Annotated in this window: 47 protein-coding genes and 5 pseudogenes; 21 read left to right on the top strand and 31 right to left on the bottom strand. The window is 59.8% G+C overall.

What is annotated here, in order from left to right; genetic code table 11:
- Positions 1-73 precede the first annotated feature (73 nt).
- Positions 74-1,075: pseudogene (locus ACODSR_RS18675) on the top strand (IS91 family transposase); the annotation flags it as partial.
- A gap of 379 nt (positions 1,076-1,454) precedes the next feature.
- Here the strand turns inward: ACODSR_RS18675 and ACODSR_RS18670 are convergent.
- The 7 genes from ACODSR_RS18670 to ACODSR_RS18640 all read right to left on the bottom strand — a co-directional run bounded on the left by ACODSR_RS18670 (position 1,455) and on the right by ACODSR_RS18640 (position 8,699).
- Entirely contained in the window at positions 1,455-1,925 is a 471-nt protein-coding gene (locus ACODSR_RS18670) for a hypothetical protein (RefSeq protein WP_489078107.1), read from the bottom strand.
- Positions 1,926-1,946: 21 nt separating this feature from the next.
- A complete protein-coding gene (locus ACODSR_RS18665; protein ID WP_489078106.1) occupies positions 1,947-2,375 on the bottom strand; it encodes a hypothetical protein in 429 nt (142 codons plus the stop codon).
- 287 nt (positions 2,376-2,662) lie between these two features.
- The gene (locus ACODSR_RS18660) at positions 2,663-4,465 is read right to left on the bottom strand and encodes a hypothetical protein (protein WP_489078105.1); all 1,803 of its coding nucleotides are present in this window, start codon (positions 4,463-4,465) and stop codon (positions 2,663-2,665) included.
- 156 nt (positions 4,466-4,621) lie between these two features.
- Positions 4,622-5,791 carry a T6SS phospholipase effector Tle1-like catalytic domain-containing protein gene (locus tag ACODSR_RS18655; RefSeq protein ID WP_489078104.1) on the bottom strand — a complete coding sequence of 390 codons (1,170 nt, stop codon included), beginning with the start codon at positions 5,789-5,791 and terminating at the stop codon, positions 4,622-4,624.
- A gap of 79 nt (positions 5,792-5,870) precedes the next feature.
- Positions 5,871-7,007 carry an SAVED domain-containing protein gene (locus tag ACODSR_RS18650; protein ID WP_489078103.1) on the bottom strand — a complete coding sequence of 379 codons (1,137 nt, stop codon included), beginning with the start codon at positions 7,005-7,007 and terminating at the stop codon, positions 5,871-5,873.
- Positions 7,000-7,449, bottom strand: a complete 450-nt coding sequence (locus ACODSR_RS18645) for a type II CBASS E2 protein (protein WP_489078102.1) — start codon at positions 7,447-7,449, stop codon at positions 7,000-7,002. The genes ACODSR_RS18650 and ACODSR_RS18645 overlap by 8 nt, the downstream gene beginning before the upstream one ends.
- A 2-nt stretch (positions 7,450-7,451) precedes the next feature.
- Entirely contained in the window at positions 7,452-8,699 is a 1,248-nt protein-coding gene (locus ACODSR_RS18640) for a nucleotidyltransferase domain-containing protein (RefSeq protein ID WP_489078101.1), read from the bottom strand.
- A gap of 173 nt (positions 8,700-8,872) precedes the next feature.
- Here ACODSR_RS18640 and ACODSR_RS18635 point away from each other — a divergent pair, with 173 nt between their 5' ends.
- A complete protein-coding gene (locus tag ACODSR_RS18635) occupies positions 8,873-9,205 on the top strand; it encodes a helix-turn-helix domain-containing protein (RefSeq protein WP_489078100.1) in 333 nt (110 codons plus the stop codon).
- Positions 9,202-10,086, top strand: coding sequence for an ImmA/IrrE family metallo-endopeptidase (locus ACODSR_RS18630; RefSeq protein ID WP_489078099.1), 885 nt, complete (start codon positions 9,202-9,204; stop codon positions 10,084-10,086). Before ACODSR_RS18635 ends, ACODSR_RS18630 begins: the two co-directional genes overlap by 4 nt.
- A 162-nt stretch (positions 10,087-10,248) precedes the next feature.
- On the opposite strand, the gene ACODSR_RS18625 is transcribed toward ACODSR_RS18630, so the two are convergent.
- Positions 10,249-11,418 (bottom strand): MFS transporter, encoded by a 1,170-nt coding sequence (locus ACODSR_RS18625; RefSeq protein ID WP_489078098.1) that lies wholly within the window; start codon positions 11,416-11,418, stop codon positions 10,249-10,251.
- A 17-nt stretch (positions 11,419-11,435) separates the two neighbouring features.
- Complete coding sequence (locus ACODSR_RS18620) at positions 11,436-12,470, bottom strand: aldo/keto reductase (RefSeq protein WP_489078097.1); 1,035 nt, start codon at positions 12,468-12,470, stop codon at positions 11,436-11,438.
- A gap of 88 nt (positions 12,471-12,558) precedes the next feature.
- Between ACODSR_RS18620 and ACODSR_RS18615 the strand changes: the two genes are divergently transcribed.
- A complete protein-coding gene (locus ACODSR_RS18615; protein WP_489078096.1) occupies positions 12,559-13,464 on the top strand; it encodes a LysR substrate-binding domain-containing protein in 906 nt (301 codons plus the stop codon).
- Positions 13,465-13,807: 343 nt separating this feature from the next.
- Here the strand turns inward: ACODSR_RS18615 and rutA are convergent, their stop codons facing one another.
- Genes rutA through ACODSR_RS18595 form a run of 4 tightly spaced genes read right to left on the bottom strand, consistent with a single transcriptional unit; the run spans position 13,808 to position 16,803 of the window.
- Positions 13,808-14,881, bottom strand: a complete 1,074-nt coding sequence (rutA, locus tag ACODSR_RS18610; protein ID WP_489078095.1) for a pyrimidine utilization protein A — start codon at positions 14,879-14,881, stop codon at positions 13,808-13,810.
- 5 nt (positions 14,882-14,886) lie between these two features.
- Entirely contained in the window at positions 14,887-15,669 is a 783-nt protein-coding gene (gene rutD / locus ACODSR_RS18605; protein WP_489078094.1) for a pyrimidine utilization protein D, read from the bottom strand.
- Entirely contained in the window at positions 15,662-16,045 is a 384-nt protein-coding gene (gene rutC, locus ACODSR_RS18600) for a pyrimidine utilization protein C (RefSeq protein ID WP_489078093.1), read from the bottom strand. The genes rutD and rutC overlap by 8 nt, the downstream gene beginning before the upstream one ends.
- Positions 16,045-16,803 (bottom strand): isochorismatase family protein, encoded by a 759-nt coding sequence (locus tag ACODSR_RS18595; protein WP_489078092.1) that lies wholly within the window; start codon positions 16,801-16,803, stop codon positions 16,045-16,047. Before ACODSR_RS18595 ends, rutC begins: the two co-directional genes overlap by 1 nt.
- Before the next feature lie 207 nt (positions 16,804-17,010).
- Here ACODSR_RS18595 and ACODSR_RS18590 point away from each other — a divergent pair, with 207 nt between their 5' ends.
- The 7 genes and pseudogenes from ACODSR_RS18590 to ACODSR_RS18560 all read left to right on the top strand — a co-directional run bounded on the left by ACODSR_RS18590 (position 17,011) and on the right by ACODSR_RS18560 (position 24,374).
- Positions 17,011-17,469: a helix-turn-helix domain-containing protein gene (locus tag ACODSR_RS18590; RefSeq protein ID WP_489078091.1), complete on the top strand. Its 459-nt coding sequence runs from the start codon at positions 17,011-17,013 to the stop codon at positions 17,467-17,469.
- A 12-nt stretch (positions 17,470-17,481) separates the two neighbouring features.
- Complete coding sequence (locus tag ACODSR_RS18585) at positions 17,482-18,072, top strand: PIN domain-containing protein (RefSeq protein WP_489078090.1); 591 nt, start codon at positions 17,482-17,484, stop codon at positions 18,070-18,072.
- A 341-nt stretch (positions 18,073-18,413) separates the two neighbouring features.
- Positions 18,414-19,203 (top strand): annotated as a pseudogene (locus ACODSR_RS18580) (IS5 family transposase).
- 246 nt (positions 19,204-19,449) lie between these two features.
- Positions 19,450-21,006 (top strand): CehA/McbA family metallohydrolase, encoded by a 1,557-nt coding sequence (locus tag ACODSR_RS18575; RefSeq protein WP_489078089.1) that lies wholly within the window; start codon positions 19,450-19,452, stop codon positions 21,004-21,006.
- Positions 20,993-22,159: a T6SS phospholipase effector Tle1-like catalytic domain-containing protein gene (locus tag ACODSR_RS18570; protein ID WP_489078088.1), complete on the top strand. Its 1,167-nt coding sequence runs from the start codon at positions 20,993-20,995 to the stop codon at positions 22,157-22,159. The genes ACODSR_RS18575 and ACODSR_RS18570 overlap by 14 nt, the downstream gene beginning before the upstream one ends.
- A gap of 56 nt (positions 22,160-22,215) precedes the next feature.
- On the top strand, positions 22,216-23,097 hold the full coding sequence (locus ACODSR_RS18565) for a hypothetical protein (RefSeq protein WP_489078087.1): 882 nt from the start codon (positions 22,216-22,218) through the stop codon (positions 23,095-23,097).
- A 287-nt stretch (positions 23,098-23,384) separates the two neighbouring features.
- The gene (locus ACODSR_RS18560; protein WP_489078109.1) at positions 23,385-24,374 is read left to right on the top strand and encodes a MarR family transcriptional regulator; all 990 of its coding nucleotides are present in this window, start codon (positions 23,385-23,387) and stop codon (positions 24,372-24,374) included.
- Positions 24,375-24,396: 22 nt separating this feature from the next.
- Here the strand turns inward: ACODSR_RS18560 and ACODSR_RS18555 are convergent, their stop codons facing one another.
- From ACODSR_RS18555 to ACODSR_RS18545, 3 genes are all read right to left on the bottom strand, one after another.
- Complete coding sequence (locus tag ACODSR_RS18555; RefSeq protein ID WP_489078086.1) at positions 24,397-24,645, bottom strand: excalibur calcium-binding domain-containing protein; 249 nt, start codon at positions 24,643-24,645, stop codon at positions 24,397-24,399.
- Positions 24,646-24,795: 150 nt separating this feature from the next.
- Complete coding sequence (locus ACODSR_RS18550; protein WP_489078085.1) at positions 24,796-25,254, bottom strand: hypothetical protein; 459 nt, start codon at positions 25,252-25,254, stop codon at positions 24,796-24,798.
- Positions 25,255-25,412: 158 nt separating this feature from the next.
- On the bottom strand, positions 25,413-25,913 hold the full coding sequence (locus ACODSR_RS18545) for a hypothetical protein (protein ID WP_489078084.1): 501 nt from the start codon (positions 25,911-25,913) through the stop codon (positions 25,413-25,415).
- Positions 25,914-26,000: 87 nt separating this feature from the next.
- Between ACODSR_RS18545 and ACODSR_RS18540 the strand changes: the two genes are divergently transcribed.
- Positions 26,001-26,672 carry a S24 family peptidase gene (locus ACODSR_RS18540; RefSeq protein WP_489078108.1) on the top strand — a complete coding sequence of 224 codons (672 nt, stop codon included), beginning with the start codon at positions 26,001-26,003 and terminating at the stop codon, positions 26,670-26,672.
- A 5-nt stretch (positions 26,673-26,677) separates the two neighbouring features.
- Here ACODSR_RS18540 and ACODSR_RS18535 read toward each other — a convergent pair whose 3' ends face one another.
- From ACODSR_RS18535 to ACODSR_RS18515, 5 genes and pseudogenes are all read right to left on the bottom strand, one after another.
- Positions 26,678-27,169, bottom strand: coding sequence for a JAB domain-containing protein (locus ACODSR_RS18535; RefSeq protein ID WP_489078083.1), 492 nt, complete (start codon positions 27,167-27,169; stop codon positions 26,678-26,680).
- The gene (locus ACODSR_RS18530; protein WP_489078082.1) at positions 27,129-27,572 is read right to left on the bottom strand and encodes a hypothetical protein; all 444 of its coding nucleotides are present in this window, start codon (positions 27,570-27,572) and stop codon (positions 27,129-27,131) included. Before ACODSR_RS18530 ends, ACODSR_RS18535 begins: the two co-directional genes overlap by 41 nt.
- A 53-nt stretch (positions 27,573-27,625) precedes the next feature.
- A complete protein-coding gene (locus ACODSR_RS18525; protein WP_489078081.1) occupies positions 27,626-27,991 on the bottom strand; it encodes a hypothetical protein in 366 nt (121 codons plus the stop codon).
- A gap of 393 nt (positions 27,992-28,384) precedes the next feature.
- Positions 28,385-28,612, bottom strand: a pseudogene (locus tag ACODSR_RS18520) (LuxR C-terminal-related transcriptional regulator); the annotation flags it as partial.
- Positions 28,613-28,673: 61 nt separating this feature from the next.
- The gene (locus tag ACODSR_RS18515) at positions 28,674-28,883 is read right to left on the bottom strand and encodes a hypothetical protein (RefSeq protein ID WP_489078080.1); all 210 of its coding nucleotides are present in this window, start codon (positions 28,881-28,883) and stop codon (positions 28,674-28,676) included.
- 90 nt (positions 28,884-28,973) lie between these two features.
- Between ACODSR_RS18515 and ACODSR_RS18510 the strand changes: the two genes are divergently transcribed.
- On the top strand, positions 28,974-29,174 hold the full coding sequence (locus ACODSR_RS18510; RefSeq protein WP_489078079.1) for a DUF5818 domain-containing protein: 201 nt from the start codon (positions 28,974-28,976) through the stop codon (positions 29,172-29,174).
- Positions 29,175-29,212: 38 nt separating this feature from the next.
- Here ACODSR_RS18510 and ACODSR_RS18505 read toward each other — a convergent pair whose 3' ends face one another.
- From ACODSR_RS18505 to ACODSR_RS18475, 7 genes and pseudogenes are all read right to left on the bottom strand, one after another.
- On the bottom strand, positions 29,213-29,464 hold the full coding sequence (locus ACODSR_RS18505; protein ID WP_489078078.1) for a hypothetical protein: 252 nt from the start codon (positions 29,462-29,464) through the stop codon (positions 29,213-29,215).
- A 285-nt stretch (positions 29,465-29,749) separates the two neighbouring features.
- Positions 29,750-30,919: a PepSY-associated TM helix domain-containing protein gene (locus tag ACODSR_RS18500; RefSeq protein WP_489078077.1), complete on the bottom strand. Its 1,170-nt coding sequence runs from the start codon at positions 30,917-30,919 to the stop codon at positions 29,750-29,752.
- Between the two features lie 17 nt (positions 30,920-30,936).
- Positions 30,937-32,952, bottom strand: a complete 2,016-nt coding sequence (locus tag ACODSR_RS18495) for a TonB-dependent siderophore receptor (RefSeq protein WP_489078076.1) — start codon at positions 32,950-32,952, stop codon at positions 30,937-30,939.
- Between the two features lie 396 nt (positions 32,953-33,348).
- Positions 33,349-33,685: pseudogene (locus ACODSR_RS18490) on the bottom strand (hypothetical protein).
- A complete protein-coding gene (locus ACODSR_RS18485; protein ID WP_489078075.1) occupies positions 33,595-34,929 on the bottom strand; it encodes a hypothetical protein in 1,335 nt (444 codons plus the stop codon). The pseudogene ACODSR_RS18490 and the gene ACODSR_RS18485 overlap by 91 nt, the downstream one beginning before the upstream one ends.
- 335 nt (positions 34,930-35,264) lie before the next feature.
- Entirely contained in the window at positions 35,265-36,017 is a 753-nt protein-coding gene (locus ACODSR_RS18480) for an energy transducer TonB (RefSeq protein ID WP_489078074.1), read from the bottom strand.
- Between the two features lie 4 nt (positions 36,018-36,021).
- Positions 36,022-38,103: a TonB-dependent receptor domain-containing protein gene (locus tag ACODSR_RS18475; RefSeq protein ID WP_489078073.1), complete on the bottom strand. Its 2,082-nt coding sequence runs from the start codon at positions 38,101-38,103 to the stop codon at positions 36,022-36,024.
- Positions 38,104-38,233: 130 nt separating this feature from the next.
- Between ACODSR_RS18475 and ACODSR_RS18470 the strand changes: the two genes are divergently transcribed.
- Together ACODSR_RS18470 and ACODSR_RS18465 are read left to right on the top strand one after the other, a co-directional pair.
- The gene (locus ACODSR_RS18470; protein WP_489078072.1) at positions 38,234-39,022 is read left to right on the top strand and encodes a DUF4198 domain-containing protein; all 789 of its coding nucleotides are present in this window, start codon (positions 38,234-38,236) and stop codon (positions 39,020-39,022) included.
- A 31-nt stretch (positions 39,023-39,053) separates the two neighbouring features.
- Positions 39,054-39,542, top strand: coding sequence for an EF-hand domain-containing protein (locus ACODSR_RS18465; RefSeq protein WP_489078071.1), 489 nt, complete (start codon positions 39,054-39,056; stop codon positions 39,540-39,542).
- 228 nt (positions 39,543-39,770) lie between these two features.
- On the opposite strand, the gene ACODSR_RS18460 is transcribed toward ACODSR_RS18465, so the two are convergent.
- Together ACODSR_RS18460 and ACODSR_RS18455 are read right to left on the bottom strand one after the other, a co-directional pair.
- The gene (locus ACODSR_RS18460) at positions 39,771-41,873 is read right to left on the bottom strand and encodes an acylase (RefSeq protein ID WP_489078070.1); all 2,103 of its coding nucleotides are present in this window, start codon (positions 41,871-41,873) and stop codon (positions 39,771-39,773) included.
- A gap of 67 nt (positions 41,874-41,940) precedes the next feature.
- Positions 41,941-44,658, bottom strand: a complete 2,718-nt coding sequence (locus ACODSR_RS18455; protein ID WP_489078069.1) for a TonB-dependent receptor domain-containing protein — start codon at positions 44,656-44,658, stop codon at positions 41,941-41,943.
- A gap of 314 nt (positions 44,659-44,972) precedes the next feature.
- Between ACODSR_RS18455 and ACODSR_RS18450 the strand changes: the two genes are divergently transcribed.
- From ACODSR_RS18450 to ACODSR_RS18435, 4 genes are read left to right on the top strand one after another with little or no spacing between them, the layout of a single operon-like run.
- Complete coding sequence (locus ACODSR_RS18450; RefSeq protein WP_489078068.1) at positions 44,973-45,566, top strand: RNA polymerase sigma factor; 594 nt, start codon at positions 44,973-44,975, stop codon at positions 45,564-45,566.
- Complete coding sequence (locus ACODSR_RS18445; protein ID WP_489078067.1) at positions 45,526-46,527, top strand: FecR family protein; 1,002 nt, start codon at positions 45,526-45,528, stop codon at positions 46,525-46,527. Before ACODSR_RS18450 ends, ACODSR_RS18445 begins: the two co-directional genes overlap by 41 nt.
- 32 nt (positions 46,528-46,559) lie before the next feature.
- Positions 46,560-47,861 (top strand): MFS transporter, encoded by a 1,302-nt coding sequence (locus tag ACODSR_RS18440; protein WP_489078066.1) that lies wholly within the window; start codon positions 46,560-46,562, stop codon positions 47,859-47,861.
- Between the two features lie 19 nt (positions 47,862-47,880).
- Complete coding sequence (locus ACODSR_RS18435) at positions 47,881-49,389, top strand: CRTAC1 family protein (protein WP_489078065.1); 1,509 nt, start codon at positions 47,881-47,883, stop codon at positions 49,387-49,389.
- Positions 49,390-49,590: 201 nt separating this feature from the next.
- Here the strand turns inward: ACODSR_RS18435 and tnpC are convergent, their stop codons facing one another.
- Complete coding sequence (gene tnpC / locus ACODSR_RS18430; RefSeq protein WP_489078064.1) at positions 49,591-51,099, bottom strand: IS66 family transposase; 1,509 nt, start codon at positions 51,097-51,099, stop codon at positions 49,591-49,593.
- A 2-nt stretch (positions 51,100-51,101) separates the two neighbouring features.
- On the opposite strand from tnpC, the pseudogene ACODSR_RS18425 reads away from it, so the two are divergent.
- Positions 51,102-51,422: pseudogene (locus ACODSR_RS18425) on the top strand (transposase); the annotation flags it as partial.
- A 259-nt stretch (positions 51,423-51,681) separates the two neighbouring features.
- Positions 51,682-53,376 (top strand): recombinase family protein, encoded by a 1,695-nt coding sequence (locus ACODSR_RS18420; RefSeq protein ID WP_489078063.1) that lies wholly within the window; start codon positions 51,682-51,684, stop codon positions 53,374-53,376.
- Positions 53,377-53,387: the final 11 nt, after the last annotated feature.

Raw genomic sequence — 53,387 nt, 5'->3', positions numbered from 1 at the left:
AGGGGCCAACGGGTCACTGCCAGCTCTCCATTACTGGATCTGCCCATAAGACAAGTAATGTGAAACGCCCATTACTTGTCGTAACCGGCACTGCCCAAAGTGCCAGGGCGCGGCCGCGCGCACCTGGCTGGCAGAGCGCGAAGCCGACCTTTTGCCGGTCGGATACTTCCACGTGGTCTTCACGCTACCGGCGGAGATCGCCAGCGTCGCTTTCCAGAACAAGGCGGTGGTCTATGATCTGCTGTTCAAGGCAGCGTCGGAGACCATGCTGACTATCGCGGCCGATCCCAGGCATCTAGGCGCCAGGATCGGGATCACCGCCGTGCTCCACACATGGGGCTCGGCCCTTACGCACCATCCCCACGTCCATATGGTGGTGCCGGGTGGCGGCATCGCACTCGACGGGACGCGATGGATATCGACGCGCCCTGCCTTCCTTTTGCCGGTGCGTGTCCTAGGCAAGCTGTTCCGCCGACTGTTCCTAAGCCGGCTGATCCAGCTTTATGACGCCGGTAAGCTCGCCTTCTTCGGATCGCTCGCATCACTTACCGAACGGCGCGCCTTCCTGCGTCATCTGGCGCCGGTCCGGAAGACGCGATGGGTGGTTTATGCAAAGGCGCCCTTTGCGGGCCCTGAAGCGGTGCTCGCCTATCTGTCCCGCTATACCCACCGGATCGCCATCTCGAACCGCCGGTTGATCAGCTTCGACGAGAAGGGCGTCACGCTGCGCTACAAAGATTACCGTCGCGATGGCCCCGAACGCCAAAGCGTTATGACACTCGCGACCGACGAGTTTATCCGGCGGTTCATGTCGCACGTCCTGCCTCGTGGCTTCCATCGTATCCGGCATTACGGTCTGCTGGCCAGCTCATCGCGCAAAGCCAACCTCGCGCGTGCTCGCGCATTGCTCGAGGTAGCTGCGCCGCCTGACGAGGCGATCCTCGAAGAGCCCGTCGATCTGCGACCACCATGCCCTTGCTGCGGCGGGCATATGATCATCATCGAGACCTTCGAACGCTGGCGACAGCCGCGGGCACCGCCGGACATCCTGATGCCGATCCCGGAGATTACGTGATGAACCGGCATGAACTGCTCCATATCCATCCTGTCAAAGCGTCGTGGCAGGAAACCCCGGCGCTTGCCCTGGAAGCGATCCATGCCGCCGCTCACAACCAGAATGATGGCAGCACGCACCGATTATGCTGCCCGCTCCGGACAAAATGCCGACCGCCTGGTTCCCGTCCATCGCACCCTACCGGCGATTGTGCCAGTCCCCGAAACGGCGCCGACCCGAAATCCCCATAGCCTATCGCCTGAGGCCCCGCGGGTCGTACATGTGAGACTTTCGTACGCCTGCCGGCGCCCGAAACCCTTCGACAAAGCCGTCGTCTACTGGCAAATCTTACCCCGTCGAAAGCTGCCATACATTCATGACCCGCTAACGGCGTACTTGCCTAGCGTTTCGTCCGGCGCTGCACGATCGTTTGTGCGAGGATGCGGCGGTTGATCTTGCGCTTCCAATCCAGTTGGGCCTGCGAGAGAATGCGCTTGCGAGCAGTCTGCAAAAGGAAGCGATACTCTTTCTCGCTGTACAGGTAGCCCATGCGATAGGCGTGCTCGATCAAATCGTTATTGGCATTCGCGGTTTCATCTTGGGCGATGCGCTTCAAACCGTCGAAAAGGTTTCCGGTACTGATCTGGATGAAGCGGTTGATGCAGACATTGCCGACATAGGTGCTGTTGCCGTTGTGGCGGTTGCGAATGTAGCAATGCTCCTTGATGTCCTGCCCGCAGGGGCAATTATCCCACTCGTCGCTAATCTCGACAGCGACCAGATCCCATTCCTGACGCGCTGCCTCGAAATTCGATGCGACGGATAACGGAAGAATGTGAGCTTTGAGGTGCTCAAAATTGGGAGATGTCATCGCTGCTCTGCCCTCTCGCAATTATGCGGCTTGCTTGTTCTTTTTCAATTGCGTGTATCTCGTCACCTTCACCGGGATGAACCGGATGACGATGTCCCGAAATTTACAAATCCGCCGAAGGTGATCGTGCATGAGCTTAAGCTCGGACTGCGAGATCAGCGGGATATCGCTCTTGCCGGGTTTTGCCTCGGCCTTGTTAAACAGGAGCCAGAGGCAGAGCGTATAATCCCGACCGTGAGTGTCCTCGATCGCGGGCTTTATGTAAGCGAGATAGTCGGTTTTAGTTGGGCACGCGCTATTGTGGATATCGTCAACTTCAAAGTCGGCTTTCCGGATGGCTAGCTTGCCGTCCAGTCCTGCATCGTCGTCGAGTATGCTGTCGAAAGTCGTATCTTCTTTTGCCAGATAGAAAGTGATCTGTGCAATTTCAGCTTCAATTGTCTCAGCCATGCCCCGCTCCCGTACGGAGCTTATTACGCCCGTTTATTCCCTGCCAGCATATTTTCAGAAGATATTGGTGACAGGTATGACAGACCGCAGCTTCCAAGATTGGTGACCAGATAGCTGAACGACGTTAATATGGCGCAAAGCCACCGGCTCGCCGCGCGACTTAGCCATTGATGGTCAGCCCCCCGATCCCTGATAGCTGCCGCGCCTTCACATGTTGCTGGGCCTAGATGCCATCTTGTTAGCTGCTCGCCGGACATGGGATCCGCTTGGATGGCGGTAGGTGACGGCTATTTAGCCCAAATCACCTTAAACTCGGCACCAAGCCCATTGCAGCTACGCCAGGCGCTGGCGAGCAATGTGCTCAACTGATCAAGGCGCAGGCGGTTTACACCATTCTCGGCCCCCTGCGCCTTCGCCCACGCGGCTTCAGTAACATGCGGCTGCACGACAATCACTTGTCGGATATAATTGTCGCCAAGATTTTCGATCGCATCCACTAACGCTTCTTTCGCAACGGGCTGGCCATCCTTCCACCAATAGTTCGTCGCGCGCACCGCCTGGGAGAGGCCTTTTGCGAGCGCCTGCTTGTCGAGCCATTGGAGATTTTTAATCGCCTGACCAATAACCACCTCATACGCCGCAACAGAGAGTTTACGACTGGCTTTGTCGCTCTTTGCGCCTTTCACATGGATAAGTGAAAGAATTGGTTTTGCGCCGCTGACGTCGAGATGAATGAAGTCCGCCTTCTCATTTGCACCATCGTCGCACGCAAGCCATCCCTTGTGCGTGTTCTGAACCCAGCAGAACAGGCTCTTTTCCTCGCCGATTTTGGTCAGGTCATTCGGCTTTTCCTGCTTCACCGTATAACCGCCGAAATCGTCCGCCTCGAAGTGCGAGAAAGGGATTCGAGGCATCCTCAACGCATAAACCCGTCGGTCAGATACGCTATGCCCGCTGTCATAGCGGATGTTCACGCCAGCGCCGCGCCCGAGCAGGGCTTTAACGCGACTGAAGGCCTCGTCACTAATACCCGCCGGTTTCGGATCGGAGACCTTGAACTTCACTTTGCCGTCGCGTCCGATGGCGACCTCGAAGGTCAGCGTCCCGATGGTTTTACCGTTGATCTCGATGCTTACGGACAGGTCCGAACCGTCAGCGGGCTCAGCGACGAGATTGGTGGCAAAGACGAGCGCGGCGTCGGCATTGACAGCTTCCGCATCCTCATCGCCATCGTCGAGCATATCGGGAGGTAAAATCGAAAGGTCATATCCACCGGAGACCTTAGCAGGGTCGAGCGCCTCCATCGGGGTCGCGAGAAAGCGGAACGGCTCGGCGGCTTCTTGCTTGGCGGCCGCGACTGCATTGATCAGCAGCGCCGTCGAAGCGGCGAACCCTTCGATCGATTTTGCCTTGCCCAGCCAAACCCGCGACGCCTTGGGTGACACGCCGACGGTGATATCCAGCGCGGCATTCCGCGAGCGCGCGGCCGACCAGTAGAAGCTCTGGTCGTCAAAGGGATCGAGGGAATAGTCCAGATCCTGCCCGGCCAGGATCTTGGCGTCGGCTTTGGTCGCGCTTCTCCTGTGTACGCCCGAGAGCCACAAAGTTCGTGCCTGGCCATTTTGTAGAAAGGCCGCCGACATGGTTGTACGCGGTATCGGCGAGAGCCAGGTCAGGGGCGCGCCCGCGTCGGCCTCCCCGATCAGCGCGGCACGCAGCGGTCCCTTGATCTTGGGGTCGCTGATATGGAGCGCCAGATGGCCCTTGCGTACAAGCGCGATGACCAGATGGTGCTGGACATCGATGAATTTCGTATCATCCGTCCAGGCGGGCTTGAGCGTGCGTTTATACCACATAGCCTGCAAGCGGGCGCCGGCGCGCTTAAGTTCAGGCGATCGCGTGAAATCCGATGCCGCGGACTGCTCTTCAGCTTCGCAGACGGCTTCGATATCAGCGAAACACCGCTTGAGCTGGTCAGCAGCAGCCACCCCGACCGCTTTGGCGAGCGTCAGTGAAATATAGGGAGTGAGGGCATCGTGGAAACTGGCGGCACTATCATCGGCCTGACCCACAGCGTTTGCATCAGCCATTTCCTGCTCCCCCAAGCAACATGAGTAAATATCCAGTTCCGGCGGTTTCCTGCGCACAAGCACACTCAGATCGCCGCAGCCTCTCATGTTCGCCTATGCGGCGCTTCACGACCTCGGCGTCATACGTTTCCCCGCTGACCGGGCATAAGGTGCAGTTCATGGTTCCACCTCATATGCGGCCGGGATGTTTTGCGCCCGATGTCCAAGCTGCTTTTGTCGCTCGACGACAGAACCATGAAGCCGTGCGCCCTGCGGAATGCGTCGTCGTTCGAACAGGGGAAGGCTAATGCCGAACAATGAGGGACGCAACGAGCCTTCAGGCTTTCGACGCGGCAAGAATTCGAGGATCGACCAACCAAACGTCATAGTATCGTAAGAGCTATCCAGCACGTTCGGCGCAACATATTTGGTTCCCTCTTTGGAACCCATGACGATCGAGTTGACGCTCTGTTGACGGAAGCCAAGGCCACATAGCCTGGCGCGTTCGATCATCCATAGGAGCGGCACTTTGCACAATGCGCTGTCCGCCTCGGGATAGCCGCCACCTACGTCGCCATGTCCGCCAGCGAACCAGACTTCCTTCACGTCCTGAGCCTGCGCTGCCGCACTGTTGAAAGGGTTGCCCCAATATTGCTGATCGGCCGGCCAAAGCTGCGGCCGAAACATCGTTCGTTTTTCATCAATCGCTACAGCATGTGAAACCGATTCGACGCTGCTATTCCTGCTCGTGAACGCGTGCGACTTCAGTCGTAATCCATTTCGTCCGCTCTCGATGACCGACCCGACGGTGTCAAACAAGCCGAGCATCCGGATCGGCGGTCGGTCGGGATTGAGAATGCGTTCATAGAGACGCACTTCGGCAAAGGCTTCCTGCTTCTCATCCTCGCCGATCGACTTGTAGGCTCTATACGCATATTCGAGCAGATTGAGGTTGCGCGGTTCGATCAGCCCCACCGCATGGATGAACCCGGCCAACACGCGCGCAGAATAGGCGCCGCGGCTGAACCCGAAGATGAATATGCGGTCGCGTTCGACCTGTTCGGCACCTTTGCGCTTGCCGTTGTCGTAATTCTCAACAAGGAAGCGGTAGGCTTCCTTCACATTCTGATCGAGCCCCCATCCGGTCATGAGGCCCCAGACTTCGTGCGTTTTGCGCCAGAAGCGCGACCAGGCACCTTCCGCGCCGAACGTCCCAACGCCCGGATCATAATAGACAAGCTGCTCCGCATCCTTGATGAGAACACCATAAAGACGCAGGATATTGGTGCGATCGCACTCGATCTCGTTCGACGTGCCGTCCAGCAGGATCACGATGTTCTTGGGCATGGCTGAACCTCCCGTATTTTGCGGTTCTCGCCAGGGAATGACTGCGTTGGCGCATACACCGTATTTCCTGGTCTCACGCTCATTGCAGAACCCCGATCGTGAGTGCCGGAACGAAGCCTTTCTCGCGCTGCTGATCGTAGATGCGAAGTTCCGGGTCGGCTTTGGGCATCCATACCCTACCGGTTTCCACCGCCAGAGACGCAGGCAAAGCGGGAAAAACGTGGACCGTTACAGTGTCACCGTGACGCGCCTTGATCGCATCGAACAAGGACCGAAGTGCCTTGCGGTAAGCTGCTTGATCTTCCGGACATCGCACGATGTCGTTGTGCGGTGCGCCGGCGCACAGGCTCCAGATCGCTGCCTCTTCTCCCAGCACCCGCTTGATCCGGTCATCAGTGATGGTCGCGCTGACACCGAGCTTCAGCGCCACAGCGCCCGTGCGATCCCCGGCGGGTTCATCCCTGTGGTAGCGAATCGTGGGACAGTCGCGCTGCCATGCCCAGGTTGCGGGCTCACGGTGGCGCTGATGCACAACCATGGGGACGATATCGCACAGGAGCCGGCCGAGTTCGATCAGCAAGGGCTGGGGCGCCAGCGCGAAGACACTCAGGTGGCGAACCTCCTGACGCTCGATCCGGCCACCGACACGCGCGGCGAAATTGCGCTGCATATTGACCTGCTGCAGCGCCCAGAAAGCTGGGTCGGCGTCGGTGAATGCATGGCCGGTCATTTCCAGATCGATCGTCTGCTGGCTGGCCGGGTGATGATCGGGCGGCATCGCGGTGAAAATGGCGCGCGTGGAGACCAGGGCTTCGTTCGTGCCGATATTGGCGCCGAACCGCAGAACATGGGATGCGCGGTCTTCGTCGATCCCTGCCAGCAGCGCTACCCGCGCCTCATGCTCGGCTTTCATCGCCAATAGAAGCGGTTCGGGATGGCCGTCCAGATCATCGACGTCGATCAGCTTGTGATGGACCGAACACAGGAGCATCAGATTATCGAGGCTTTTGGCCAGCCGGGGCGAACGGACCGGGTCGCCGCGCGGGCCTGTTGCGCTGTCAGCCACGATATGGGCGATGAATCCGAACAATGCGTCGTCATTGCCAGAGATCAGGTCACCGACGAGATCCTGATTGCAGCCGCGATACTGGCAGCGCCCCGCGGCGCGCGCCCAGAGCGCCGATTGCACCTTCTGCGGGGCTTTGGTCTTAGCCACGGGCCACCTCCACATGACGGCCACTTGCCGTCCATTTTCCGGTCGCGCGCCAGCCTTCATAGGCGGCCAGCCATTCGATGGTCCAAGGCACTGTCGTCTCCGCCACAAGATCGGCCGGCGACCAGTCCCCCGCCTCAGGGTCCAGGAGACATAGTGTCACGCCGCCATCGGCGCTGTAATAGACATGGGGTAGCCGGCCTTCAGGATCTCCCCGACGTGGCCGCAGGGTCGGTGAGATGATCGAGACGCGCGGCTGTAGGCGCCCGGCGTCGAGATTTTCAATGAGCATCGGTGCCCGGTAGAGGATGCCGATACGGTAGGTCTGAAGCAGCGGTCGCACTGGCCCCTCCCACATGGCGGTATCGACTTCGCGCGCGACCAGAGCGAGCCCGGGCCAGATGGCCCGCATCGCCTCGATCTGCGCGTCGATGCCAAGCACCATGGTCAGCGCCGCTCGCCCATGTTGGTGTGCGCGCGCGCTGCGACCGGCGCGAGCGCGCTTGCTCCGGTGATGATCGCGGGCGCGGCCGGGGTGAAGAGGCCTCCAGTACGGGTATAGCCTTGCTGGCGGGCCTGCACCTGCTGGCCAAGCCGCTTGTTGAAAGCATCGACCGAGCGGGTCACGACGCGCTGGCCGAACTGTTCGCGCAGCCAGTCCTGAAGGTCTTCCAGCTGCATGCCGCGTTCGCGGGTGGCCTGGAGGCCATCAGCCAAGGCATTGAGCGCGCTCGCGTAATGCTGCTGTTGGGACCGGCTCTCCGGCCAGCGGTCGGTGAAACGTTCCTCGTAAAATTCAGGATTGGGCACATCGAGCAGCTTGTTCTGGCATGCCGCCTGATCGATTGCCCGCGCCGTCCAGCGCGCCTGACGCATGACCATGTCGGCAAGGCCCATGCCCGGCATGGCCGCATGGCCCGCATGACAGGACAGCATGACCGACGGCGGCATCCGGCCAGACGCGTCCGCATACAGGATGTTGCGATGGCGCTTGATCAGCTGAAGCGCGACCGTCGTGACGCTCTTGACGATGAGTGGAGTCTGATCTGGCACCTCCTCGACTTCGGCAGCGTCGAAGGCAAAGCCATGCTTGGCATAGAGCTCGCGGTTGAGCGCGATGGCAAAACGCTCTTCAATCGGAGTGCGATTATTATACCAAGTGCAAAAGCCATAGGTGTTCATCGGCACATATCGATGTTCGTTCGGACATCCCTGTTTGGCATGAGCGATCACGCCCTCCTTTTCCTTGACGGCAAGGCGGCGAGCCGGCGTCACATCGAGGTGCATGCCATCGGAATAATAGAGCGTTATGCAGCGGGTCTTCCGTTCGATCCGCGATACGGGATAGTCCTTGAGTGCCTGCTCGAGGAGGTCGAGCAACGCTTCCGGACCTTCATTGCCGCCTAGAATCTCGGCCACCGCATCGAGGTCATATTCATCGTCGGTGCCGCGGGTGGAAATGGTCGCATCGATCGCCATCGAGCCTTGAGGATAGAAGCTCGACACCCGCCCTTCGAGTGGGCTGCCCGGGCGATCGATGTAGCGGCAGACCGCCTCATAACGCTCGATGGCCTTGGCATGGAGGCCGGGAGAAAGCTGAAGATTGACCGCGATTTCGGCCAAGACTGCATCGAGTGGGTCGCCAAAGGGATCTTGCGGGCGTCCATCGCCGCGGAACACATTCTTCGCCATCATCTACTCCAAAATCCCTGAGCCTCATGGCGCGATCGTTGTTGACCGCAGCTCCGATTCGTCGTACAAAAACCTACTAATTCGTAGGTATCCTGAGCCAAAAAAATGCCGCCTGAGCAGCCGCATTGACCCTACGATAACGTATATATTAGATGCTTGCCGAGGTAGTGTCAAGAATGGATGAGTTGGAGAATCTTTTTGCGGAGCGGCTTTTCGCTGCACGCGAATTGCGCGGGCTGAGTCAAGCGGAGTTGGCCAAAATGGCTGGCCTGCAGCCTGCTGCTATCGGGCATTTCGAACGCGGCCGGCGAAAGCCATCCTTCGCCAATGTGCGCGCATTGGCGCGTGCGCTTAACGTTGCGTCCGACTATCTTCTTGGGCGATCAGAAAGCATCGAAGGAGCGACGACTGCGTTTCGCGATGAGGATAAGCTCACCAACGCCGACCGCGAACATATACAGATGATGATTGACCTTATGAACCAACGGAAGGCGCAAAAAGACGGATGAGCAAGTTTCGGCTGAATTGGGCGAGGAGGTGCGGCGAGCAAAAGGCTGCAGAATATGATTTCACTACCTTTCCAATCGATCCTTTTGCGATTGCGACAAGGGAAGATATTCATGTTGAGGCAAAACCACCTGACATGAACGGCGTTAGCGGCGGCATTATTTTTTCTGATGAGAACGTCGGAATTTTCTACTCGACAAAAATTGACAATGACGGATTTCAACGGTTCACTGTGGCCCATGAGCTCGGCCATTATTTCTTGGAAGGCCATCCCGAACAGATACTTTCAACATCGCCTATCCACGTTTCAAGAGCCGGATTTACGGAAGGTGGTTCGTCAATTGAAATTGAAGCAGACCATTTCGCATCAGGCTTGCTCCTTCCATCGCGACTGGTCTCGCAAGCCCTAAATTCCCGTCAAATCGGTTTGGCAGGAATAGTTGCCCTCAGCAATTTGTCTGAATGCTCGTTGACGGCATGCGCCATCAGAGCCGCCGAATGCAGCCCTTACCCAATGGCGATCGTCGTCAGTAAGGGGGACAGCATCTGCTATGGGTTCCTCTCAGATGGTTTCAAAAAGCTGGGTCGTATGTCGTTCCCGAGGAAGGGCGCTAAGTTACCGAATAGCGCAACACGAGATTTCAACTCAGATCCCGAGAATGTCAGCGCTGGCAGGCAGCTCTGTTCGCAGGCAACTCTTGAGAGTTGGTTTGACGGTCCGGCGGGCATCGATCTGGATGAGGAAATCGCTGGCTTGGGGAGCTACGGTTTTACGCTCTCGGTTTTTTCCAGTGAAGAGCTTTCCGCTGACCCTGACGACGATGAAGACGATGAGGCTACGTTGATCGAGAGCTACACCCCCAGGTTTGCGCGGGGTCGTTAGCCGTCAATCAAACTGAACAGAGGACGACTTACCGCCACCTCAACCACAATAGCTGCCTGTCCGGAGTGTCCGCATTGTTGGACGTTTTGAAGGCGGCGACCGTACTCTTTTCTATGTCTGCTTCCGGGGAAGACGACAATGGGTCGACGGCGGATATGCTCTTCAAGAAGAAGGAACGCATGCGGTCTGACTTTGCCCACGGCGCGCCAGCAACACCGCGGCCAGTCCTATGGCTGAAGCCACCGCGCCCGCCAGAGCAACAGCAGGCAAACCCAGACCGGATGCGATTACGCCGCCCCCCAATGCCGCGCCGATGGCATTGCCCAGGTTAAATGCGCCGATGTTCATGGATGACGCCAGATTAGGTGCGTCCGACGCTGCGGCCATAACCCGGACCTGAAGTGGCGGCACCAGCGCAAAGCTTGCCACGCCCCACAGAAAGATCAGGATAGCCGTTGGCACGGCGAACGACATGAACAGCGCGAACAGCACAAGGATCGCCGAGAGCGAGGCCAGGGTGACGATCAGCGTCATATCTACCGAACGATCGGCGAACTTACCGCCGATCCAGTTGCCGACTGTCAGCCCGATCCCATAGATCACCAGCATCGCCGTGACGAAGCCAAGCGACGCGTGCGTCTGGTCGCGCAGGATCGGTGTGATATAGGTGAATACGGTGAACATGGCGCTGGCACCCGCGACGGTCAGGCCCAGAGCCGCCAATACAGGACCGCGCGTCAGGACACGCAACTCGGCAAGCGCATTGCCCGAAGTCGGTGCAGCGATTGTTGGCAATGTCATTCTCAGCGCGACGATAGTGACGACGCCCAGGCCGGAAATGCCCCAGAAAGCCGCGCGCCAGCCCATCTGCTCGCCCGCCCAGGTCGCCAGCGGCACGCCAACGACATTGGCGATGGTCAGGCCCATGAACATCGCGGCAACTGCCCCGGCCCGCCGTTCCGGGGGAACCAGGCTGGCGGCGACGATCGATCCTACGCCGAAAAAAGCGCCGTGATTGAGGGAGGTGATGACCCGGGCGACCAGCAGCATCCCGTAGCTTTCGGACATAGCCGCCAACAGATTGCCGAGCGTGAAAATGGCCGCCAGCCCCATCAAAAGGGTCCGCCGCGGCACCCGGCCGGTCGTCAGCGTCATGAGCGGCGCGCCTAGCACGACGCCGATGGCATAGGCGCTGATGAGCAGACCGGCGGCCGGGATCGACACGCCAAGATCGCCTGCGATCACGGGCAATAGGCCCATCGGCGCAAATTCGGTGACGCCGATGGCGAAGGCGCCAACCGCCAATGCCGCAAGAGGGGGATTGATCGTCATGAAGATGGCGCTCCCTTTCAAACCAGGGGCGGGTTCAGGCGGGCAAAGCCCTCCTGTTGATGATAGGGCGCATGGGGATAAGGTGGCATGCGATAGCTGGCGGCGTCCAGCGTCGCGGTCTGATCTGGCGTCAACGACCAGCCGACCGCACCCAGATTCTGGCGCAACTGCTTTTCGTTCCGCGCCCCGATGATGACAGAGGAGACGGTCGGACTCTGCAACAGCCAGTTCAGCGCGACCTGTGGCACCGTCTTGCCTGCCTCTTCAGCTATCACATCCAGCGCGTCGACCACCGTATAGAGATGCTCGTCCTCCACTGGAGGCGCGAAGGCAGCGGTTTCATGCAGGCGGCTACCTTCCGGCAGCGGATTGCTGCGCCGAACCTTTCCGGTCAGGCGCCCCCACCCGAGCGGGCTCCAGACCAATGCGCCCACGCCCTGATCGGCGGCCAGCGGCATCAGGTCGGCCTCATAGGCGCGCCCGACCAGCGAATAATAGACCTGATGCGCGACGAAACGTGGCCAGCCATGGCGATCGGCCGTGGCGAGCGCCTTCATCAACTGCCAGCCTGGATAGTTGGAAACGCCGACATGGCGCACCTTGCCCGCGCGAACCAGCATGTCGAGCGTGGCGAGCAGTTCCTCCACCGGCGTTGACGCATCGAAGGCGTGCAGTTGCAGAATGTCGATATAGTCGGTGCCGAGCCTTTCAAGCGAAGCGTCGACCGCGCGGATCAGGCGTGCACGGGACACCCCCCAGTCGTTCGGTTGCGCGCCCGTGGGCAAGCCCGTCTTGGTGGAAATCAGGACGGCGTCGCGGCGCCCCTTGATCGCTGCGCCCAGCACCTGTTCCGAAGCGCCATCCGAATAGATATCCGCCGTATCGAAAAGGTTGACCCCGGCCTCCAGACAAATGTCGACCAGCCGTCGCGCGTCCTGCGCATCGTTATTGCCCCACGCGCTGAACAGCGGACCGACGCCGCCAAATGTCCCTGCGCCAAAGCTGAGTGCTGGGACACGCAATCCTGACGCGCCGAGTTGCCGATATTCCATCTGCTGACCTTTCTAATGCCATGCCAGAACACAGATGGATTGCTATCCTGGACATGTGTAGGGTATCGCCAGGCAAGGGATTTTTGATTTGAACGCAAAGATAGTGCCTCATGCAGACCGCGCTCGCGCGCTGGAGATATTCGCGACGGTGGCGGCGCAAGGCAGTTTCTCCGGTGCGGGACGCCTGCTGGGCCTGACGCCCTCAGCCGTCAGCCGCGCGGTGGACCGGATCGAACAACGCCTCGGCGTTCGCCTCCTGCTACGGAGCACGCGTGCCTTGGCTCTGACGGCTGAGGGGCAGGCATATCTCGGTGCAGCGCGGCGCATTCTGGCGGATCTCGACGAAGCCGAACAGGGTATTGCCGATCAGGGCGCGCCGCGCGGCCGATTGCGGGTCAATGCGGCGCAGGCGCATGGTCGCCTCAGTATCGTGCCGCTGATCGGAGAGTTCGCCCGCGCCTATCCCCATATTCTCGTCGATATCAGCCTGAGCGATCAATTGGTGGACGTAGCTGCGGGGCAAGCAGACGTCGCCATCCGGTTCGGGCCGCTTGTCGACAGTCCATTGACCGCACGCAAGCTGGGGGAAAGCCGCCGCCTGATCGTCGCCTCGCCCGATTATCTGGCACGGCGAGGCACGCCGGTCGTTCCTGAAGACCTGCACGACCATGAATGCCTCAATTTCAATTTTCGCCGCGCCGAACCCACCTGGCCCTTTCGCAGGGACGGTCGCGATTATGCGCTCGCGGTGCGGGGCAACATCGAAGCGAACAACGGTGAGACGCTGGGGCAACTGGCGGCCCTGGGCGTCGGGATCGCGCGCGTCGGCGCCTTCAGCATCGCGGCGGAAATCGCTTCAGGTCGTCTGGTGCCCCTGCTGGAAGACTATAATCCTGGCGACATAGAAATAATCCATGCCGTTTTCGTGGGCGGCGCAAGCGTTCCGGCCCGCGTGCGTGTGTTCGTGGACTTTCTCGTCGCCCACCTCGCCTGATCCCGAAGGCGATGCTCCTGTCGCCGATCCTCCACGGGCGCCTCCCCAAATTAGTGGTTCGGCACAGCAAGCAACAGTGCGTCTGCCTTCAAATCGCTTCATCCGCGCGCGGTTTCTCAATCGGGCGGTCTTTTTCGGCGGCATCGGAGCGGCCAGAACCGCACGCACATTATCGAAAGCCGACCGGCCGAACTTGGGAATTCTGAACTATTTACTGAACGTCCAATAGGGGTCGATTCCGGAAGCGCCGGCGACGCGCCATTTTTTTCGGCACGACAGAACCTGTTGCCGAATGCGGCGGCATTAAAGCATGTGGAACGCCAAGTTCCATTTAGAAACCCGCTCAAAGTTGCGGTAAGCTCGCCCGGCTCTTCATCAGCGGCTGTATACGTGTTCCGAACGCTTCCACGCCTTCCAGGAAATCGTCGAAGGTCAGCAGCACGCCACCGGTGTTGGGCACTTCGGCCATTTCGTCGAGCATGCGCGCCACGCTTTCGTAGCTGCCGACCAGTGTGCCCATGTTGATGTTCACGGCGCCTTCCGGCGCGGCGAGTTGGCGGACGTTGGTGTCGGTGTTGACAGTGTCCCTGGCGCCCTGATCGGCCAGCCATGCGATGGCTTCGACATCGACGCCGTCATTATAGCGCCGCCATTTGGCCATGGCTTCCTCGTCTGTCTCAGCGGCGATCACCATGACCAGGACGAAGACTGAGACGTCGCGGCCTGTCTCCGCGGTGAACTTCGCCAGCCGATCGTTATTGGAAGCGAAAGCGGTTGGCGTGTTGACGCCCTTGCCAAGGCAGAAGGCGTAGTCCGCCCACTTGGCCGAGAACGCCAGTCCAGCGTCGGACGATCCCGCGCAGATGATCTTCATGTCCGCTTGCGGTTGCGGCCGGACGAGGCAATCGTCCATTTGATAATATTGGCCCTTGAAGTCCGAGCGCCCGCTTTCCCACAACTCGCGCAGTATGCGGGCATATTCGTCGAGCACGTCGTAGCGATTGCGAAAATGCTCGTCGCCTGGCCAGAGGCCCATCTGGGTATATTCTGGCGGCTGCCAGCCGGTGATCAGGTTGATCCCGAAACGGCCATGACTGATGCTGTCAATGGTATTGGCCATGCGCGCGGCGAAGGCTGGCGGAATGATCAGCGTGGGGCAGGTGGCGAAGATCTTGATCTTCTCCGTCACCGCTGCAAGGCCCGCCATCAGCGTGAAGCTCTCAAGGCCATATTCCCAGAATTGCGTCTTGCCGCGAAAGCCCCGCAGCTTGATCATCGAAAGCAGGAAATCGAGACCATATTTTTCCGCGCGCTGGGCGATCTCCTTGTTGAGATCGAAGCTCGGCAGATATTGCGGGGCATTCTCGCTGATCAGCCAGCCATTATTGTTGATGGGAATGAAAACGCCGACCTGCATGGACTTCAACTCCTGAGGAATACGAGAACGACGCGGTTGAAATTGTCAGGATCAGTAACGTTGCAGGCATGACCGCCCCAATCGAACGTGGCGGTCCGGGCCTGCGAAACCGGCTGGGCGAGATCGAGCGCGGTGGCGAACGGCACGAGGAAGTCGTCGCGAGTGGCAATGACGAGCAGATTTTCAAGCGCCGCCAGCCCCGCCGGACCGGGCATATAGGCCTGAACGGCGGTGATGCGCTTGGCCATCGTTTCGACGCCCGGAAAAGCCGCGAGATGGTGTTCGAGGTCAGCCGTCAACTCTTCGTCGTGAGCCGCAATCCAGTCGGGCGGATAGAGGAAAAGCGGCTGCGCTTCGAGAAAAGCCCGCTCGCCAGCGCCAAGCAGCAATGCGAGGCGGGCGGCGAAACAGCGCCTTGTATGGGGCGAGAGCAAGCGCCAGCCGTTGATGACGACCAGCCGGTCGATCCGCCCCGTTCGGATAGCGGTTTCGACGCCGATGGCTCCGCCCAGCGCATGGCCGATGACATGCGCGCGCTCGATATCGAGGGCATCCATGAGCAAGGTCATGTCGCTCGCCATGTCCTCGACCGATATAGTGTCGGCAAGCGCGCGGTCGCTGCGGCCGGTGCCGCGATGGTCATAGGCAATGACGCGGAAATGCTCCGCCAGCGCCGGGATATTCGGTGTCCAGTACCCCGCCGAGCCGCCAAGGCCGCTCGACAATATCAGCGGTGGCGCATCCGCGCTCCCATGGATTTCGTAGTAAAGCCCTGCCGCCTTAGCCAAGATGGGCGACCGAGGCGATCTCGACCAGGCAGTCGGGCTTTACCAGTTCGCACTTGATGCAGTAGCGCGCAGGTTTGTCGCCCGGAAAATACTCGGCATAGACCGCGTTGAAAGCGGCATAATCGTTGAGATCCTTGAGGAAGATATGGTTCATGGCAATGTCCGCCATGGTGCCGCCCGCCGCCTCGACGGTGATCCTGATGACGTCCAGCACATGGCGCGTCTGCGCGGCTGCATCGCCCACATGCAGTACCGTGCCGCCCTCGCCCAGCGCCAGCACGCCCGACACATACACCGTGTCGCCCGCCTTGGCACCGGCTGAATAGGGAGCGATGGGCTTGGGGAACTGCGGCGGATTGATCGGTTCGAAAGGCATCAGGCCTCCTTCTTAGGCAGTTGGCCGACAGCGGTGCGGAAATCGGCGACACTGCTTACCCAGCCAAAGAATGTCTCGACATTGTAGAGGCTGGCTTCGCGGGTGAAGTCCGGCCCCAGATGATGCACGGCGTCCTCCAGCAGCACGCCGAAATATTCGAGGTGGAAGCCGTCACGCAGGGTCGATTCGACACAGACATTGGTGGCGATGCCGGTGAAGATCAGCGTGCGGATGCCGCGTGCCCGCAGCACGGAATCGAGCTGCGAGTTGAAGAAGGCCGAATAGCGCGGCTTGTGCACCCGCAGGTCACCCTCCTGCACATGCAAACCATCCACAAGGTCATAGTCCCATCCACCGCGTGCTAGGAACTTACCGGCCAGCTCTGGTCGCGCCCGCATGGTCTTGAGCGCATTGGATTTGTGCCAGTTTGGCGAGAGCGCCGTGCCTGCCTCGGCATAGTGGGAATCCCAGCCATTCTGCAGGAACACCACCGGCATACCCGCTGCGCGCGCCATATCGACGACTTCGACAATCTTTGGAATCACACCAGCCGCCGGGCCGATATCGAAGCCAGCCTCGTCCACATAGCCCCCCTCGCTGGCATAGGCGTTCTGCATATCCACGACGATGACCGCCGTCGTCGCGGCATCGAGCCGGATCGCTTCAGGGCGTGCCGACAAGACCACGGAGGGGCCGGAACGCGAAGGGGCTGGATCGACGATGACTTCGTTCACCCGCGCAGGATTGAGCAAATGCATCCGGTGGTCAAGCGGGGTGCGCTCATTTGCTCGACCAAACCAGAATGACTATTGTTAACCATTAATTGCCCTGGCGACCAAAGCTGACCGACGGCTCCTGAAAGCTAAAAATCGGTTGCTGAGTGTCTTGAAGGGTCGAGTTTCACAACCATGTTGCGTTTATTGCGAATATTCGCTATTGAATAATGCCATCTGCGGAGAAAACTGATGACCTTGCCAGCCAATGCCTTGCCTCTTGGCAACAGGTTGCCCTCTGCCGACGATCGGCAGATCGCTAACCAGCTTCGCCGGATCCTCGCCTCGCAGAAGGACGGTGCGGCCAAGCTGCGGGTGCCCGATCCGAAGACTAGGAAACCAGTCGAGATCACGCTGACTCCGGCGATGTCGGACCTGTTCCTGGAACTGCTACGTCACATCGGTAGTGGTGATGCCGTCACGCTGGTGCCAATCCAGCAGATGCTGACGACGCAGCAAGCAGCAGACCTGCTCAACATGTCGCGCCCGTACCTTATCAAGCTCATCGAGAAGGGCGATATCCCGCACAGCATGGTGGGGCGGCACCGGCGTCTTAAGGCTGAGGACGTATTCGCCTACAAAACTGCGCGCGACAAAATCCGATCGAAGGCGATGGACGAACTGATCGCAGACGGCGCAGACCTCTATTGATCTGACTCAACCATGTTCGCCAATCGATACACCGCACTGGTTGATGCCTGCACACTGGTCAGCGCTCCGCGGCGTGACCTGCTCCTCACCTTGGCCGACGCGGAATTCTTTCGTGTGCGATGGTCGCAGCGCATCCTCGATGAAACGCGTTCTGCGCTGGGCAAGATCTTTACCGAGCGCAAAATCGAGAGCGCGTCCGCGCGAGCGGGCCGATCAGTCGATGCCATGCATCGCGCGTTCCCCGAAGCTCTGGTAGAGGCACATGCATCCGTCGCGGCCATGACATTCGGTCTGCCGGATCCCAAGGACGAGCATGTTCTGACAGCTGCGGTCCAGACCCAGGCACAAGCTGTCGTGACGGAAAACATCAGCGATTTTCCGGCAAGAATTCTCGCACCACTAAACTTGGAAGCGCGAACTGCCGACGAGTTCATTGCCGATACCATCGCGCTCGACGAAGGCAAGGCGGTTGCAGCGATCCGAACTCTGCGCGTTCGGCTGAAGCGTCCCGAAATGTCGGCAGAAGATTACCTACGGTCGCTAGAGGCCCATGGGCTGTTCGTCACCGCTTCGATCCTGAGTGGCCACGCCGATTCCATCTGAAGGGTTTTTCCAGTGCGCCGCTAGGTTTGCTGACAGTCCGCTCCCAAGCATCGAAAATTAACAGTTGGATGGCGGAAATGGGTCGACATCGGTAGGCTGCCATTGGACAAGACCGCCACTTCCAGCCTCCTCAGTGAACGACGGCTTCGGCGGGAAGGAAAGCCGAGATCATCCTCCAAGCTTGCATCGTAATCGGAAAGGTTCAAGTTTTAGAGCCATACCCGAGAGTTGTTGAGCAATAACAGCATGTTGTGATTCATCCATCTTTGCGACAAGATGGAGTGAATGGTGGCATTGCCCGGCGGGTGCATAGTCGGGAGGGAGTGCGATATCCATCGGATATGACGGACACGGAGTGGGCGCTGGCAGCGCCATTTGTTCCACCGGCGAGGCGAGGTGGCCGACGCCGGACTACCGACATGCGCGAAGTTCTGAACGCGATGCTTTACATCGCGGCAAGCGGGTGTGCGTGGCGGCTTCTGCCGAAGTGTTTTCCTCCGGTATCAACGGTGCGGCGCTATTTCTATGCTTGGCGCGATGCCGGTCTGTTTGACGCGATCAACATGGTGCTGGTCATGAACCTACGGGAGATTGAAGGGCGTGAAGCTTCACCCAGCGCCGGAGTGATTGACAGCCAATCGGTCAAGACCACCGAAAGTGGCGGAATTTCGGGCTATGACGCGGGCAAAAAGGTGAAAGGCCGGAAGCGACATATCCTGACCGACACCTGTGGCTTCCTCATCTTCATCCTCGTACACGCCGCCGATATTCAGTATCGAGATGGGCCGTCGATGTGTTGGCAGCCATTCGCAAGCGGCTTCCCTGCCTGCGACACATCTTTGCGCATGGCAGCTACGCTGGCGACAAGCTGCGATCCGCTTTGGTTGGCATGGGCAAATTGACGATCGAGCCGAAGGCCAGCGAAGCTAAATCATCAAGCGATCGGACAAGGCGAAAGGCTTCCAGGCGCTGCCCCGCAGATGGGTGGTCGAACGGACTTTTGCCTGGCCCGGGCGCTGTCGTCGGCTCGCGAACGACTGGGAGAGATCCATCGCCTCGTCAACAGTTTGGGTCCTCATCGCCTCAATCCGCATGCTCACACGCAGAACTGCAAGATATTGTCAGAATTGAAAAAATTCCCAATCCGGCTCTTATAGGCGGAGATATATTTCGCGGATCGAGTATCCTTGCCGTCGAAAAATTGCCGGTAGGCAATTAAGATCATTTATTTGAGAAATATTCATCGTCACAATTCGACCACTTACTAATGAGTTTCGTCCATTTTGGATAGATGTAACATCAAAGTAATTTTCCGCTGTTGTTGATCGCGAGCATCCGCATTAAGATCAGGAATCGTTGCTTTGCGGGAGGGGCGGAGTGGACATAGACATCCTATCGTTCAGATGGTTGATGGCCGCATCAATCGCCTCCGTTTGTCCGGCAGCGGCACAAACTGGCGATGTTCGTTTTGGCAATCTGCACGCGCACACGTCTTATAGCGATGGGAGCGGAACACCTGCTGAAGCCTATGCTATGGCCTGTGAGGCCGGTCTCGATTTTTTCGCCATTACAGAGCATAACCATGACAAGGCTGATGGCTCGGGCGATCGAAAAGATGGCCTGCTGATCGCGACCAAGCCAGCATTATATCGCTCCGCTCCCGATTCTTTGATTGCCATGGCCAACGCTGCTGACCGTCCGGGACAGTGTGTCACACTGTTCGGTCAGGAATTCTCAACCATTTCGAGCGGCAATCACGTCAACGTCTTTGACGTTGACCATGTTATCGACGTCAAAAATGGTCAGTTTGACCTTCTTCTGGCGTGGCTCGAAGCGCATCCTGACGGCGCAGGCGCATTGCCCCTGGTGCAGTTCAATCATCCCGAAACCGGCAAGCGGGCACTTAAAGATTATGGACGCGACGATTTTTCCAACGATGAAGTGCAATGGGTGCAAGCCATGGCACCGCATGTGTCGCTCATCGAACTATTGAATGCGCCCGCTCTGCGGGATGGCCGAGATCAGCGCACGAGCGTCAGGGAAGGTCAGTATTTCCGTTACCTCAACCTCGGCTTCCATCTTGCGCCCAGCGTAGGCCAGGATAATCACTATCGCAATTGGGGCGTGTCCACCGATGCCCGCGTAGCCGTCATCGCTCCTGACTTTTCCAGGCGCGGAATCATTCAGGCCCTGCGTATGCGACACGCCTATGCGACCGAAGACAAAAACCTCCGTGTGATTTTCCGATCCGGCGACGCCTTGCAGGGCGATGTCGTCAGTTTCGCAACGCTCGGAGCCGAATTGCCCCTGACCGTTGAGATTGAGGACGGCGATGAGCCGGACGCGACTTACCGGATAGATGTGTTCAAGGATGTTGCGGGCGGCAAGCCAGCCAGCGCGCCCACCGAAACGTATGAACTGACCGGGAACCAAGCGATTCCAGTATCGCTCGAAGGTATCCGCCTTGAAGCATTTGGCGAATATGTGCTGCTTCGCATCACTCAACTGAGCAATCAGGACGAGGATCACGCGGAAAATGACCGCCTGTGGACAGCGCCTATCTGGTTCGAAAGCTTGGCCTTCCACCGCCACAGGGATGAGCAGCCAAAACTGAGAATAGTCAAACTGCTGCCTGATCCACAGGGCGACGATTTAATTGGCGAACAGATCACGCTCAAAAATAGCGGGCAGGCGGCGCTGGATATGGCCGGTTGGCGGGTCCGTGACCTCGCCGGGAATGTCTGGATGCTCGATGGCCTGATTGAGCTGTTACCAGGGGAGGAAAAGACCATGCTCCGCAACGGCCAGCCGATGTCACTGAACAATGGAGGCGATGAAATCGAACTGGTCGCACCTGACGGCACGGTACTGCAGACTATGGCCTACGGCGCGGTCACCACCAATCAGGAGGTGGTGGAAAGTGGCACAAACTGACCGTGACGAAACTCCGGCTGGCCGCAATCTGATCATTCTTTGTGATGGCACAGGCAATGAGCTGGGGCGCAATCTTTCCAATGTGTTGAAGCTTTTCCGGATTGCGGAGAAGGGCAAGCGTCAGCTTGTTTACTATTCACCCGGTGTCGGCACGGTTGGACGGATCAACCCTTGGCGGCGTGTGCGCCAAAAGCTCGTCGAAATCGTCGGACTGGCGACCGGCTATGGCCTCGACGACAATATATTGGGTGCCTACCGTTTTCTCGTGGAAAACTGGCGGGAAGGAGATTGTATCTACCTTTTCGGCTTTAGCCGCGGAGCCTGGACGGTGAGAGTTCTGGCAGGGTTTGTGCATCTGATCGGCCTGCTGCGACCAGAACAACTCAATATGTGCGATAGTGCCTTGGGAACCTATAAGCGCGCGGCTGCGGAGGATGACCTACCACTCGCTTGGCATTTTGCGCGCGTGATCGGCGCCCGGCGGGTTTCCATTCATTTTCTTGGCCTTTGGGACACGGTGGCGTCGGTTCTGGTGCCGCGACCAGACCGTGGGTGGATTCCCAGCCTCGAAACCCTGCCATACACGCGGACCAATCCATCTGTCGCAATTGTCCGCCATGCCATGGCGCTCGATGAACGCCGTCGCATGTTCCGGGTCGCCCCATGGAATGCACCACAGGACTATATCGCCAATCCCTTTGATGATGATGCCAAAGTCGCACAAGATATAGAGCAACGCTGGTTTCCCGGCGTCCATTCCGACATCGGCGGTGGCTACAAGGAAGAAGAAAGCGCCGTTTCCAAATTGGCGTTGATCTGGATGGTTGACGAAGCTGTCCATGCGGGGCTGCGGATCAATAAACCCATGTTCCGGCATCTGGCATGGGGCGAAGCGAGGCCCGGTAGCAAGCATGTCTATGAGCCGCCAAATGCAGCTGGTCCCATCCACAATTCCCTTGGCTGGGGCTGGTGGCCGTTGGAATTGCTGCCAAAGCTCAGCCGCTTCAAGGAATGGAAAAGACGACCATCCTTGTTCGGCTGCTATTGGCCATTGGGTGAGCCAAGGATTGTGCGGCCCGGCGAACAGATGGATCCGTCGATTGCGACGCGCAGCGCCACCATACCAGGCTACCAGCCCGTGAACGTACCATAATTACAAAACCAGGAAGACCGCGACCCCTTTCACCTTAATCAGATGAAGGTAAGAAATTGGACCCCGATATCAAAAAGCATCTGGATGATATCGTCATCATCGTGACTGTCGCCTTGTCTTTCCTGGCCGCGATTATCTTCGCTGTCATGATGAGTCGCGGACAATTTTTCCCGCCGACGCTGTTGGCGATGTTGCTGGGAATCTCTGTGTCCGCTCTTACCTATCGGTTTCTGGGTGGAACCGATGGCACGAAATTCTCGATCGGCTTGTTGGGCTTGGGCGGTTCGGCGGCCCTCTTGCTCGGCACTACCTGGTTCGTGGGCGATCGTCTGAAAGACGAATTCAAAATATATGACGATTCAACCTCTTATCGAAACGAGATTGCTAAGCTCACCAACACTGTCTCTGAACGTGACGATCGTGTCTCCCGTCATGAAAACACGATTGCTGACCTCGAAGGCAAGTTGCAGAAATTTCCTGCCGCGCAAACAGAAGTCAGCCTGTCCGCCATCAAGAAGATGAAGCCTAATGATGAACTGATCGGGGCGATCCGTCGCATGTACAAGGCTCGCGAATATCCGTTCGTCGAAACACTGAAGAGTCAGCCTGCCCGAATAGCTGTGGTCGGCACGATCGGTGAGAGAGCTCTCTACAACATATGCCGGGACACCCATTCCAAACTCTATGATGGTGGATTTTCCAATAGCTGGGTGATGGTGTCCCGTTCACTGGGCGCAAATGGCGAATTGGCGAGCGAGACGCTCGATCGTGCAGGATTCATCGACGAAGACGTTTGCACCAACGCGCAGCGGCAATTCGACATCCAGATTGGCTGCGGCACTGCCCAAAAGCTTTTCGCAGACAAGGTGACCAGTTGCGCCGAAACGGTCGGGTTACGCGGCAATATGCTGACGATCTCAGCTCTGCCCTCCGACTGAAGAAAGCCAGCAGACGACGAGGTTTGAGGCAACAATGTCGGTCGATCTTCAAGGCGTCCCTACGTCTGAATCGAATGCTTCGTCGGGCATTTGGAGCATTGGACGATAGACTATGCCTTTGATGGCGCTGCTTTCGGAGCGATAGCCTCTAACGCTGTTTCCCAGTCAGTCACGGACCACTGCACCTGACGATGTGAATTGCCTCCATATTGGATCAATTTGTAGCTGGGTATCGCCAAGGTTATTCGGCACAGATCACCGCCGAGGCAGAAGGAGAACACATTGTGATGGTCGAACCCTTTCCGCGCCATCTCGCCGCCGCCCTAAATGCGAACGACATCGCCTCTCGCTTGCTGGTCATTGCCGACGACGCTGATCTTGGTGATTTGGGAGCGATGGCAGCTGCAGCAGGGTTGCGCTTACTGGGTGTTGTTTCATTCGAGCAAGCGCCGTCACGGCTCGCCATGCAGGCGGATTGCGACATCATTTTACTGATTTGTCCAAATCCCTGCTCCGATCTGGAGCAGCATCTTGCTCTGGTGGAAAGGATGGCGCTTCAAAACAATATCGCCGTCATCTTACTGTCCAGCCTGGACACTCTGGACGACACATTCGCAGCGGTTCACAGTCCCCGAACACAAATACTCTGCGCGCCCGACGGTGTCGATTTGGCGACGGCTCTTTTGTCGGCCGCCCAAAGCCACTCGCCTCCCCGGCACTTTCATGATGCAGCACGAGAGAATGAAGAAACCAGATTGAACCGCCTCAGTGAGGAGGTTGGTCGTCTTGCGCGAACCATCGAGGCGCTAACGGATCGTCATATTGCGAAGCCGTCTTTTCCTGCTAGTCCGCGCATTTCCGATCGACCGAGCGACTATATTGGCTTTCCCGCGCACCGCCAACCAACGTCAGAGCCGCAGCCGCATTCCCTTGCGGACGTGACGACCAATCAGGTTCGAGATCTCCTTCGCGCCCGTCGGGCGCGTGCCGATTTCTTGCCAGGCGACTTATTTGCCGATCCCGCTTGGGATATGTTGCTCGACCTGTTAGCCGCGCGTCTAGACCAAGTCTGTGTGTCGGTTTCCAGTCTTTGCATTGCATCGTGCGTGCCGCCTACCACGGCGTTGCGCCATATCCGCACTTTGGCCGATAAGGGGCTGATTGCACGCCAGCCTGACCCCCATGATAGCCGCCGCATCTTCGTGGTGCTGACAGACAGGGCGGCAGACAGGCTGGCGCAGTGGTTCCATGCCAGCCGTCCACTTCTCAAGATCTAGCGCTCGCATTGCCTGGGAAAAGCTACTCGCACGCGATGCCGTCACCGTCCCGGTCGAGCCGTCTGGAATAGCCAGCATCACCGCTTCGTATAGGGGCAGCGCCCGCTGCCCGGGCCTCGCTGCAGTTGCTGAATGATGCGCTGCCAGAATAGGTCGAGGAACGAGAATTGCCCGTTGTCCGGCGGCGGTAGGCTTTGCGGGCTTTGCGTCGGCGCGCGAGCAGCGCGGCATCTGTGCTGCACAAAGCCAGGGCAAATAGGCCCAGCAACATCCCTCGTCGCCCCGTCTCCATGGCTATCGCTCTCCCCGGAATCAAACTGACTTACGGCCACGCCACCGCAATTTTCCCAAAATCCAGTCCAAATTGGATCAAAAGAGATAGTCGCGATCGCCTTTCAGGCATTTGCCCATAAACGGGGAATCAGTGCGTAGAAGCCCGAGCCATCGGTTCAGCGCCATCGCCGCTTGCCCTGGTGGAAGAGGGGACAGAAGCAGGAAGCGGTGGACCATCGACATAGCCTGTAAATGTATCGCCCGCTTTGAGCCGCGCGCTGTCGCCACCGGTCAATAAGCCCAGGAGGCCAAAACCCACGACCGCCAGCACGACACCAGCGCCGTTCCCATCACCCCGATCAGCATAGTCTCCGCGCAGGGGAATATGGCCGAGCGGCAGGTCCAGATAGAGGAGCTTCGCGCCCAGACGCCCTCCCTTGCCGACCGCACCATTTTGCTCAACATTGGCTATTTCGCCCCAGGCAGTCGCACCCTCCGGTACCACCGGGACACCGTTGATATAAATCGGCTCGTCCACGCGCAGTTTGAAACGGTCGCCGACCCGCGCTGTACGGCTGTTGATTTCTCGAAGGACCATCAAACGCACGGGCGTGCCAGTTGGCAGCAATGGCGTGGCAGCGATGGGCGATGCGGATGGATCAGCGGTAACCGACGATGGCATTTGAGCCGTCGGTAACAGCGTAGCCGCTGGTGGCGCGACCGCCCCTGCTGCGGAGACAGCCAGCGCCAGAGCAAAGGGGAGCATCAATTGCCCGCTGCTGCCTCAGGGGCGGCAGCTTCCAGGAATTTGATGGCTACGCCGGTAGCGCTGCTCGATCCCCAGCTCATGGCCGTCACATGGGCATCACCATATTGCGCCTTGATCACGGCATCCGCGCCTAATTTCTCGCCACGTTCCCACAATTCGCGATAGATTTTTTCCTGACTGGGTGCCTTGCTGAAAATCGTCGCCTTGCGCACGCCCGCCTTTACCTCGCCCAGCACCTTATAAGGACGATCCGTAATGTCGTAAGGGAAGACCGGGACACCCACTTCCTCATTGACCATCACATGGTGTTTGCCCGCTGGTGCCGCGACCAAAACCTGCGTCGGTACCACGACAGCCGCCGCAAGCGCGGCAGCGAATACCATCTTCATTTTCATAAGCATCCCCCCAATAGGCGGCGGAAGATTGCAGCCGCCATGGAACTGGTCAAGCGAGACTTGAATGAATTGATCCATTGACGAATGATGATCGTTGCCCATCAACGAGACCCAATGCCGTGGCGCCTTTCGACAGCCCGAAGAATTTCGTATCATCGCCCAGCCCCGCGTCCTGCCGACATGGGATTTATGGAGACAAAGGCATTGAGTGACGAGGTCCGCCAAACGCTCCAGCAGTTGATCCATGAACGCGGCGAATCTTACGCCAGTCTTTCCAATTTGCTTGGCCGCAACCCGGCCTATCTCCAGCAGTTCATGACGCGCGGCACGCCCCGAAAGCTGCATGAGGAAGATCGAGACATTCTCGCCCGCTACTTCGGCGTGTCAGAGGCGTTGCTCGGCAAAACGTCAGATCAAGGATCGAGCCTCGCCAGCAAGGAGCAAGCGACCGTTCCCATACCGCGCCTCGCTCTGGGAGCCTCAGCTGGTGCCGGTTCTCTCCCCGAAACGGAACGGTTGTCAGGAGCGATGACCTTTGATGCCCGCTGGCTCCGCCGCCTGGGCGTCAATCCCCAACAGGCCTCGATTGTGAGCGTCGAGGGAGAATCCATGTCGCCTACCTTGTTGCCCGGCGATGACATTCTGGTCGATCACGCCGATGCCGCTACCCGGCTACGCGATGGCCTCTATGTGCTTCGGCTCGACGGGGCGCTCCTGGTCAAGCGTCTGACTATGGGGCCACGGCGGGGACGGTTCAATGTGCTGAGCGATCATGCCCAATATCCCGACTGGCCAGATGTTGACCCGTCCCTGGTCGCGATCGTTGGTCGCGTCATATGGGTCGGCCGGGCATTGAAATAGTCGGCCTACATCAGCCCCTCGGCTCGAAAGCTGAAATGTCGATCCTTTGCGAAAATGACATGGTCATAGGCAAAGACGCCCAGCGCCTTCCCGATTGCGCACAGGTGACTGGTAAATTGCACGTCGGTTCGCGAGGGCGAAGGATTTCCGCTCGGATGATTGTGGGCCATGATCAGACGGGTCGCACCCTGATTGAGCGCGTTGTGAAACATATCGCGCGTGTTGATTTCCACGCGGTCATGTTCGCCTGCAAACCATTGATGCCCGACCGGCACCGCGTCCTGGTAGAACAGGAAGTGACATTCCTCCAACTGGGCCGCCTTGAGGCGGACCGCCACCGTGGGAAGCAGGTTGGTGGAAGCTGGTGTGGAAAGCGGATGGGATGTTTCGTCCACCAGACTGAGAGACGCTACAAAAGGTGGAGTGCCGGGAGGAACCCGCCAACCGCTTGTGATCTCAGCCGGAAGAATTGTCCGTTGGTGGAGTGCTTCCGCCATGGGAAATGCCTGCCTTCTGGTCCAGCATGATCCCCAATGTCATGGATATGAGCACGGGGATGCTCCAGACGCCGATAATCCCGTGATAGACGGGATAGGGAATGGGAGGGCCGAACTGAATAGCCAGATGGCCAGCCACCGACACGCCATGGAGACCCATGACCCAGACGGGCCAATAGCGCCGACTAGTGAGGCTAAGCCGCCAGAAGGCGACCAACAGGGCCATGTCGACTAGCATCAGTGGCCAGCGTGCCGCGAAGGCAAGCGTCACCGCTCGCGTCAGGAGAACCGCTGCGACCATGAGGCCCACGGCGATCCTGGCATCTCGCCCGCCCGCCACGACTGAGTAGACGCAGCTTAAGAAGAGCAGGGCAAAAAAGAGCTGCAAGACAATGGTAGGCATCAAGTCGATGCCGACCACCAGAGCGTCACGCCGTCAAGTCCCTCCCATGCGGATTACTGCTCCATAACGGGCGCGGTCGCGGCTTCGATACGCGTTGCCATCGCGACTGGCGTCTTTTGCGCGTCGTCCATCCAGCAACCAAAATCATAGACATCCAGATTGCTGCCTGTCTTGATGGAAACCAGGGTGCGTTGCGCCTGAACCATATCCGCCCGGCCATCCACGACCTTGGCGATGCCATCAGCGAGCGACTTCAACACCCGCTGCGAACGGGCGGGCGGCAATTCCGAACCAGCGCAGGCCTCAATGAAATCGGTGGCCAAGCGGGCCGCGTCGTGGACGGCGCGGTCGAGACTGTCAAAGGCGGAACGGACATCGCTGGCAACGGTCTGACCTGCGGCCTGAGTGAATTTGGGCATAGCTTCTCCTTCGCGCCAATCGGCGCGCTTTTGCAATCGGGAGTTGGTCGAAGATCAGGTGAGCAGGCTGATAATGCCCTGCACGATCGCTACGATGGCCATGAGCGTCATCGAACCAATGAGGCCGATTTGCGTGCCGCTCAAAAACTTGCCAGCGGACGTTAGATCATTCGGCTTTCCTCCCAGGGGCGGTAGATGAATGAGCCGTCGGGAGGTTTGGACCAGACCGGTGGCTCGCCGACTGTCATCCGTAAAAATACCTATGTCGGCAACGGCTTCCGGTTGCGATAGTAATCGTTGCGATAGGTCTGTTCCGACGTCTGCTCCTGCCTGGGAGGGATTGGCAGGGGGCCTTTCGGTCGCTTCCAACGCCAAAAACCGACGTGCGGCAACCCGGCGATCGGACGTGTCAAATAGCGGTAGGACGGCAGAAATATATGTGTCGACGGTATGGTGTGAGCATCCGATCTTCTGGGCTATTTCCTTCGATTGCAAACCTTGGGCGACGAGGCGCAAACATTCTTTGTGAAGGTCCGTAAGCCGGACAACGGATGAAAAGGACAGGTCATCTGATGATGACGGAGCCGCTGAAAGACTAAGGCGGTCAGTCCGCAAAGCCATTTTGATCCCTCTGCTGAATTGCCCCTCCACAGGCGCTCAGATCGTGAACCATATATTCAGCTTAGCGGGTTTCGCGCAATGGTTCTCCGCGATCGAGGAGTGTCTTCAGCAAGGTGACCTCGCGGTTGAGCTGTTTCAGATCGTCAACCATAGACTGGATGAGCTGGTCGCACGGGTTCGGCTCGGCGGCGGCTATGAGGGATTCGAGCATCTCGGCATCGATATGATTCGTTGGGGGCATGGATGGCATGACCGTTGCGCCGATACGCAATCCGACTGGCCGGACCGAGTCCAATCCGCTCCGATATGAAGGGGAACGGGATGGGTTGCCAAGCCACGGCTTGGTCGGCATCTTCTGGTCATGCCCAAAGGAACGCGCGAGGAGCTGACCGGCCTGTTACTGGCAGGCAATATTTACCCCGTCCTTCGGATGGCCGATGGCGGTGAGTGGCGGCTCGACATCAATCAGCGCTACCGACATTTCCTTGGCCAAAGGGTGCGTGTAACCGGCCTCCGCTCTGGTTTCGACCTGTTGGACGTCGAAAGCATTGCCTTTGGCTAGAGCACTCCCCCGATTAACCGTGACGTGCCCCCCGCCTTTCATTTCCGCGGCAACCGGAGACCGACCGGTGTTGTTGCGCATGCGCGGCGTTGCTGTTCGAGTTCGGCAGCAAACGAGGCCGGTGTTGCTCGACCGAGCCAAGGGTGTTTCACCCCATGGACGAAGGCATCATGCAAATGGCGAAATTCGAGAAAGGCACGGCGCTGATCCGTACTGCCTATGACGGGTTGTTCGGTGAAGTAGATGACGTGCGGCAATGTGTCGATCGGATTGCTGATGCGCTTAATCAAAGGCCGCTCGACGAACGCATATACTTTCGGGTTGAGCGCAGGTGCGACCCAGCATTACTGGCGGTCCGATCTATTTGTGATGAGACAAACGCCTTGTCATCATTTCCCGTGGTCGAGCGTCATGAGACGCCCCTAGGCAGCTTTCCCGAAGCTCCGTCGCATGAAGCAGCGATGGCTTCCTGCTGCCCCGAAATCCCCGTGTTACAACGCCAATGGGAAAGCGGAAGGACCGCACCTGGGGAGAAAAAACCAGTGCGTGAACGTCGCATAAGGGTCGAACTTCCTTCAACTCGCTCCCCCAATCGCCCCCGGCGTCAGGATCAGGGTGAGCAGGATCAGGGCTATGCCAATATATCCCCAGGCACCCATGCCCTGCCAGGCGATCTTCATGCTGGCGGTATCGGATCGCGTCGCTCGGGCCAGCCGCATTGCGTAGATCATCGTGCCAGTGACGGCCATCGCCGTCAGCAGCGCGCCAAACAAGAACCAGACGGCTTTGGTCCACAGGCCCCCGAACGTGCCAAAATGCAGCGGATCGGCCATTTCTGAGATGCGCTGATGCGCGCTTAAGGCGCGTCCATCCAACTGCGTGACCACCCGCGACGTAGCCGGATCGACGACCACTGCGTTGGCGCGATCGCGCACCAGCCAGGCGGAGGACTGGCCCAGGAAGATGACGCCGTTGTCGGGCGTGAAGCGGATTTCTCGAATATCGAGCGCAGGATCGGCGCGGCGCGCGACGGCGACCAGCCGGTCCAGCGCGGCCCCGGTCGGCATCGCACCAGCCGCCACCTCCGGCAATTTGGGCACCTTGGCGTTTCCGCCCAATGTTTCCACCAGATACCATAGGCCCGTCAGCGTGATCAGCGCCACGAACCACAAGCTCCACAAGCCCATCAGGCGATGCAGGTCGCCCGTCATCCGCCGCCCGTCGCCGCCGCGCGGCGCTCGGAAGAAGCCGCGCCACCATTTCTTGTAGGTGACGATGCCCGACACCAAAGAGGCCGCTAGCAGCAGGGCGAGCGAGCAGACGATCGGTATGCCGATCTTTGTCGGCAGCATCAGGTGCCGATGGGCCTGTCGCAGGAAACGGTGGACATTGGCCCAGCTATGCCGGCCGGTGGCTTTGGCCGTCCAAGGGTCGACATAGACCCGCTCCGGTGCCCCTTTGCCGCGACTGACCCAGGCCTCCACCGTGAACCAGGGGTCGATCGGCGCATAGAGCGTCTGGAGCCGGGCCTCCGGTGTGGCGCGGGCCGCTGCCTGCGCCCACGCCCCCCAAGACGCAACGGGTTCCGACCGGGGCGATACCCGCATGGCGGGCGTCGCCAGCCAGTCGATTTCATGCGCGAACACGGCGAAGGTGCCCGTCGCCAGGATGAAGGTCAGGAAGATCGACAGTTTCAGACCGATCCAGCTATGCACCACCCACCAGAGCGATCGGCCCTTTTTCACGCGCGCCTGATCCATGGTCAGAACTGAAAGCGCAGTTCGGCCAGGAATGTCCGCGGCTCACCCGGAAAATGCCCGCTCTGCGCCGAAAAGCCCGATGCTGCGTACACCTTGTCGAAAATATTATCGACGCGCAGCATCAGTTCGGCAAAGCCAAGCCCCTTGGTGATCGACGCATCGAAGATCGTGTAGGGCTTAACGGTCTGCCCCGACAGGCTGATGCGCTTCGACACATGCTCACCGCCGACCGCAAAGGCGGCGTCGATCGCTGGCACCTGATAGCGGGTCCAAAAGCCGACCTTATGCTTGGGCGCATTGGCAAAGCGATTGCCAACGGCGTTGTTGATCGCCTGGCCCGCAATCGTGCCGGTGATCTTCGTGTCGTTATAGCCATAATTGACCAGCGCGACCCAATTGGCGGTAATGTCGGTCGACAGGTCGATCTCCAACCCCTTGCTCGTCACCTCGCCGATAGGGCGCAACTGGTCCTGGCCGTTGACGGGCGGCAGGCTGGTATCGGCCTGGAGGATATTCTTGCGGACGATGCGGTAGGCGGCCAGATTGGCCTGGAGCCTGCCGTCGAACAGGTCGGTCTTGATGCCGCCTTCGAACTGGTCGCCAGTGACAGGTGCGAAGGGACCGCCCACATCGCCATTTTGGCTGGCGGCCGTCTGCGGCTCGAAACTTTGCGACCAGCTCAGATAGATGGAGACATCCTTGCGCGGCTTGTAGATCGCGCCGGTGCGGAAAGTGATGTCGTCATCTTCATAAGAGCCGGCGTTGACCACGCGATCCTCGAACTTGTCGTAGCGCACACCACCGACCAGCATGAAGGCATCGCTCAGGCTGATCTGGTCCTGCAGATAAGCGCCCTGACGCTTTGTGCGCGTATCGGTGACGGTGAAGGGCAACTGAGCGGCCCGCGCCACGTCGCGCGCGCTGTTCGTATAGATGGGATTGCTGAGGCTGAGCGGCGTTACGCCCGCCCGCAGGATGCGCGAATTAAGCACGCTCGTTTCGTCATACCAGTCCGCGCCGGTCTGGAACTTATGCTCCATGCCGAGCAGATCGACCCGCGCCGTCAGATTGGCGGAAAAGGACAGGCCATCGACATCGCGGATCTGGTCGCGAAACTCGCGCGCGACCAGATCGTCGCTACCCGCGACCAGTCCGCGCGGCTCATGATATTGCTGAGTCTCGGTCGCCTTGAAGTAGCGCACCCCGGCATCGAACGTGACCCGGTCCCCGATCGCGGTCGCATAACGCGCCTGATAGGCCTGCGACTTCAAATGCAGAAAATCGGTAGGTTCGTTGGCATTCCAGCGAATATCGGTCAGGAAATTGCCGTCATCGTCGGTCAAAATGCCGCGCAGGCGGTTGGCCTGGAGATCATTGTCATAGACCGTAGCCTGAAGCGTCAGCTTGCCGCCCTCATTGGTCTTGATGGCCAGGCCGCCATCGCCGATCAGCGACACATTCTTGGTATTGCGGCGATAGGGGTTCATCGCCTCGTAAAAGCCGCCAAGGCGGTAAGTGACGACCCCGTCCTTATCGATCGGGCCGGTCGCTTCGGCCGATATGCCACGCCGGTCATAATTGCCCGCCGTTGCCACCAGACGCATGGCGCTGGCGTCGCCGGCCACCTTCGACACATAATTGATGATGCCCCCGGGCGATCCCGGTCCGAAGAAGAGACCAGCCGGTCCCTTCAACACTTCCACCCGTTCGATATTGAATAGCTGAGGCACGGAAAAGCCGATGAACGGATTGCCGCGCATCCCGTCGTAGAAGGACTGGTCCTGACGAAAGCCGCGGAAGGTGACGCCCGCATAGCTGAAGAAGCTGACGCCAGAAATATTGCGATAGATGTCGGTCGCGTCGCGCGCGCCCTGATCGGCAAAGAGATCCTTGTTGATCACCTGCAACGCCTGCGGAATATCGAGCGGATCTTCGGCGCTTTTGCCGACGGTCGTGGTTTCGGTGCGGTAGAGGCGCTGGGCGCGGCCCGTCACGATGATCTGATCACTATCGGCCATGGCTGCATCCGGTGGAGACGCAGGAACTTCCTGCGCGCAAACCATCGACGCGCAGAAGGAAGCTGACGCAAACAGCGCCGTGCGGAATATGGACAAGAAAACCCCCATATCAGTTTTGCTATTGATAGTGATTCGCGATAGAGAGTTTGAATGGTCAGGGCAAGCCGCCAAATTTCATTCGCGCTGTTCATAATAGGGAGAGACAGACACGGCGCTAAGCTCGCGGCCCGTTAAAGAGCGGACCTTCCGCACATGGGATCGTCCATTTGGAGGCTGAACGGCAAACAAGGGTCGACGGCGGGACGTCAGCTACGCGCCCTAGCCGGTTGCGGGAGATTTCCGATAGCCGACCGGCAGGTTCCGCATTGCGCATGCGGTGCCCAGTTCGTTCGCTGATCAGGCCCGGGCAGCCTCCGCCGTTTGCACGGCGATGAAGCGCGCTAGTGGAATCTCGCTCAGAGGTCGTTCCGAAGCCATCTCACGAGCGACAAGCGCCATTTCGATCCAGTCTGAAGTGGCCGTCACTGCGCTGTGCGAATGCACTCCAAGCGACGACGCTGGCCCAACAAGCCCGCTTCGGTTCCAGCACCGTCTCGATAATCGCGACGATCCGGTCTTCGATCTTGCGCTTGCCTTTGATCGCTACGGTGACGTCGTCGCCATTCTCAAACCAGGAATCGAGCTGAGGGTTAGTCGCCAGCCACCGGCCCGAGGCGCGCACTGCCCTCTCCACCGCCTTGGCATCGGTTGCCGCAGCGTCGGCGTCCGCGAGCAACGAGGCAACGAGGCAACGAGATCATCCACCGATACAAATTTGGACGCGACATCCAGGGGTCCGATAAGCGTGATAGCCTGAACAAGGCCAAACGGGGGTAGCGAGCTGGCCGGGCCGTCCGCCAAGGCGCTACTCAGGATCAAGGCCGTGTCCTCAACTGTCGCTTCATGGACCGACATCTCGGACGCAATATGGTCAAGCATGTCTTCGATCTCGTGCCTGCTTAGTGAGCCCGCGACCCAAGCGTCCCGCACACCATGGCCCTGCTTGATCAGAATCGATACCAGCGCGTTCTTTCTGCCCTGCTTGATCGATGCGAATATGCTTTGCGCTCCCGCCCCATCGCGCTCGAATATCAGAAGTTCCCTGACTTGAATTGCGGGACGCTTCTCCGGCACCGACCCGACAGCGGGCGTGGCTCTGATAATAGCGTCGATCGCGCGGCGCCGAACTTCCGACACCCAGTTGCGGATCAGCATGAGGTTTGTAACCGACGTTGCTGATACAAGCCCTCGTCTGGCGGTCTCTTCGATCATGGAGGCTAACGGCATAGCGATCGTAGGTTCTGCAAGAAGCCAACCGATAGCGGCCTCGCGCAGACTGAAATCGTCAGCGAGGACGAGTCCTTCCAACAGACCCAGTTGCAGCCCGGCAGGCATGGCTGCCGTCAATTCGGCGAACTGGCTGTGGATCAGGAACGGATCGCCCTCACAGGCTTTCACCAAGTCCTTCAACATCTCGTCAACATCGGGCGTCGGAAGATTCGGCTGGCCAGCTTCGGTCTGAATCATCGCGCGATCCATTGCGCTGCGCATATCCTCCCCCACCTCGATCCCAGCCCGTGAAAACGCTGAGACAAGGGCCATCGCTGCCGTCGGCACGAGCTTGCCAATACGCATCTGCTGAGCGATCGCGGCCCTGACATTATCCATGGCCATGGTCGCGTGGCCGTTGCCGGCTTCGCTTCGCTGACGTAGCTGCTCAAGAGTCTGGCCAAGCATGAACGAATATGCGTGATGCATCGTTGCGTCAGGCCGCTTCTTGCGCCCTTCGGCGCCGGTGAGGTCGACGATCAGCAGTAAGGCTTCGGGTTGAACCGCCAGCATATCTCCGACGCTGTGGGTCCCGATCGACAGTTCGCCCGAGCGGATATCGTCCCGAACCATGCGTGCAATCTGCTGGATGGCGGCAAGTGGCGGCACGATCGATGTTCCTTTCTCGCATGGCGATTGCGTGGCTGGTACAACTAGCGTCGGCGCGACGACAGCCCCATAGTGCCGCCGTGGGATCTATAGCACTCGATCCGCAAGTGGGTACCCCTTCTTCGGCGGAACGCCCGGAAGCGGCTAGCCAGATACCGGCCAGTCTGTACCAAGGACGCGAAAATTGGCCGCTGAATGATTGGCAAGGGTCGGTCTTGCCCGCCCACATTTGGTCAATCGTTGGAGGCTTGGGGCTGTTAAGGCAGCCCGCAAGCCCAAAGATGGAGTGAGTATGAATTCTACGCCGATCGTACAGGGCAAGATCGATGTCGTCGCTATGCTGGCAGGGTGAATATGATTGGCGCAGTGAACTCAATGCGCTCGCCCGGTAGTTCGGCGGGTGCGCGAGGATAGGGGGAGGCGCGACGCAGCATCGCCTCGGCTTCATCGTCCAGCACGGTATTGCCCGATCCCTGGACGATCGCACCCTCCAGCAACATGCCGGTGCGGTCGATGACGAAGCGAACCTGCACCCGCCCCTCCTTCCGTCGCATCCGGGCCCGGCGAGGATAGATTTTATGGGCGTAGAGCCAGGATCGGACCTTGGCGGCATAGCTGCGGCTGGTGCCGGGTGGCGCTTTTACGTCCAGGCCATCCGCGGCGCCGTGGCGGGGCAGAAGCGCGGCGGCGGCGGCCGTGGCTTGCAAAGCAGGCGACGATGGCGCTGCGGAGGGATTAGCTGCCGGTGCGGCCGCCGACATTGGCACGGAGAGGGAAAGACGCGATGGCACCGCCATGTCCGGGGGCGTGACAATGGTCACCGCGGGCGGTTGCAGTGCAGGCGGTTGGTTGGTCGTGGGGGGGCGAACGGCAGCAGGCGTGCTGGGCGTCGCTGTCTCCGAGTCTTCCTCGCCCTGCTCCACGCCTTTGAGTTGGGCGAGCGACAGTACCGTCAGCGCCGGAGATTCGCCCCGGCGGCTGACATGCCCCATGCCAAGGTTAAGCAACGCTGCGATCAACAGCCCGTTGACCAGCAACGACGCCGCCGCCGGCCCGCCGATACGGAAAGGATGCGCTGCCTGTGCCATGGCGTCAGAATGTGTTCGCGACGGTGAACTTGAAGCTCTGTCCTTCCGCGGCGAGCGAGGAAAGATGGCGGCGATAATGTTTGTCGAAGACGTTATCCATGGCGATGCGGAATTCGAATCCCCTGGCCGTGCCGTTCCGCGGCTTGAAGGCGAAGAACAAATTATGGACGGTGTAGCCCGGTGTCGGCAGGCCCGATCCGGCCGAGGCGAAGGCGCCGGTCGTCACCTTGTCCTGCCGCTCCGCAAACTCGCCAGTCCAGCCGCCTGACAGGCCGCTCGCCGCATCGGCATAGCCCAACGTCAGGCGATAGTCGTTGGCCGGAATGGTATTGAGATAATCCCCCGTCAGCCGGTTCTTGCCATCGATGAAGGACGCATTGCCGCGCGCGAAGAAGCCGCCCATGCCATATTCGGCCTCAACCTCCAGCCCCTTGAAGCGCGATCGGTTGATATTCTGGAAATAGGGCGTGCCCGCCGCGGCGGTGACATTGACGATCAGATCCTTGACGTCATTCTGGAACAGGGTGGTCTTGGCGCGGAAGTGATCGCCCTTGCCCAACATATCGTCGAAGGAGAAGGTGAAGCCGACTTCGACATTGTCGGATTTCTCAGGCCGCAGGTCAGGATTGTTGGGACGGGTGGCCGAACGGGTGAAGATTTCATCCACATTGGGCATCCGCACGGTGCGCGCGACCGATCCGAACAGGCCGAGCCAGGGCGTAAAATTATACAGCGCCGCCAGCTTGGGCGATACGCCGCTATCCTTGACCTTGTCGGTCAGCGTCGTGCCACCGACCACCGTGTCGCCGGGCGTCAGGTCGGTCCAATCGACGCGGACGCCGGGCATGATCGTCAGCTTGTCGGACCAGACGATCTCCAACTGGCCGAACAGGCCATAGCGGCTCATATCGCCTTCGGGATGGGTGCCCGCGCCCGGCGTCACCGTGCCGTTCAGCGCCACGCGCGGGTTGCGCCGTTCCTGCTTGCTCCATTGGCCGCCCAGGATCAGGAAGGTCGTCCAGTCGCCACCCATGGCGAACTCGCTGGTGTTCTGGACCTTGGCCTGCCAGCTCTCATAGGAGAAGTCGGAATAGGCGAGCGGGCCGAGGAAGGTCGTCTCGGTCTGATGCACCTTCGACAGCGAATAGGCGACCTGCGCCTCGACATTGAAGATCTTGCTGCCGTCGAAATCGTTCACATAGCCCAGCGCGGCGGTCTTGTCGTGAACGCGGCGGCGCATCAGCGCGGCACCGGTGGCGGCGGAAATCTGGTCATAGACCTGCGGCGCGTCGCTGATCCAGTCCTGATAGCTGGCCCAGATCGCGTGCTTCTTATTACCGCCGATCGCGACCCGGCCCTTGACCAGCCAGCTGTCGGACAAGGTGGCGGAGGCCGCGACGGTATCGCCATTGCCGCTCTTATAATCGTCGGTGCGCCGGTAGTTGTAGCTGCCCAGCAGCTCGACACCCTCGGTCGGCTGGACCGCGACGATGCCCGACAGGGTGTGCGCCTGCGCGTTGGTTTCGGTCGCGGCTTTCAGGCGGATCGCCAGCGGATCGCCCTCGCTCAGGAAGTCGGACGCATCCTTGGTCGTGAAATTGATCACGCCCGCTAGCGCACCCGCGCCATAGAGGGTCGAGGAGGCCGGGCCGCGCAGCACTTCGATCCGCTTGTAGAGTTCAGGCTCGGTGAACAGCGCGCCCATGCGATATTGTTCGTAGAATTTGGTGACGCCATCAACCGTCAGCAGGATGCGATTGTCGCTGTCGCCGATCGCCGTGCCCATGCCACGAATGTTGAAGCCCTGGCCAAGCTGGCCCACGCCGCCCTGGACGTTGACGCCCGGCATCCCCTCCAACAGGTCGCCGATGGTGGTTGCCTGGACCTGGTCGATATCGTCCTGGTCCAGCGTGCTGACCGCCTGCGGCGTGTCGATCGCGACCTTTTCGGTGCCGGCGGAGATGATCATGCGGTCGAGCGCCATGCGCGTCGTTTCCGGCACGTCGGCATCATCCTGCGCCCATGCCTGGGTTGGTGCAACGATCAGCGCGGTGCCCAACAGCAACGTCAGTTTGGTCTTCATCATATGTGCGCCCCAATTGTCGGTAAGTTGGATCGGGCCTGGACCGCCCCGAACCACGACGCACCTATCAGCTTAATATGATATTGCAAGTGAGTCGCATTAGGATTAGTGACCGATGCAGAAAGGGGACATCATGAAGACATCACCAAGCCATTCCATCGCCCTGCTGCTGACCCTCGTCGACGCTTCCGCTGCACAGGCGCATATGCCCTATGTGCTGCCGACCCTGTTCGATGTGGGTAAAGGCGACCATATCACCGTTCAGTCGGCCTTCGCCGAAGACGCCTTCCTACCCGAAGTCGCTATGCGGGACGCGCCTTTCCATCTGGTCGGCCCCGATGGAAAAGACCTGCCGGTTGGACCGGTCACCCATTTGCGCGACCTCAGCGTCTTTGAGGCAGCGATCTCTGCCGACGGCACCTATCGCGTGACAAGCGGCCAGCGTGCAGGGCGCAAAGGCAAGATGTTCAAGCAAGGCGACAAATGGGAGATGCGGGGCGAAGGCGGCCCGGGGCCCGACAATGTCGAGCAGGTCGAGGTGCAGAGCATGACCCTGGCCGACGCTTATGTGACGCGCGGCCAGCCGACCGAAACGGCGCTCAAGCCCCTGGGCAAGGCATTGGAAATCCAGGCGATCACCCATCCCAACGGCATCGTCGCGGGATCGGACGTTCGCTTCGCGCTGCTGTTCGACGGCCAGCCGCTCGCCAATGCCGACATTACGATGTTTCGCAGCGCAGGCCTTTATGACGGGCGCAAGGTGGCGGCGCAGGTGAAGACCGGCGCTGATGGTCGCTTCACCCTGAAGCCCGACGATGCGGGCACCTATCTGATCCTGGTGCGCCATCGCGGCGTCGCGCCAGCCGGGTCGGAAACCCCCTATCGCAGCTACACCTACACCCTGACCTTCGACGCGGCCTGAACGCTGCGTTCCTATATCCGATGGAGATTATATGAAATTCCAGCTTACCCTGACCGCAGCCCTGTTGACGCTCGCCGGCACCGCTATGGCCGCGCCGCATGAGGGATCGGCTTTCATCCACGACTATGACGCCGATCATGACGGCCAGGTCAGCCGCGCCGAATTCGACATCGGCCGCGTCGCCCGTTTCAAGGCGACCGACGCCAATGGTGACGGCTGGGTGTCGGAAAACGAATATGTGCAGGAATATAGCGCGCGGTTGGAACAGCAACTTGCCGCGTCCGACCGCAACGAAGAGAAGAAGACGGAAGAGCGGCAGCGCCAGATCCGGCAGACCCATGTCCGCTTCGGCGTGCTGGACAAGGACAAGGACGGCCAGATGGCCCAGACCGAATATGATCTGTCGGGCGCGCGCGCCTTTGCCGAGCAGGATAATGACAAGGACGGCATCGTGACCGCCACCGACGCCGCAGCGACTGCCGCGCGCCAGCTTGCCGCTAGGGAGAAGGCCGCCCAATAATCGCTGCTGGCAGCCGTGCCCGGCAAAGGGGTGCCCTCAACCGCGGTCGGCACCCCTTCGTCTTAAGAGAATCCATAGGCGCGACATCGAAATTCACCGCTTACGCCCTATCGTGGCTTAGCGGACTGTCCGTTTCCTGGAATGAGCAACAGGCGACTGAGCGTCTTGAATGGATCGAAATGATCGATTGCTGGGATGCGGCACTCGCACCCCGCAATCGTGCATTCTTCAAAAAGTCGTCTTCTCTTCCAGATGCCCTTCTACGTCCGCGCGGTCCATCCAGAGAGTCCGGAACTTCTTGTCGGCCAGCAGTTGCAGCTGGTCGCCGTTGTGCAGGGAGCCTGGCTGGCTGCTATTGCCGTAGCTCATCAGGCCAACGGCTTTCATCGGCGTACCAAATTCAACCATAGAAACCCATGTCTCGCCGTGGACGGGTGTGCGCTCACCATTCTTAATCGGCCCCCAGGTGATGGTGCGGAACACGCCAGTATTGCCGAATCCGCCATTGGCTGGCACGCTGACATCGCCGATATGGAAGCGGGAAACATCCCCGAACGGACGGTCGATTGCGCCAAATAACTGCCTCGTCTTCGCCACTGCCTGTTTCAGCATGGCTACGGCCGCGATCGGGTCTTTCAGGCCGCGCGGCGTTTCCAGCGGGTCGTCCAGCGTCCATTTGATGTTATAATTGGACTGGTCGGTGAAATTTTTGGGCGAGAAGAGGCCGGCCCAGGTTTCGAACAGCAGAGCGGCGCGGCTGTCGGGTTCGAACCGATGGTCCCAGCCGTTGAGCAATGTCGTGGCCGCCTGCACATCGGTATCGTTCGAACCTGCGGCCGCTGCCAACAGGTCGGGCAGTATCCGTTCCGCCATCAGCGACGTCGTGTTCAACTTGCGCGTCACGAAATCATCGAAGCTGATCTTGGGCGACTGCGTCATCAGCTTGACCGACATCTGCGCGCGCTGGCTCACCGGTCCGACGGGCGCGACATAGGCGGGGAAGCTATTGGGATCGAGTGCGCGCGGCCAGGTCGCGAGCCACGGCGGATCGTTAGCATTTTGCACGAAGCCGCTGGCCGGATCGAGCAGCTTGGGCATGTCGTCATAGCTGTGGACATCCTTCCACAGCGTCGCGGACGTGTCGCCCGGCACCGGCGCTGACCAATATTTCAGGTCGCCACTGGCATGTTTGGGCAGCAGGCCGTTGTCGAGATAGAGGATATGGCCTGCCCGATCGGCATAGATGATGTTGAACATCACCACCTGCATCTTGCGCAGCGCCTTTTCGAAGCTGGCCCAATCGCGGGCCTTGCCCATGGCGAGATATTGTTCGAGCACGCCTGGACGATCGAGACCCGCGACCTTGAGCGCGATCTGCGTCTTGCCGTCCGGCAATGTGAACACAGGGCCGTGGACCGTGCTTTTCTGTTCGAAAGTCACGGTTTTCAACGTGCCGTCGGCCTGCTTGACCTTGTAGCTTTTGGTCACGGATTTGAACGGCAGAACCTTGCCGTCGAAGCGATAGCCGTCGCCTTCTGTCGTCAACCTGTAGCTGGTGAAGCCCTGCATCGTGTTGACGGTGTTGGTAAAGCCCAGATCATTGTTGAAGGCAAAACGCAGCACCGGCAGGCCGACCTGGGTTGCGCCGTAGATGGCAAGGCCCGGCGCGCTGATCTGCGCCTCATAATAAGTGAGCTGGCTGGGTGCCCAGGGGAGGTGCGGGTTGGCCAGCAGCATCGCCTTGCCGCTCGCCGATCGTGACGGGGCTACCGCCCAGGCGTTGGACCCGCCCGCTTCGTTGATCGACGGGTCGGCCAGCACTTTGCGGTCCGACGCGATATAGCCAAAATTCATCAGCCGCTGCGCATGGGCGATGATGTCCACGCCCTTGAGCGGCAGGACGACCTTCACCTCCGGCGCGATCTTGTCAGGATGGGCGGCGGCATAGGCATTCACCCCGGCGGCGAAGGCTTCGAGATTCTTCTGCATCTGCGGGGTTTGCCGCTTGAACCACTGGATGGAACGGGCGGGCACATCATTGGCGACCAGCCATTTGTCCTGACTGTCATATTTCTCGCCCCAATATTCGGCGGCGCGGGCGCGGCTTTCGCCGTACATTTTCAGCAGCAGATTGCCGTGGCTTTGTGCCTGGGCATAACCAAAGCCGTAAAAGCCGCCTTCCTCGGTTTTGGCATAGATATGAGGTACGCCGAAGCTGTCCCACAAAATCTCGCCGCCGCCCCATGTGGTGGAAGGGGCAGCGACCGAAGCCGTCATCGCGGAGGAAGCGGCCAGTGCCGCCAGCCAGATTGTCAGGTGGCGCATCGCCATCATGTCTCTCCCGTCGTTGCAGAAAATGCGCCGCCCCCGGCGGGAGCGGCGCGTCCAAAGTGTCGGATCAGAAGGTCAGGCCGACACGGGCATAGTAAAAGCCGCCGGTGAAGCCGATCGGCGAGGTACCCGGATAGAGTCCCTGGCCGAGCGTGGCGCTGACGTCGGTGGGGCGATTTTCGTCAGGATAGACGTTGAACACATTGTTCGCACCGACCGCGACATTGACCAGCGGCGTGATCTGCCAGCTGGCCTCCAGGTCTGTGATCCACTTGGCCCCATAGGCGCGGTCGTTGGGATAGGTGATGACGCCGCCAGCGGTCACGCCATTCTGATAGGATTTGAAGTCGCCGAAGCGGGTCAGCCGCGACGACAGGGTGAAGTCGCCCATCGTGGCAAGATTGCTGATCGACAGCTTGGTGCGCGGCAGGTTGTTGGTCATATTGCTCTGGCGCGCGCGGTCGAACAGGACATAGTCTCCTCCAAGTGCAGCCAGTTCCGCCGGATTGTCGATGATGTTGGTGATCTTGGTCTTGTTATAGTTGAAGCCCAGATTCCATTGCATGTTCACCGTGTCGAGCAGGCTGTGCTTGTAGGACGCCACGACGTCGATGCCGCGGGTGCGGGTGTCGATGGCGTTGGTATAATATTGCGCCGACAGGGTTTGCGCTTCGGCCGCCGGGACGCCAGCCGCGATCAGGATGTTGGAAATCGCCGTGCCGGTCAGCGTGCTGGTGATGGTGATGCGGTCATCGACGTTGATCTGATAGGCGTCGATCGTCAGGTTAAAATTGGGCAAGGGCGTCAGCACGATACCGCCCGAAATGTTGAAGGACTTTTCCGGTTGCAGCGGCTTGGCCCCCAGAGCGATCGCCGCGGGATCATCGACCGCAAGCGTCTTGATCTGCACCAGAACGTTGTTCACGCCATTGACAGTACGGAACTGATTGGTCGTCTGCGTATAGATTTGCTGCGCTACCGCTGGCGCGCGGAAGCCGGTGTTGGCCGCAGCCCGCAGCGCGATCCATGGTGCGATGGCATAGCGACCATTGACCTTCCAGATCAGCGTATTGCCGCTGCCATCATCATAATGTTCAAAGCGCGCGGCTCCGCCGATGGTGATGTCCTTGCTGGGATCCCACGCAACGTCGGCATAGACGGAATAGTTGTCGCGCGACATATAGGAAGCGTCGCCCGGCTGGAAACCGGCGGAGCTTTGCGCGCCTGGCGTCATGCCCCGAATGATGGCAGGACCGACGGCATAGCTGGCCGGATCGCCCGCAAAGGTCTGGTAGCGTTCGTGACGTTGCTGCGCGCCTGCCGACACCTGAAGATTGCCGCCGCCCACATCATAGCCGCGCGTCAGGTCCAGCGAGGTGACGAATTCCGACGATTTGAGCGTGCCGATATAGAATTCGGTCGGGCTGAGGATGCCCAGCGACGGATTGAGCGTACCCTCCGACGACTGGCGGGCGCGGTTGCGGCCATAGCCGGTGGAAAAATCCCAGTCCCAGCCGGACAATTCGCCCTTGGCACCGACGGTGAATTCAAAATCTTCCTCGTCGATCATGATATGGGGGCGATAGCCGTTGGGATAGACGGCCATGACATTGTTGATGTCCTTGGGATAGCGATAGCTGTACCACAAGTCCGACCGCCGCTGGCTGTAAGTGCCAAAGGCGTAGAGCTGGACGCCGCCCAGATCATAGCCCGCATTGAGCGCGGTATTGATGCTGCGCGATGGCATGACGCCGAAGCTTTTGGTTACGATCCGTTCGGTGCCCACAGCCGCCGCATCGCGTGGATCAAGCTGACCGTCGACCAGAGGATAGAGGCAGGTCGTGGTCACCGCGACCGAACAGTCGGCCAGCGGCAGCGCCCGGTTCGACATTTGCTGTTTCTTGAGGTTGAGCGACAGGTTGGCAAAGCCGTCCTCGCCCAGCTTCATGCCGAAGTTCAGGTCGGCCTGATAGAGTTCGCCATCGGACCGGTCGAAATTCTGGCCCGCGGTGAAATTGGCGACGCCGCCCTTTGCGTCATCCTTGAGGATGATGTTGATGACGCCCGCAATGGCATCCGACCCATATTGCGCCGCCGCGCCATCGCGCAGCACTTCGATATGATCGACCGCAGAGGTCGGGATCATGTCAAGATCAGCCGGGACCGAGCCATTATAGAGCGCCGACACGGCATTGATCAGCGACGTCTTGTGTCGGCGCTTGCCGTTGACCAGGATCAGCGCCTGATCGGGATTGAGGCCGCGCAGGCCGCCGGTCGCGATGACGGTGGAGGTGGCTCCCCCCGCGCGCACCGGCAGGTTGAAGGACGGCACCAGCGTGTTGAGTGCCTGAAACACACCGGCCTTTCCGGTACGGGTCAGATCGGCACCCGAAATGACGTCGATCGGCGTCGGGCTGTCGGTGACCGTGCGCGCCTGGCCGCGCGATCCGGTCACGACGATGGCGGCGCCGGTCGGTTCTTCATTTGCGGCGCTGCTGCCCTGCGGCAAGGCGCTGGCCTGCATCGCGAACGGCAGCGCGGTCACGCCAAGGCTGGCGACTTCGACCGGGCGTCCTTTCGCCGCTGGCGTGCTGAGCGACAAGGCGATGACATTGTTGTTCGACAGGGTGATTTTGAGGCCCGATCCGGCGATCAGCCGTTGCAGGGCGACATCGGGCACCATCTTGCCATTGACCGACTGGGCGTGGAGACCGGCCACCTGGTCATAAGGAAAAAGAAGCTGAAGGCCCGATTGCTTGGCAAACAGCGTCAGCGCCGTCTGCATCGACTGAGCCGGGATCTTGAACTTGGCTGGCTCTGCGGCAGCCGCGGACTGGACACCAAGCGCAACCAACGTTGCAACGGCGCATAAAGAAACGTTCCGAAAATTACGCGACATCATATCCCCCATGAAATGATTGGCCCGTCAAATTATTTGGCCGTCGGTGGTGGATACGGACGCCGATCGCGTTTCTGCTAATGAGGCCAAAAAATATCTCATCTTTGTATCGAGGCCTATGCCGGACGTACCGGCCCGTCCCGATACAGCGACATTATGGGATCGCCGGAGAGGGGGGTGATGAGCATAAGGGGAAGCGCGTGGACGTGGAGTCGATCAGGGCGAGGCTGGATTGGTTCAAGCAGGCCGTTCTGCCCTATGAAGGTGCGCTGCGATCCAGATTGCGCCGCGTCGTGTCCTACAGGCAGGACGTCGACGATATCGTGGCCGAGTGCATGGCGCGGGCCTATGCCAATGGCGACATCCATCGTACCCATAGCGGCAAGGCATTCCTCTTCCAGATTGCCCGGAACCTGCTCATCGACGAAGCGCGGCGCGAAAAAATCGTGTCGCTCGAACTGGTGGCCGAACTGGATGCGTTTCAGACTGACAATTCGACCGAGGAGGCCTTACATGCGCGCGATGAACTGCGGCATCTCCAGGCCATTCTCGACACGCTACCCACGCAATGCAGGCGCGCCTTCATCCTGCGCCGCGTTCACGAGAAATCGGTCAGGGAGATAGCAGAGGAGATGGGTCTGTCCGTCTTTACTGTGGACAAGCATTTGACGCGCGCGGCTGTGAAGATAATGCAGGCCATCGGGCAGTTTGAGGGTTCGGGATTTGGTTGGTCGCTACAGAAGCGCGCAGGACATGCAGGCGATCGAGGCCGAAGCGGCGCGTCTGTATCTTAAGGCGCGTGCGAGCGAGTCAACGGACGACTGGAATATCGCCTATGCCTGGGTCGCGCAGGATTCCGCGCACGGCTTTGCCTTTGCCAAGGCGGAGGCGGGATGGGAACTGAGCAAGCGGCTGAGCGAGTTGCCGGCCGGAACGCGCGACAATGACCTGTACGGCGACGAACCGGATATTGAAGATGCGCTGCCGGACCAACCTGTTGCACAGGAAAATCGGCCGTTCATCAGCCGACGTGGCCTGTTGATCGGCCTGGCAACGGCCGCGGCGGCGGTCGGTGCCGCCTCCACGGTCGCGCTGCGCCTGCTGGGCACGGTCGATCGCTATCGCACTGCCCTGGGGGAAGCCCGCACGGTGCGACTGGCCGATGGTTCGCTCATCCACCTCAATACCAATAGTTCGGTCGAGGTCGCGTTGCGCGACGATATCCGGTCCATCACCCTGTTGAAGGGGGAGGCGCAGTTCGATGTCGCCCATGATGCCAAACGGCCCTTCATCGTGAACGCCGATGGCACTCTGGTGCGCGCGATCGGCACGATGTTCAACGTGCGTCTGCGCGCCGATGTCACCGAATTGACGGTGATCGAGGGGATAGTGGCGGTCCGCAACGGCGATTCCGCCGTTCGCCGGATCGAGAGCGGGCGAAGCGCGGCGGTGCGCAGCGGCAGCATCGCTGTCACCCATCTGGAGCCAGCCAAGATCAAGCAGCGTATCGCCTGGCAGGACGGCATGGTCGAATTTGACGGTGACACGCTGGCCCAGGCTGTGGAGGAATTTAATCGCTATCGCGCCACGCCGCTGGTGATTGGTGATCCCGCCATCGCCAGCCTGCGGGTGGGCGGTGCCTTCCGTCTCGACCGGTCGCAGGATTTCGTCGATGCGCTGGAAAGCGGCTTTGGCGTTCGTGCCGTTCCGGGCAGCGACAAATCAATAATATTGGTTTCCGCCGAAGGCAGTTAGCAGAACCGCGTGGGCCGTCCGTATCAACGGGGATGGAACATGTTTCGTCTCTCTCCCCGTCCAGCCTATCACGCCAGGATCGTATGCGATCCATCCTGGGCGGGTCGATCGGCAATCTGATCGAATGGTATGACTGGTATGTCTATTCCGCCTTCACCCTGTATTTTGCGCCGGTATTTTTCCCGTCCGACGACAGTACCGCGCAACTGCTGAACGCAGCGGCGATCTTTGCGGTCGGCTTTCTGATGCGGCCGATCGGTGCCTGGGTGATGGGCATCTATGCCGATCGCAAGGGCCGCAAGGCGGGCCTGACCCTGTCTGTGATGCTGATGGCGGGCGGGTCGTTGATGATCGCGGCGATCCCCGGCTATGCCACGATCGGCGTCGGCGCACCCGCGCTGCTGCTGCTGGCGCGTCTGATGCAGGGGCTGTCGATCGGCGGCGAATATGGTGCCAGCGCGACCTATCTGTCGGAAATGGCGCAGCGCGACCAGCGCGGCTTCTTTTCCAGCTTTCAATATGTGACGCTGATCGCTGGCCAGTTGCTGGCGCTGTGCGTACTGCTTTTGCTGCAATTGTTCCTGACCGAACATCAGCTGGAAAGCTGGGGCTGGCGCGTGCCGTTCGTCATTGGCGGGTTGATGGCGGTAGGCGTATATCGTCTGCGCCGCGGGCTGAAGGAAACCGAATCCTTCGAGCAGAGCGCGGCGGTCAAGGAGCTGCCGAAATCCAGCGGATTGAACCTGATCCGCCAGCACCCCCGCGAAGTGCTGCTCGTCATGGCTTTGACCGCCGGGGGCACGCTCGCTTTCTATGCCTATAGCACCTATATGCAGAAATTCCTGGTCAACAGCGCAGGCTTTGGCCGCCAGACCGCAACTGCCATCATGGCTTCGGCGCTGTTTGTCTACATGCTGCTGCAACCGCTTGCGGGATGGCTGTCCGACCGGATCGGCCGCAAGCCCTTGCTGATCGGCTTTGGCGTCAGCGGCGTCCTGTTTACCACCGCGATCTTCACCGCGCTGGAAAGCGTGACATCCTCCTTCGGTGCCTTCCTGCTGGTGCTGGCCGGCCTTGTGATCGTCACCGGCTATACCTCGATCAACGCCATCGTGAAGGCGGAGCTGTTCCCGGCCAATATCCGGGCATTGGGGGTCGCGCTTCCCTATGCACTCGCCAACACGCTGTTTGGCGGGACCGCCGAATATGCCGCGCTCTGGATGAAGCAGACCGGGATGGAGAGCGGCTTCTACTGGTACGTCACCGCCATGATCGCGGTGTCGCTGATCGTCTATCTGCGCATGCCCGACACACGCAAAACCAGCCAAATCTGACCTATAGGGAAACAAGCCGATGCCATCGTTGAACCGGACGCTTTGCCATATCCTGCCGCTGATGCTGCTGTGCCAGCCCGCGATCGCACAGGACGCCCCACCGCCCGCCGATCCGGCCTTCACATCCGTTCAGCCAGAAGATTTCGCGATTGCCGGATCTTTGTCCAACAGTTGGGCCGATTTTGACAATGACGGCGATCTCGACCTTGCCGTGTCGTTGAAGGGCGGCAATATTCGCCTCTATCGCAACGATAATGGCAGGTTCGTCAATGTCGGGCCGCAACTTGGGCTGCCGACGTCTGGCCCGGAAATGCGCGGCGTCGCCTGGGGCGATTATGACGGCGACGGCTGGGTCGATCTGCTGGGCGGGGCGACGATGCCGGGCGAACTGAGCCTGGTTTTCCACAATGAAGGCGGCAGGACATTCACCAATGTCGCCCCCGAACTGGGCCTGACCATTCCCGGTCGTTCGGCGCGCCAGACGAGTTGGGTCGATTTTGACAATGACGGCGATCTGGATGTCTATGCGGCCGATCGCATCGGCCCTAACAGCCTGTATCGCAACGACGGCGGCAAATTCGTGCAGGTTTCTGTGGGGACGGGTGTGTCGGATCCCCGCCCCACGGTCGGGGCGTGCTGGTTCGACTATAATCGCGACGGCTTTCTGGACGTTTTCCTGGCCAACCAGTCTGGCATGACGGATGCGTTGTGGCGCAACAATGGTGATGGCAGCTTCACCGATGTCGCCCCCGCCCTTGGCCTGGACAGCGCAGGCCGGACCAAGGAGGAGGGCGGGGTTGGCTGCGCCGTGGGCGACTATGACAATGACGGCTTTCTGGACCTGTTCGTGCCCAGCTATGGCGTCAACGCGCTCTATCATAATGAAGGCGATGCCAGCTTTACCAATGTTGCCAAAGAGATGGGCGTGGGGATTGATAACCACGCGGTCGGCGCGGTGTGGGGCGATTATGACAATGACGGCTATCTCGACCTCTATGTCACCTCCTATTACGGTCCGCGCGACCAGCAGAAGCCCAAGAACAGCCTGCTCCATAATGAAGGCGGCAAGGGTTTTCGCCAGGTCCTGACCGAAGCATCGAAGCTCAATGTCGGCGACCATGGCGTGCAGTGGGTGGATTATGATCGCGACGGTGCGCTCGACCTGTCGATCATGCGCGGCTACACCAGCCAGGGCGGGCATTTCCTGTTCCACAATGATCTGGACCGCGCGGCGGCCAAGCGCAGCCTGTCGGTTACGCTGCTCGACGCGAAGGGGCGTTTCACCAAAATGGGCGCAGAAGTGCGGCTCTATGACAAGGCTGGCAAGATATTGGCGACGCGGCAGCTTTCGACTGGCGATGGGTATAATTCGGAAAATGCCGCACCGATGCATTTCGGGCTGAAGTCTATGGATGCGGTCAAAGTCGAAGTCTCCTGGATGAGCGCGAATGGGAGAAAGATCCAAGGCTTGGCCAATGTGAAGCCGTACCGCTATTTGGGGCACTCGCTTTTGATCAAGGAGCAGTGACTCCTGTTGGTTATGAAGGGCGATGTCTAATCTAGCATCGCCCCTCCTCCCCCAAAAGGACAAGCACGGCCAAGCAGATGTCCCGGATTCCGTGATATCAAAGTCGTTTTTGAGCGACCGATTTGGGTCGACTGCGACCGGAAGCGAACGCGGAGTCGTGGGACTTTTCGTAAGCGCTAAAACACCCCCACTCGGCGGTATTCAGGCGGCCTGATCGATAATGGCGCTGGCGGCGGCGCGACTATCTACCCAGTTGTAGGGGAGCAGATCATCGATCGGATCTGCATCGCCGCGCAGGATGATGCGGGCGAGGACATCGGTGAGATAGGCCTGGGGGTTGATGCCGCCCAGCTTGCAGGTTTCGATGAGGCTGGCGAAGGTCGCCCAGTTTTCGGCCCCCAGGTCATGACCTGTGAACAGGGCATTTTTACGCTGGAGGGTAAGCGGCCTGATTGATCGCTCGACGGTGTTGTTGTCCAGCTCGATCCGCCCATCCTTAAGGAAGCGGACGAGGCCTTTCCAGTGGTTGAGGGTGTAGCCGATGGCCTCGGCCGTATTGGAGCTTCGGGGCAGCTTGGGCAGCATCTCCTCGAGCGAGGGGCGCATGTCCGCGATAATCGAAGCGGATTCAACCTGGCGGATCGCCAACCTGTGTTCGGGGCTGGAACCTCGGATACGCGCCTCGATCTTGTAGAGGCTGGCGATCCGCCGCAGCGCCTCATCGGCGACCGGAGCGTTGCCACCCTTGGCATCGTCAAAGAAGCCACGCCTGACATGAGCCCAGCAGAAGGCGAGCGTTCCCGAGCCGCCTTTACGGTCCGGCGCTTCGATATGCTTATAGGCACCATAGCCGTCGCATTGGACGATGCCGGTGAAGTCGCCAAGCAACCTTTCCGCCCAGACTTTCCCGCGACCCGGCATGTAGGTGTAGACGACCGCCGGTGGATCGGTGCCGCCATGCGCGCCATCATCACGAGCGATCGCCCAGAGATATCCCGTCTTCACCTTGCCGGTGCCGGGCGCCAGGACCTTGGCGGTGGTCTCATCGACGAACAACCTGGCGCTCGTCAGGAGGTCAGCTTTCATCCGGCCGGTCAGGCGCCCGAGCCAGCCCGCGGCTCGACCCGCCCAGTTGCACATGGTTCCCCGGTCGACCTCGATACCTTGACGCACAAGCGCCTGCGCCTGGCGATAGAAGGGCATGTGATCGGCATATTTCTTGACGAGGACGTCGGCGATCAGCGCCTCGGTGGGCAGGCCGCCTGGCACCACATGCTTAGGCGCGGGCGCCTGGAACACCCCCTCGCTGCATGCGCGGCACGCCATTCGCGGTCGGGACGTGACGATCACGCGATACTGGACCGGGATCACATCAAGCCGGCTCGATATGTCGCTGTCTATGTAGTGTAGCGTGCCTCCGCAGCAGGGGCATTCCTTCTCGTCTGGAAGGATCACTTCCTCAACGCGGGTCAGATGCGCCGGCAGCGACCCCCGCGCTGTCCCGCTTTCCCTTCGTGCCCGTTCCTTCTTGTGGCCTGCTGCCTGCTCACCAAGCGCCTCCAGTTCAGCACGGGCGACGTCGAGATCATCGAAGGCAAGCGCCAGCTGATCTTCGCTCAGCTTCTCTGACCGTTTCCCGAATGTCGTGCGAGTGATCTGGTCGATGATATGCTGCATCCGAGCTTCACGCTCGAGGCCGGCCATGACCATCGCCTTGGGGTCAGCGCTATCCCGCCATCGGCCAGAGCTGGCGGCGCGCCTGGGGCGAGGTGATCCCGTTTTTTGCGTTCCCCGACGAGGTCCGCCGGATCATCTACACCACGAACGCGATCGAAGCTTTGAACTCGAAGCTCAGGCGGGCTGTCAGGGCCAGGGGACACTTCCCAAGCGACGAGGCCGCCACCAAGCTGCTCTATCTGATCTTGAATCGGTCGGAGAAAGAGTGGAAGATGCCATCACGTGAGTGGACCATGGCGAAGGCGCAATTTGCCGTGATCTTCGGCGAACGTTTCATCAGAGCCATGGCGGCCTGATGATCAACCGCCCGCCCGCACACGGAAATCCTGACAGTCCCCGAACGGCACACGCGAAATGAATATGTTCCGACGATTTACCTAGAGCCGACGGCACGCCGCGAGGATTGATCGATCACGATCCTAAGGCCCCCCCGCTCAAGCGGGTGGGATCGCTCGGACAGCATAAAAGCGCACTCTAATTTTGATTTCGTCGTCAGATTGGCAAGAATGATCAAATCTGTAGACTGACCCCAAAGCTCATCTCTGGAGACTCCAAATGCCCCGCGTAGCGCTTTATGCCCGCTATTCCGACGATAAGCAGAGCCCTGCATCGATCGACGATCAGTTTTTGATATGCCGTGAACAGGCAGCGCGCGAAGGCTGGCGGATTGTCGCCAATTACAAAGATGCCGCGATATCGGGCGCGAGCGTCATTCTCCGTCCGGGCATCCAGTCACTTTTGCACGATGCGCAGATGGGGCGCTTCGACATTCTGCTGGCCGAGGCGCTGGATCGGGTGTCGCGCGACCAGGCCGACGTCGCCACGCTCTACAAGAATCTCCAGTTCGCCGGCGTGAAGATCGTCACCCTGGCAGAGGGTGAAGTTTCCGAATTGCATGTCGGCCTCAAGGGCACGATGAACGCGCTGTTCCTCAAGGATCTTGCGAAGAAGACCCATCGCGGTCTGCGCGGCCGCGTCGAGAAGGGCAAATCCGGGGGCGGGCTTTGCTTTGGCTACGACGTCGTGCGGCGCTTCTCCAGCGAAGGCGAACCGGTCCACGGTGAGCGGAGCATCAACGCTGCGGAGGCGGAGGTCATTCGCCAGGTTTTTCGACAGTTCGCCAACGGGCTCAGCCCGCATGTAATTGCCTGCCGGCTCAACGATGCGGGCATTCCAGCCCCGACGGGCAAGCTGTGGACATCGACCACGATCCGCGGCCACGCCAAGCGCGGCACGGGCCTCCTCAACAACGAGCTTTATATCGGCAAACTTGTCTGGAACCGGCTGCGCTATCTGAAGAACCCGCAAACCGGCAAGCGTGTCTCCCGCATCAATCCCAAATCCGAATGGATTGTGACCGAGGTTCCTGACCTGCGGATCGTGGATGAAGATCTCTGGCAGGCTGTGAAGGCGAGGCAGGAGAATATCGCGATCCAATATGCCGACAACATCGAGGCAACTCGCTCCGCCCAGTCAGCTCTTAATCGGACGCATCGCCCGAAAAGTCTCCTTTCCGGCCTGGTCTACTGCGGCTGCTGCGGCGGTCCTTATTCCCTTCGCGGGCAGGGGCGGTTTGCCTGTTCGAACCATGTTGATACGAAAAGCTGCTCGAACGGGCATAGCATCACGCGCGACAAGCTGGAAGCGCGCGTCCTTGATGGCCTGCGCGATCGCATGATGACCCCCGATATCGCAGCAGAGGCCATTCGGACCTTTGTCGAGGAGAGCAACCGCATCAACCATCAGCGCCGTGCGTCAGAAAGTGCTGATCGAACCGACCTGCAGAAAGTCCTCAAAGCGATCAAGGGGGTCGTCAAGCTGGTGGAAGAAGGCAAAGGCACACGCACGCTTGTCGATCATCTGCTGGAGTTGGAAGCGCAGGAGGATGCGATCCGCGCCCGGCTCGCTGCGGCCCCGGCTGACGTGCCGGACATCCATCCCAACATCTCCGAGATTTATCGGCGCAAAGTCGAGCGATTGACGCACGCACTATCGCAGCCGGAAGAGCGCCAGGAAGCCGCCGATGCGTTGCGGGCGCTGATCGAGCGGATCGAGCTTACGCCCGGCGCGAAGCGCGGTGAGGTCAACGCGATGCTCTACGGCGAGTTTGGCAGGATCCTGGAGTGGATCGAACAGCGTCGACTGGCCGAGAATGCACAAAGCCCCGGCGCTTTTGCGTCGGGGCTTTGTGGAATGTCGGTTTCGGTGGTTGCGGGAGTAGGATTTGAACCTACGACCTTCAGGTTATGAGCCTGACGAGC

The sequence above is a fragment of the Sphingobium sp. FG125 genome (assembly GCF_057809795.1).
Note: the sequence above shows the minus strand (reverse complement) of the source record. Positions and strands in the feature narration are given on the sequence as shown.

Coding starts and splice junctions, on each gene's coding strand:
- ACODSR_RS18630 (WP_489078099.1), top strand. CDS start 9,202: ATGAGCAAGTTTCGGCTGAATTGGGCGAGGAGGTGCGGCGAGCAAAAG.
- ACODSR_RS18660 (WP_489078105.1), bottom strand. CDS start 4,465: ATGGCTGATGCAAACGCTGTGGGTCAGGCCGATGATAGTGCCGCCAGT.
- ACODSR_RS18440 (WP_489078066.1), top strand. CDS start 46,560: ATGGAACATGTTTCGTCTCTCTCCCCGTCCAGCCTATCACGCCAGGAT.
- ACODSR_RS18540 (WP_489078108.1), top strand. CDS start 26,001: ATGGAGACAAAGGCATTGAGTGACGAGGTCCGCCAAACGCTCCAGCAG.
- ACODSR_RS18420 (WP_489078063.1), top strand. CDS start 51,682: ATGCCCCGCGTAGCGCTTTATGCCCGCTATTCCGACGATAAGCAGAGC.
- ACODSR_RS18670 (WP_489078107.1), bottom strand. CDS start 1,925: ATGACATCTCCCAATTTTGAGCACCTCAAAGCTCACATTCTTCCGTTA.
- ACODSR_RS18665 (WP_489078106.1), bottom strand. CDS start 2,375: ATGGCTGAGACAATTGAAGCTGAAATTGCACAGATCACTTTCTATCTG.
- ACODSR_RS18595 (WP_489078092.1), bottom strand. CDS start 16,803: ATGCATTTGCTCAATCCTGCGCGGGTGAACGAAGTCATCGTCGATCCA.
- ACODSR_RS18435 (WP_489078065.1), top strand. CDS start 47,881: ATGCCATCGTTGAACCGGACGCTTTGCCATATCCTGCCGCTGATGCTG.
- tnpC (WP_489078064.1), bottom strand. CDS start 51,099: ATGGTCATGGCCGGCCTCGAGCGTGAAGCTCGGATGCAGCATATCATC.
- ACODSR_RS18585 (WP_489078090.1), top strand. CDS start 17,482: ATGTTCGCCAATCGATACACCGCACTGGTTGATGCCTGCACACTGGTC.
- ACODSR_RS18455 (WP_489078069.1), bottom strand. CDS start 44,658: ATGCAGACGGCGCTGACGCTGTTTGCCAAGCAATCGGGCCTTCAGCTT.
- ACODSR_RS18480 (WP_489078074.1), bottom strand. CDS start 36,017: ATGGCACAGGCAGCGCATCCTTTCCGTATCGGCGGGCCGGCGGCGGCG.
- ACODSR_RS18510 (WP_489078079.1), top strand. CDS start 28,974: ATGCCCAAAGGAACGCGCGAGGAGCTGACCGGCCTGTTACTGGCAGGC.
- ACODSR_RS18525 (WP_489078081.1), bottom strand. CDS start 27,991: ATGCCCAAATTCACTCAGGCCGCAGGTCAGACCGTTGCCAGCGATGTC.
- ACODSR_RS18645 (WP_489078102.1), bottom strand. CDS start 7,449: ATGGTGCTTGGCATCGACGCGCAGATCGAGGCGATGCGGGCCATCTGG.
- ACODSR_RS18620 (WP_489078097.1), bottom strand. CDS start 12,470: ATGGAATATCGGCAACTCGGCGCGTCAGGATTGCGTGTCCCAGCACTC.
- rutC (WP_489078093.1), bottom strand. CDS start 16,045: ATGCCTTTCGAACCGATCAATCCGCCGCAGTTCCCCAAGCCCATCGCT.
- ACODSR_RS18460 (WP_489078070.1), bottom strand. CDS start 41,873: ATGGCGATGCGCCACCTGACAATCTGGCTGGCGGCACTGGCCGCTTCC.
- ACODSR_RS18530 (WP_489078082.1), bottom strand. CDS start 27,572: ATGCCTACCATTGTCTTGCAGCTCTTTTTTGCCCTGCTCTTCTTAAGC.
- ACODSR_RS18545 (WP_489078084.1), bottom strand. CDS start 25,913: ATGGGCAACGATCATCATTCGTCAATGGATCAATTCATTCAAGTCTCG.
- ACODSR_RS18445 (WP_489078067.1), top strand. CDS start 45,526: ATGCAGGCGATCGAGGCCGAAGCGGCGCGTCTGTATCTTAAGGCGCGT.
- ACODSR_RS18495 (WP_489078076.1), bottom strand. CDS start 32,952: ATGGCCGATAGTGATCAGATCATCGTGACGGGCCGCGCCCAGCGCCTC.
- ACODSR_RS18560 (WP_489078109.1), top strand. CDS start 23,385: ATGGTCGAACCCTTTCCGCGCCATCTCGCCGCCGCCCTAAATGCGAAC.
- ACODSR_RS18465 (WP_489078071.1), top strand. CDS start 39,054: ATGAAATTCCAGCTTACCCTGACCGCAGCCCTGTTGACGCTCGCCGGC.
- ACODSR_RS18640 (WP_489078101.1), bottom strand. CDS start 8,699: ATGATGGCGAAGAATGTGTTCCGCGGCGATGGACGCCCGCAAGATCCC.
- ACODSR_RS18535 (WP_489078083.1), bottom strand. CDS start 27,169: ATGGCGGAAGCACTCCACCAACGGACAATTCTTCCGGCTGAGATCACA.
- ACODSR_RS18470 (WP_489078072.1), top strand. CDS start 38,234: ATGAAGACATCACCAAGCCATTCCATCGCCCTGCTGCTGACCCTCGTC.
- rutA (WP_489078095.1), bottom strand. CDS start 14,881: ATGCAGGTCGGCGTTTTCATTCCCATCAACAATAATGGCTGGCTGATC.
- ACODSR_RS18635 (WP_489078100.1), top strand. CDS start 8,873: ATGGATGAGTTGGAGAATCTTTTTGCGGAGCGGCTTTTCGCTGCACGC.
- ACODSR_RS18475 (WP_489078073.1), bottom strand. CDS start 38,103: ATGATGAAGACCAAACTGACGTTGCTGTTGGGCACCGCGCTGATCGTT.
- ACODSR_RS18655 (WP_489078104.1), bottom strand. CDS start 5,791: ATGCCCAAGAACATCGTGATCCTGCTGGACGGCACGTCGAACGAGATC.
- ACODSR_RS18590 (WP_489078091.1), top strand. CDS start 17,011: ATGACCTTGCCAGCCAATGCCTTGCCTCTTGGCAACAGGTTGCCCTCT.
- ACODSR_RS18555 (WP_489078086.1), bottom strand. CDS start 24,645: ATGTTGCTGGGCCTATTTGCCCTGGCTTTGTGCAGCACAGATGCCGCG.
- ACODSR_RS18625 (WP_489078098.1), bottom strand. CDS start 11,418: ATGACGATCAATCCCCCTCTTGCGGCATTGGCGGTTGGCGCCTTCGCC.